Source organism: Clostridium sp. UBA1652, assembly GCF_002320975.1.
Classification (GTDB): Bacteria; Bacillota; Clostridia; order Clostridiales; family Clostridiaceae; genus Clostridium_T; species Clostridium_T intestinale.
Genome location: NZ_DCLI01000044.1, coordinates 1 through 41,469, shown reverse-complemented (window position 1 = coordinate 41,469; position 41,469 = coordinate 1). Strand labels below are relative to the sequence as shown.

Sequence of the window (41,469 nt, the reverse complement as noted above, 5' to 3'; positions counted from 1 at the left end):
GCCGGAGGTTTTCTAGACAATGAGAATAGACAAGTCTCATTTGACTTGCCTATATTACTTAAATCCATTTATTAAACTTTTTGATATACATCTTTTTGGCCATCTGAACAACAACACAATACATCAATAATATAAATGTTATCCAAAAGAAGTAATTCATAGGTAATGCCTCTAAACCTATGGCTTCTCCAAAACCTATAAATGGTACACTTATTCCTAATATCACGATAACTAAACTTAAAACTACAACTGGCATAGATGCTCTGCTCTCTATAAAAGGAACTTTCTTGGTTCTTATAATATGAACAATCAATATCTGAGATATCAATCCAACAATAAACCATCCAGATTGGAATAAACCTTGTGTAGCATCACTATTAGCTTTAAACACATACCACATCAATAAAAATGTTATTATATCAAATATTGAACTTATAGGTCCTATATAAACCATGAATTTACCTATATCATCTGCATTCCACTTCTTAGGTTTCATTAAATATTCTTTGTCCATATTGTCCCATGGAATGAATATCTGTGAAACATCATAAAGTAAGTTTTGAATTAAAAGTTGTATTGGAAGCATAGGAAGGAAAGGTAAAAATATACTTGCAGCAAGTACACTAAATACATTTCCAAAATTAGAACTTGCAGTAATCTTTATATATTTCATTATATTGCCAAAAACTTTTCTTCCTTCAATTACTCCTTCTTCTAGTACCATCAAACTTTTTTCAAGTAAGATAATATCAGCTGATTCTTTAGCTATATCTACTGCTGTATCAACAGATATACCAACATCTGATTGACGAAGAGCTGGAGAATCATTTATACCATCACCCATAAATCCAACAACATGACCCTTTTCTTGAAGCAATCTTATTATTCTTGATTTTTGTATAGGAGATAACTTCGCTAAAACATTTGTAGTTTCTATAGCTTTTGTTAGTTCATCATCCTCCATATCATCTATTTCATTTCCAAGAAGAACATTACTAACATCAATACCAACTTCTTTACATACTTTCACTGTAACTGCATCATTATCACCAGTTAACACTTTTACCTCTACTCCATTTTCATGAAGGGCTTTTATTGCATCTTTTGCAGATTCCTTAGGAGGATCTAAAAATGCTATATATCCCATTAAAACCATGTTAGATTCATCTTTTACACTAAAGTTGTTTTCATCAGGTATATTGTTTTTTTGAGCAACCCCAATTACTCTCATACCTTCTTTGTTTAGATTTTCTACTGTTTTTAATATCTTTTTCTTAATCTCATCAGTAAGATTTACAACCTCACCCTTATACTCTGCAAAGCTACAGATTGAAAGCATTTCCTCCACAGCACCTTTTGTTATAAGCTGTCTTTTTTCATCTTTATCTTTTAAAACTACTGACATTCTCCTTCTTACAAAATCAAATGGAATTTCATCTACTCTCTCATAATTTTCTTTAAAAGCTATTAACCCATTTTCTTCTCCATGTTCAAGTATTGCAATGTCCATCAAGTTTCTTAATCCTGTTTGATAGAAACTATTTAAATATGCATGTTTTAAAACTCTTATATCTTCTTCTCCATGAATATTTAAATGTTTTTCAACAATTATTTTATCAAGTGTTAATGTACCTGTCTTATCTGTACAAAGAATATCCATTGCCCCAAAGTTTTGAATTGCATCAAGTTTTTTAACAACAGTTTTTCTTTTTGCCATAACTACAGCACCTTTTGCAAGATTTGTAGTTACTATCATTGGAAGCATTTCAGGAGTTAAACCAACAGCAATTGATATTGCAAAAAGAAGGGCCTCAAGCCAATCTCCTTTTGTTACACCATTAACAACAAATACTATAGGAACCATAACAAACATAAACTTTATAAGAAGAGAACTTACGCTTTTTACACCTTTTTCAAAGCTTGTTGTCTTTTTATCCTCTGTAAAAGATGATGCCATAGATCCAAAATAAGTTTCATCCCCAGTAGCAATTACTACAGCTACCGCACTTCCACTAATTATATTAGTTCCAAGCAAACAAATATTATCTAAATCAAATATATTAACATCTCTTATATCTTTCTTTAATTCTTGAAATTTTTCTATAGGTTCAGATTCACCTGTAAGTGAAGATTGACTTATAAATAAGTCTTTACAACTTATTATCCTTAAATCCGCAGGTATCATATCTCCGGCAGCTAGATGAACTATATCACCTGGAACAAGGTCTATTATATTTAATTCATTTACTCCCTTTTCCGTTCTCTTTACAGCAGTTGTGGTTGTAACTAAACCTTTTAGTTTTTCTACATCATTTGAGGATTTAAGTTCTTGAAAAAACTGCAAAAGTACACTGATAGTTATCATAGTTGTAATTATTACTATTGTTATATAGCTTTTTTCTTCCTTTGGTGCCATTACTATATCAGTTATAAATGATACTACAGCTAAAGAAATAAGAACCAAAATAAATGGATTTATAATCGCCTCAAATAAATGTTTATACCAAGCTTTAGGTTTATCTTTGGAAATTTTATTAAGACCGTACTCTTCTCTTCTATTTAATACTTCCTGCTCTTCTAATCCAGAAATATTTATTTGTAGTTTATCATATAGTTCTTTTATGCTTATAGCACTATTTTCATAAACTCTATTTTTTATTTCTTTTTCATTTTTATTTATATCAAAATTCTTTCTTTTTAGCATAATTCACTCCTCCTACTTAAAAATGACAGCACTTAATACAGGTTAAAACAATATTATTTTTAACCTAACTGTCTATATTTATTTAGTATTACGATTTTTGAAATTTATATTAGCCTGAGAAGCAGCGATTAGCTTTATAGAAATGTTTTATATAGAAATCCTTAGGATATTTTCACAATCTTTTTTAAATCGAAGTTAAGAAACGAATAATTTAAATTTAATTCTGAAGTTGTCCGTTTTTTTCTATAATGAGCACCCCCGCCATCACTGTCACTACTACTATAAATATCCATTCTTCTTCACCTCCGAAAATTTAATTTAGTAAAAATAAAAAAACCTCGCCAAACTTAAACGTGACGAAGCTACCATAATAACTTTCTCGTTCAAGTTTTGGCTCTGCAAGGCAATGAAATTGCGTTAGATTAAACCTTCTTTGTTCGGTAAAACCTGCTAACCAGTTCAGAATGTTTCCATCCTTTTACGGCAGCAATCCGTATCCTTGTAGTAACCTCACCTACCGAGGCTTATTTAATTTCCACTTTCATAATATGTTTTATTCCTTAGTTTGTCAACCTTAAATAAAAAAATACTGGTTTTTATATAGAATTTGGTAAGTCAAAAATAGCATCAATACATATATTGGTAGTAATACTAATACATTAATTAGGTGATTGTTATTAAAATTTATTCTGGATTAAACATAAATGAACTTATTTTTTTAGGCGAAGGCACTCAAGGTAAGGTATATAGAATAGATTCTAAAAAATGTATAAAGATCTTTAAAAGCAAGAAAATCTGCACTGCTGAACTATATACTTTAGTAATGGGACAAAAGGATGAACATTTTCCAATACTTTATGAGTACGGCAATAGATATATAATAAGAGAATATATAGATGGCATAGAACTCGATAAATATCTAAGTTCTAACCCCCTTACTCCTGACATTTCAAATAAACTTATTGAATTATATGAGGCCATGGAAAAAGTTGGCTACTCACGCTTAGACTCTGCATTATTTCATATTTTTCTAACTCCTTCTGAAGATATTCGGCTTATTGATACTGCTAGGGCTATGGTTAAAGAAAGTACCTATCCTAAATTGATTCTAAGTGGTTTAAATGATTTGGGCTACAGAGATGAATTCTTAAATCATGTTAAAGTTTTTAATCCTAAACTCTATAATGATTGGATTAACCATCATAAGTAATTAAGTAAAAGAGGAGAAAATATGAGATTCATAGTTTTTGGAGATTCTAAAGGTAAAGAAAATGGTATAAACAAAAAAGTTCTACATTCACTTATGAAAGAAAGTTCTAAATTGTATCCCTCTCCTGAGTTTATACTAGTATGTGGAGATAGTGTGGCTGGAGGTAGTAAAGAGGAAACACTAGCCATTCAACTTATGGATTTTAGAGATATAATATCAAAATATCATCCAAACAAATCTTTATTCCCCGTTATAGGTAATCATGAAGTTAATATTGAACCAGAGGATGATAGATTTGAACAAGTTCTCGATCAATTTTATAGAAATTTGACTCCAACTTATGCTTTAAATGGATACAACAATACTGTTTATTGTGTCGATTTTGATGATACACGATTAATAATTCTAAATTCCTTCCACCCCTCTGCTCTTCATAAAATAGATAAGGTACAACTTAATTGGTTTAAATCCATGGCCTCTGTACCAAGTAAAAACAAACTTGTTTTTATTCATTCCCCAGCCTTTCCTACTGGGGCCCATCTAGGTCACTCACTTGATTTATATCCTGAAGATAGAAATGAGTTTTGGGATATAGTTGATAAATGTAATATAGACATAGTATTTTCAGGTCATGAGCATAACTATTCTAGAAGAGTCATAGACAGCTCTTTTAGTGAAGGTGGTTTTACTTATCAAAATAAAGTACCACAGATAATCTCAGGTGGTGGTGGTGAGAAGTTACGTAATAAATATAAAAGTAAAAAAGGAATAGTTGTAGCTCCTGTAGCAGTATATCATTTTTTAGTTGTTGATATTGATGAATACTCTATCAAAGTTTCTGCAATAACATCAAAAGGCAAACAAATAGATGAATTTGAAATAAAGAAATAATTTCTAACTAAAAACAAATGGACTTAAAACTAGCTATTAATCTAGTTTTAAGTCCATTTTTATAGATAGTTTTAAATAAAATCTTCTAAATCTAAAGTTTTTAAATATCTTTCTCTAAATTCATTTTCAAGAAAACTCATTGTGATCATATCATAATATTTATGATTATAATAAGCCCCATCTCTTCTTAAACCTTCTCTTTTAAATCCTATCTTTTCATAAACATGAATAGCTCTATTATTAAAAGGATAAGCTTCAAGTTCAATTCTATGAAGATTAAACATTCCAAATCCATAGTTTAAAGCTAAAATCATAGCTTCTGTACCATAACCTTTACTAAAATCTTCTTTCCTATTTATAAGAACTCTTATATTCCCACATCTATTATTTCTATCAACTTCATTAATTACTACTTCCCCTACTATCTTATTATCTTGTTTTGAAAATATCAAAAAATCTACTCTATCACTATCAGCTGCTACTCTATCAATGTAATTCTCTATTTCTGTTTTATTAAAAGCTTGAGCACTTCCAGTAAAAATCATTGTTTCAATACTAGTATTTTTAAAATTGTCCCAATATTCTTCTGTATATTCTTTATCTAATTTTTTTAGATAAACTATATTTCCATTTAACTCTAAAAAATTTCTCATATTTAACATCTTTTTTCTCCTTAAATCTATTTACTTAAATTATAAATATTTTAAGTGAGTTTAATCAACATCATTAATGATTCAGAATAGTTTTTGCTCAATTTTCCTCCTCATTTGTCCCAACTTCTTTTTCTGATATTTCATCTGAAAACTCAGTTGATAGATTAGTTTTATAATTGTTTTTTATAAGTTTATGAACACTTCCCCTTTCTCTGCTATATCTTAATACCATATAGGCAACTGAGTATACTCCTACCATAAAAAGTCCTGCTATAAGACCCGATCCTTGCCCTGATATAAATGGCATACTTAGGATAATTATAATCATGCTTATAAGTCCTATCCATGATGTATATGGATATCCAGGCATCTGACATTTCCCTTCTGGTGGACATCCATTTTTCTTACGAAATCTTATATGAGTAGCCATTATTACAGCATAAGTAAATAGAAGTGCAAATCCTCCAGCGCTTATTAGAAATAAATAAACTCTAGGAAGTAACATACCTAAACCTAGTCCTATCAACATCCCAAGGCCTGAAAACAGAATTCCTCTATGAGGCACATCCTTATTATCCTTTAGCCATTTAGGTGCATGACCCTCATCTGCTAAATATCTTATCATTCTTCCAAGTCCAAACATAGCTGCAAGCATAGTTGATAATATAGCTGTAATTAAAACCAAGTTAAGAACAGTTCCAGCCCAGCTTATTCCCCATCTATTTAGTGCTACAACCATAGGACTTATACTTTCACTTAACTCCGCCGTTGGAACTAATGGAAGAAGAACTCCTATTGAAATTACATAAAATCCTACAAGGCATAAAACTGTATAGGTTATTGCTCTAGGTATTGTTTTCCTTGGATCTCTGGCTTCTGATGCAGCTAATCCTATTATTTCAAAACCTGCATAAGAAAACATAACTATAAGCATACTTCCTGCAAGACCTTTTATTCCTCCCGGCATAAATTCCTCTCTACTTAATTCGCCAACTCCAACCGCTCCACCTCCTGATATTATTCCTACTATTAATAAAAAAGCTACAAATATAAAAGAAATTATAGCTAATACTTTTATAGCTGCTAATCCACTTTCTAGCTTACTTAGTTTATCTGCACCTAATAAATTAAGTAATGTAACTCCAACTATTATGATTCCTCCAAGCAAAGAAATAGAAACATTAGGAAACCATTCCCTAACCAAAATAGATACTGCTGTTGCCTCACTGGATATAGCTAAAACCATTCCTGTCCAATATACCCATCCTACAACAAACCCCACACCTTCTCCAAAAATATTAGCTGCAAAAGTTCTAAATGAGCCTGAATCTGGATTTGCTACAGTCATTTCTGACATTGCAAACAATATAAAATAAACTAATATTCCTCCTAATATATACGCTATTAATATAGATGGCCCAGCTGCATGAATAGCTACAGAAGACCCAAGAAAAAAAGATCCTCCTATTACTGTTCCTAATGCCATCATAGTTAACTGCCAAGCAGACAATCCTTTATGTTTACTCTCCATATTTTGCCCTCCATTTAAGTTTGTTTATATCTTAGTATTCCTAAAAATCTTTAATATAAACGAAAAAATAAGGCATAGACGTATCTATACCTTATAAAAAACTATATTGCAAGGCTGTTTATCTTAACAGGCTCTTTCCTATCAATCTCTGTCATTGAAACTGGATCTAATATTTCATTTAATTCTCTTATACTTAAAATACCTTCTCTTAATATAATTTCTTTTACAGATATTCCTGTTTTTAAAGCTTCTTTAGCTATATCTGCTGATTTTTTATAACCTATATAAGGACAAAGTACAGTGACTATTCCTACACTATCATTTACAAGTTGTGCACATCTTTCTTTATTAGCTGTAATTCCTAGGATACAATTATCAACAAAAGTTTTTGTTGCATTTCTCAAAGTTTCTATTGATTCGAATAAATTATAAAATAATACTGGTTCAAAAGCATTTAGTTCTAATTGTCCTGCTTCTGCTGCCATGGTTATAGTAAAATCATTTCCCATAATATTAAAGGCTACTTGAGAAACTACCTCTGGAATAACTGGATTTATCTTTCCTGGCATTATAGATGAGCCATTTTGCATTGATGGAAGATTAATTTCTCCTAGTCCTGTTTTAGGGCCACTTGATAAAAGTCTTAAATCATTTGCCATTTTAGATAAATTAACTGCACAGGTTTTTAATACTCCAGATACACTTACAAAACCATCAAGATTTTGAGTTCCATCTATCAAGTCCTCTGCTTGTGTTAGATTTAAACCTGTAACCTTTTTAAGATTTAAAGTGATATTTTTTAAATAATCTAAACTTACATTAATTGAAGTTCCTATAGCTGTTGCACCCATATTTACAGTTAACATCTCTTCTTGAACTCTACTTAATCTGTTTATATCTCTTTTAATAACAGATGCAAAAGCATGAAAAGATTGCCCAAGTCTTATAGGAACTGCATCTTGAAGTTGAGTACGTCCCATTTTAATAACATCATTAAATTCTATAGCTTTTCCTTCTAAAACTTCATATAAACGTTCAAGTTCATAAACTGCATTAACTAACATTTTTATAATTACTAGTTTACCTGCTGTTGGAAACACGTCGTTAGTTGATTGAGCCATATTTACATGGTCATTTGGATGAACTAAACTATAGTCTCCTTTTTTTCCTCCTAGTATTTCAATAGCTCTATTAGCTATAACTTCATTTGCATTCATATTTGTAGAGGTTCCTGCTCCCCCTTGTATTGGATCTACTATAAACTCATCATGAAGTCTTCCTGAAATAATTTCATTGCAAGCTTGTATAATAGCTGCTCCAACTTTTCTATTTAATTTATTTATATCTATATTTGTAATAGCCGCCGCCTTTTTTATTTCAGCTAGGCTTATTATAAGCTCTGGATGGATTGTTCTATTTGTAATATGAAAATTGTTTTTTGCTCTTAAAGTTTGTACACCATAATAAGCTTCTATCGGTACATGCATATCTCCTATTGAATCAAATTCTATTCTAGTCTCCATATAAATACCCTCGCTTTTATTTTATTTATTAATACAATAGCGAGATTATCATTATTTTCTACTCATGTAAATCTTTAAAAAGCATTTACTTAAAAAAGGTGAAAAAATGCATAGCTAACTTAATTAAAAATATTTTTTATCATACTTTAATTAATTTTATTAAGGGGATTTTTTTAAGATTAGCTCTTAAACTTAATATTTTTAACCTAAAATATTCAAAAAGCTTGTATCATTACACCTAAAACTTTATTATATTAACTATAGAGGAATTTTTTAAATAAATCTAAAAAGAGGTGCCTATTATTATGGATGAAATAGATTTAAAACTTATTAAACTTCTTCAAGAAAATGCTCGATATTCCCTTAAATATTTGGCTAAAGAAGTGTTCTTATCAACGCCCGCAGTCTCTTCTCGTATACTAAAACTTGAGGAAGCTGGAATAATTAAGGGCTATTCAGCTCAAGTTAATCTACCTAAACTCGGCTACAATATTAAAGCTTTTATAAATCTTGAAGTTAGCCCAAAGCAAAAACCTGAGTTTTATCCTTTTATAGCCGCCTGTCCTAATGTTCTTGAATGTAATTGTGTTACAGGAAAGTTCTCTATGCTTATAAAGGTTTCCTTTCATACTACTGAAGAACTTGACGGTTTTATTAATGAAATACAGAGATTTGGAAATACTGAAACTCAAATAGTATTCTCTACCCCAGTTGATCATAGAGGAATTCAAATAGAAATGAATTAAACTCACAAAAAGCCTCGCAAATTACTGCGAGGCTTTATTTTAAGAAAAATATATATTAAGTTTTCCATCATCATATCTAGCTGAACTGATTTCTTTAGATTGAAGTTTAGTTGGAAGTACAAAACCTCTTCTTTCATTTTTTATAGATATTATGATTTCATCCTCATTTTGAGATAGTTTAATTTCATTTTTATCTATAAAAGGCATTTTTATTTCAAGAATATAGTTTCCGTCTTCACTTTTTACATCAAATATCTTTTCTTTAAATAAAACATTGCTTGGATCAAAATCTCCATAAAGTTTATCTCCAGCTTCTTTTAAATGTGTATATTTTCTCAGCTCATGATTCATAAGTTCAAGCTTAAATATTGGTATTCCTTTAAAACTCTCTTCGATATCTTTAATGGTATTTTTTTGTATATTAGCCCATTTCTCAAAATAACCTTCAAGAGATTCCTTTGAAAAAATCCTGTTTATAAATATTCCATCTACGTTGTAATCAAACAAATGAAGATATGAAAAACTCCTTTTTGCTTCTTTAACCACTATCTTTTCTGGAGTTGTAACTATTCTAATACTTACTACATCTTTGTTAAGCATAAGTTTATGAAGTTCATCAATCTTCTGATAAAGTTTATCTATATCGTCAAACACCTTATCATCTGGCAAAGGAATTTTAACTGTAGCCTCAACTACAGGCTTAACAAACTTAGCTGCTTTTCTTTTTATAGGGAAAAACTTTTCCATCCACCATTTAAATAAGTCTGGAAACTTTAATAAGGACATGGTTTCCCCTGTTGGTGCACAGTCAACAATTAAAACATCATATACTCCTTCATCGTATACTTCCTTAATTTTTATTAAAGATAAAAGTTCCTCAAAACCTGGAAATACTAGTAATTCCTCTGTTTCTATAGTCTTATCTGACTTTAACATCATTAATTTTTCAATATAACCTTTTATATTTCCCCAAACTCTTTCATTTTCTATAATTGAGTCAATTTCCATAGCATAAAGATTTTCACTTACCTTTATAGGCTCATTAGAAAGCTTAACATCAAAAGAATCACCTAAACTATGAGCTTGGTCTGTACTCATGATAAGTACCTTCTTCCCTTCCTCTGCTATTTTGCAAGCAGTAGCTGATGCTATACTTGTTTTTCCTACTCCACCTTTACCAGTATATAATATTACTCTCATAACGTTCCCTCCACCTTTATGAAAAATCAATCTCTACTTTTTTTGTTGTTCTTTTCTCTTCTTTCTCATCTTTTTCTTCTTGTATCATATATATTGCTATATCTTTTATTAAACTAAATGCTTCTTTTTCAATATCATCCACTCTTTTTCTTACCTTATCTGGAAGTATCTCCTTTATGGCTTCATATTTTAAAGTTTCTGCTTTTATCATTTTTTTAATAAATTCCTTATTCATAAAATCACCTCTATTCAAAATAAATGCTTAATTTTTCAGAATTAAGTTTTGCTGATGCAATAGAATATTTCCTTATGGAATTAGGTATAGGAATATTCCTCTTAAAATTGCCTATTTTTATTATTACATCACTTCCTGATTCAAATAAATCAAAATCCTTTTTATCGGTAAAAGGAACATAAACCTCAAGTTTATATCCATTTTCAGTTTTTTCAAAAACTTCATTTAGTGTAGTTTCAAGAATATCAAATATATTTTCTTCTTTTAATGAATCACTAACTATTCTATCTAGTGCCTCCACCCCATTTATATCTTCTTCATACCATTTGACTTTATATATAGGTATATTAGAAAAGGAGGAATTAAGCTCTTCTAGATATTTACTTTGAATCTCTTTCCATTCATTAAAGAAATTATTTTCTATCTCCTCCGGTATAAGTCTGTTTATATATATTCCATCTACATTAAAATTGTATAAATTTAAATACATATAACTTCTTTTACTTTCTTCTACAACCATTTTTTCTGGTATAGTAACTAATCTTATACTGCATATTTCTCTATCTTTTAAAAGCTTTTGTAATTCGAAAAGTTTATAATATAATTTTTCAACATCACTCATAGCTTCTTTATTTGGCATCTCTATTTTAAATGCAACCTTTGATATTGGTCTTAAAACTTTAAGTGCTATTTTTTCTATAGGAAAAAGTTTTTCCATGTACCATGAAAATAGTTCTGGAAACTTAAGAAGAGAAAGTGTTTCACCAGTAGGTGCACAGTCTACTATAATCAAGTCATAGATATTTTTATCATATAGTTCTTTTATTTTAAGAAGAGAAAACAACTCCTCTATACCTGGAAAAACCACTATATCTTCATATATTTCTGCGTCTTCTTTACCTTTAAAAGAAATCATGTTTTTAAATGCATCTGATATATTCCCATAATACTTTTCCATTTCATGATTTGAATCTATCTCTAGTCCATCAAGATTATCTATAACCTCTTCTGGTTCAAAGTTTACCTTTTTCATAAATAAATCACTTAGGTTATGAGCCATATCAGTGCTTACTATTAAAGTCTTTTTACCTTCTTTAGCTGCTTTTACTGCATGAGCTGCTGCTATGCTTGTTTTTCCCACTCCACCTTTTCCTGTAAAAATTAATATTCTTCCCATAATATCCTCCTATAATTCTTATTTAGAATAGTTCTCTTCTCGAAGTATTTCTTTTAAAAATAACTTAGTTTCCTAAGCTATTCTATTTCTATTCTTCTAATTTTTTTAGACTTTTTATCTGGATTATTTGCTTTATCTTTTTCAGTTTTAAATACAACCATAACTTTATTTATTATACTTATAAAACTCTCTTTCTCTTCTTGAGTTAAAGAGCTATGTATCTCTTTAAAATAATGCTCTATAAGTTTTTTTTCTTCTTTTATGAAATCCTCTGCCTTTTTAGTTAGAACTATATTTACAACTCTTCTATCTTTTTCATCCCTTATTCTTGCTGCCATTTCTTTTTTTTCTAATCTACTGATTACGCCTGTAGCTGTATTTAAAGGAGCATTTATATACTCTGCAATTTCTGTCATATTAGCTTTTTTATATCTATAAAGAAACAAAAGAGATAATATTTCATTTTTTGAGTAATCTAAAAATACATTGCTCCACTGATCCGGAAAAAACAAAAACTTAAATTCATCTATATAATTAAAAATTATTGACTCTAAATTAAAGAGTTCATTATTGTGCATACACTTTTCTCCTAAAATTAATTCTATCCTCGAAGTATATTTTAATTCTACTCTAGAAGTATTTTGTTGTCAAGTGTTAAATCCTACGACTTCAATACCAGCTATACTTCCTTTCCCTTCATAGGTTTGCTTACTTCTTTTGTTCAAAAAATAAAGTTTCACTTCTCCAGATAATTCTTCTTTTACTGGTATGTTCATTTCTCCTTTTTTAGGGGCTACTAGTCCACCTGGTTGAGTTAATCTACCTTCTATTTTTAAAATACCATCTTTATTTTCTAAAGATATTTTTATTTTTTTATCGTTTATTTCTTCTATTTCTAGCTTGCTATTATTATAAGTTGCAAATCTATATTGATTACCCTGAACTAACAAATTCACTATATAACCTCTAAAAGATTTTTTCCCAAAAGGTATATCTGCAACAGATAAAAAAATACTAGTTCCTTTATCCTCAAAATTATTGCATTGAATCCATAGATACTCCTTAGGGAATGATGTTCCCCAGTCTTTTTCTATATATCCTTTCCCCTTATTAAAATCTATTTCTTCATTATTTATTTTGATTTTTCCAGAAACCTCATGGTTCATGCTGATGACCCCATGATAACATTCCATATTAGGGATGTATGCAAAAAAGCCCATTATGTTAGGACATATTATAGACTTTTTTAGAGGAGTTAATGTCCCTAGATTTATATTAGCTTTTATATCACAATCTTTATCTTTTATATTAATAAAAACTCTTGATTCAGAAAATGTATTTTCTCCTATACTTATCCTAAAGGGATTTTGATGAAACTTAAAATCTTCTAATTTAAATCGTACATACCCTGTCTTGGTTGTCCTTTTATCATTATTATCTACACTTACAAATATATATTGAATAAAACTATGATAATCACCATGAAATAAGCTTATCCCAGGTATAAAACTTATGACATTTTTTTGATTTTCTGATACCTGTTTATAATACCAGCCTTCAAAATAGTTTTTCTTTTTTAAATCCCCTTGAAAAAGTATGGGATTTATCATCTTCTTAAACACTTTAGACATCATCCTCACTATATACTATATTTACTAGTATATCCATGTACAAAAAAAGAAACCTCACTAGGTTTCTTTTTCATTAAGATTTATTTGTTTTTTATATTATCAATTATTCTAGTAATTATATCTATCCTCTTAAATGGGGTTATTAAGTAATACCCATCTACATATTCAGAAATCTCTTTTGCAATTTGGGTGGATAACTTCACTGCAAGCTCTGTACCCTCTTCCTTTGAAACATCTTTATACATCTCAATTATTTCTTCTGAAACGTTGATTCCTGATATTTCATTGTTCATAAAGCAGGCATTTCTATAACTAACAACTGGAATGATTCCACCTAAGATTTTTACATCTAGTTCTTTTCTTGCAAGTTTTAGATTTTCTAGGGCCTCTTTAGTTAAAACAGGTTGGGTTAAAAACATGGTTATTCCATTTTCTATCTTTTTCTTTGCTTGTACCATCTGAGCATTAAAGTTTCTTGCATTGATATTTAAGGCCCCACAAACATTAAATGGACTTTTAAAGGTTGTTTCATTTAAGTTTGTTATATAGTTTGCAAGTATTGATGAATTAAAACTAAATACTCCCTTAACTTCATCTCTTTCAGCAGAAGGTATAGGATCACCAGTTACAACTAAAACATTATTCACCCCTTCTATATTAAGACCCAAAAGAAGAGCTTTTGTAGCATTTATATTTCTGTCTCTACAGGTCATATGAGGAATTGGTGTTATATCTAATTCTCTCTTAAGTTTACAAGCAAGTATACTGCTATCAACTCTAGCTCTTGCAATAGGACAATCAGCTATAGTTATAGCGTCTACTCCCTGATCTTTCAGTTTCTTTGCACTACTCATAAAAAAGTCTATTTCTGTATCTATAGGAGGATCTAATTCAACTGCAATTATCTTCTCTCCCTTATCTAACTTTTCGATAAGTTTATTTTTCACCTCTGATTTTTTGATTTCTGATGGTTTTGATATCTTGTCATAAACAATATCATCTAAACTAAGTTCTTTTAGTTTTAAAACCATTGCTTTTATATACTCTGGAGTTGTCCCACAACACCCACCTAAAATGCTGACTCCTAATTTCGCTATTTCAAACATCTGACTTGCAAAATACTCTTTGCTGTTATCAAAAAAAGTACGGTTATTTATTATAGTTGGATAACCTGAGTTTGGCATTATGGACATGGTTTTATCTTCAATATTAAACTCTTTTATATACTGAAGAAGATGGTATGGACCTGAAAAACAGTTAAAACCTAAAGCATCAATTTCAGTAATCTTTGAAAGTTTATCTATAAGCTTCTTTCCTGAATTTCCAAGCCTTGTGTACCCTTCTGGAGAAACAGCAAACTCCACAAGAATAAAAGCTTTAGGATTTTTACTTTTTATATATTTGCAGATATCAACTAAACATTCCTCTTGGCTAAAGGTTTCAAATATGAAGTTATCTGCACCTAAATCAAGAAATACATCTACTATTTCTTGGTACTCTTTAAATAATTCATGTCCTTCTAGTTCTTTGATGGGCCCAATATCAGCAAAAACTGAAACTGATGTACCCTTAGTTGCCTCTTTTGCAATTTCATAGCCCTCTTTGATGACCCTCTTAACTACATCAAAATCACTTTCTAATGCCTCTTTATTGGCACCAAAGGTATTAGTTCTTATAGCCCCACAACCTGCATCTATATATTCCTTGTGTATATCTAAAACAGTTTGCCTATCATAAAGATTTCCAAGTTCACACTTAGTTGATGGATTTTTACTTAGTACACTGTAATAAGTACCCATTGCTCCATCAAAAATCAGCGGTTTCTTTTTTGTTTTCATTTGTATCCCCCTAAACAAATTTATCTCTTACCTCAAAGGAAATTATATATCATTAATATCCTTTCCTGCATTACTAAATTTACTATAACACATATGGGTAAGAATTTGTGTTATTTCTTTAATGGTACTATGAACAAGTCTAAAAGTAGAAATAGACCATTTCAAATAATAACTCACTCAACTTTTCTAGGGGAAACTTATACATTAAAATTTCATTATATCTATTAGATGCTTTCTATTAGAAGTTGTAACTAGGGCTACACTCCCTCCAAATTGTTCAGTGATATATTTTATTACCCATGAGTTAGGATCTGATTCTTTATCTAATAAGTTTTGTAGCTTCCTTTGATTATACAATGTATTATATTCATCTTTTTCTATCTCTCTTTTATTATATTGACCTTTAAGTAATGGAGAGAAAGCAACTAAAGTTAAATCATTATGATATTTTAAGTAATCACTAAGATCTCCATCAACTGCAACTTGTGGATAAAAATCAGCATCAATAGTTGGGGTTAAATAACTATATCTCTGTTGAATTGCAGAAAAGAATTTATAACCATTTTTAATACAAATATTCCTTGCTCGTTCAATGCGCCAAGTTCTAAAATTGCTACATCCAATCTCTTTAATCAAGCCCTTTTCTACAAGTTCGTTTAGTGTTTCTAAAGTTTCTTCCTGTGGAGTGTTATAATCATCTACATGTAAATATAATAAATCAATATAATCTGTATTTAAATTTTCTAAAGACTTTTGTACAGATTCTAAGATAACTTTTCGTCCCAATCCTTGCATATTAGAAAAATCTCTATTTTCAATGTTTTTAGGTAGTGCACCAAGCTTTGTTGCTATTATAGTTTCTTTTCTGTTATTATTTTTATTTAACCACTTTCCTATAACTCTCTCGCTCTCACCACCATTTCCACCATTCCAAACCGCATAGTTGTTTGCTGTATCAATAAAGTTGCCACCTTCATTAATATAATCATCCATCAACTTAAAAGAGTCCTCTTCACTTGTCTTTGTTCCAAAATTTATTGCTCCAAGTCCAATATTAGATACTCTTAATGATGAACTTCCTAATAATATTTTTTCCATCTAAAAACACCTCCTAAAAATATTATATTTTAGGTTCTAAAATATTGAAATTAGGTACTTTATTGTGCTATAGTTACAAAAAAGTACCTAAGGAGATAATTATGATAGTAAATGAATGGGAAGAAGGATGTCCTTTATTGTTAACCCAGAGAATAATTTTGGGTAAATGGAAGTTATCTATAATATGGTTTTTAGCCAGAAATGAAGTCATGAGGCACTCAGAATTAAAAAGGGCCTTTGATGATTCCTCCCTTACTCAAAAGATGCTCACTCAGCATTTAAGGGAACTTGAAGATGATAATATTGTTGAAAGAAAAATCTACAATGAAGTTCCTCCTAAAGTTGAATACAGTCTAACAAAGGTAGGCAAGAGTTTTATTCCAGTACTTGATCTTATGGAAAAATGGGGAGAGTCTTATATAAAAATTGGTGCAGAAGATAATTAAAGCTTGATGTTCATATAAAATAATACATCCTACAATAGTTATACCTAAAATGTCGGATTCTCTATTTTTGCTTCTGTTATCCTGTATATGAAAGGAAGGGATTTTAATGGATTCACTTAAAAATATGAATGATGCTCTAAAGTATATTGAAAAAAATCTTGAATATGAAATAGATTATAAGGAGATAGCTAGACTAGCTTTATGTTCTGAATATCATTTCAAAAGAATGTTTTCTTTTTTAGCTGGAATTCCACTATCAGAATATATCAGAAGGAGAAGGCTCACAGTTGCTGCTTTTGAACTTACGAACAGTGATATAAAAGTGATAGACCTTGCTGTTAAGTATGGATATAATTCTCCTGATGCTTTTTCAAGGGCCTTTCAAAGTTTACATGGAGTTACTCCATCAGAAGCTAGAGATAATAGTCATTCATTAAAAGCTTATCCACCTATGACCTTCCAATTATCTATTAAGGGAGGAAACGAAATGAATTATCGTATTGTAGAAAAAGAAAAATTTAATATTATTGGATTAAAAAAGAGGGTTCCTATAGTTTTTGAAGGGGTTAATCCTGAGATTTCTAAGATGTGGCAAAGTCTAAACATGCAAATCATAACTGAACTTAAGGCACTTTCAAACATTGAGCCATCAGGACTTATAAGCGCTTCTGTAAACTTCTCTGAAGGAAGAATGGAGGAAAAAGGTGAACTTGATCACTATATAGGAGTTGCTTCAACTAAAGAATGTCCAGATAATTTTGAAAAACTTGAAGTTAAAACATCAACTTGGGCCGTATTTGAAGCTGTTGGGTCTTTTCCAGAAACTCTTCAAAATATATGGGGACGTATTTACTCTGAGTGGTTCCCATCATCTAACTATGAAGTAGCTGAAGGGCCTGAAATTCTATGGAATGAAAGTAAAGATACCTCATCTCCAACCTACAAAAGTGAGATATGGGTACCCGTAGTAAAAAAACAATAAGATCTTAAAGGGAACTTGTCTTAAGTTCTCTTTATTCTTTTATTGCTAACTTGGAGACATGCTTTTCGCCATGACTATCAAAATACTTATAAAACTTCATGCCTATCTTCTCAGCAACCCTTTGTGAAGGAATATTTCTTTCACTTGTAATTGAAAAAACTCTAGAATAATTTAATATTTCAAAGGCATATTTCTTGCATGCCAAAGCAGCCTCCGTTGCATAACCTTTATTGCAATAATCCTTAATAATATGGAACCCAATCTCCGGCACAACTTCATCTTCAATTCTCTGCATTGTTATTCCACAATCCCCAAGAAAAACTTCTCCTTCTTTTAATATAACTGCCCATAAACCATGATTATACTTACTATAGTTTTCGATATTCCATTGAATCCACTTCTCTACTTTCTCTTCATCAAATACCTTAGGATAATATTTCATAGACTCAAAATCAGATAGAACCTTTGATAGCTCATTCTTATCTTCTGGTACAAGTTCTCTTAGATATAATCGTTTTGTTTCTATTACTTTTATGATTAATCACCTCAACTTATTTCATATTACTTAAATATGATGAACCTCTCGTTTATCATATTTTATCATGGGCCTCTTATATTTCTTCATATACCTTTTCTTGAACTTAATAGTCTGATGTACCTTTTGATGGTCCTAATTAGATAAACTTCATTTTAGTAATCAAGATGATGATTTACTTTTTAAGTATCCTCTTTAAATAAGCTATATCTAACAAATTCACAGTTTCAAAATTTCCTTTATAAAAAACTGCCCAGTTATTGAAAACACAAGGCAATTCCTTTGCCTTTTGTAGAGTATCCACTTGAATTAAAGATACAGGAACTTCATTTACTTCACGGTACTCTTTTATCATCTCAATACTTTGATAAACATATGGACATTGCATATCATAATAAATTGTTAATTCTTCGCTTTCAATTTTATGATTTTTAACACTGGGTGAAAATTTTGGCATTGTACCATCAAAAGAAAGCGCAAGTAATTCATAATCGTCATCTGTATTATCAACAACCTCAAAGCCGAACTTCTTAACAAATGATTGGTCTGAAAGCCAAGCCTTCTGCTTTTTTGCTCCAAGCATGCAAATTCCTGATTTCCCCTTTGCTTTAGCATCAGCTAAACAATACTCCATCAACAAATTTCCATAACCTTTTCCCTTGTAATTGCCTGAAACCCATAAACAATACACATAATAATAGTTGTCTCCGATTATTGGAACCCAAGCTGTTTCAAGAGGAGCATACTCAATAAAAACAGTAGCTTTTTCATTTAATTTTCTAAAGACATGACCTTCATTTAACCGTTCTGACAGCCATTCTTTTTTTGCATCAATACCTTTATGTGGCTTTTTACTACGTATAATGCAGCATACATGCTCATTGGCAAGGTTTTCTTTTGTTAGATTTATAAACTCAGCACCCATATTTTATTCTCCTCCTTTACAAAGCCTAATTCTTAAATTGCTTCCAATCTATGATTTATTTCATATAATTTCTTATTGTGTCTACAGTTGCTAATATATCATTGATGTTTTCTTTAGTTTTGTTGTTCTCTTTGGCATAAATAAACATATCACGAACTTCAGATAAAGAATTTGCAAACTTCTCATCCATCCACTCATATCTTGGCAACAGCCATAAATGAAAATGCCTTGACCTTTCTTCTTGAATAATTGTTACTTCTTTAATATCCTTTATGATTTTTAATGCTTCTCTCGCCTTATAAGCTAACTCAAATAGTTCTTGTGATTCCTCATAAGTTAATTCTGAAATTGACTTAATATGTTTTTTTGAATCAATTATTAAGAATGCCTTAATTGGAACTTCTGGGTCTTGATGAAGAACGAAATTTTTAGTGCTTTTTATTATATCACCAGGCGGAGTAAACTCACCATTTCCTATGGAGCAGCCTAAACATTCACAACTCCATCCCTTATCTAAAATATCTCTTATTATCATAAAATCCTCTCCTCTAAAACTCAATATTTCTCACTTTTACATATATAGATAAATTATATCATATTTGCAGTATTAGGTTTTAAATAACAAAAGATCATTTAGTAATAGCATAACTAAATGATTTTTTGCATTAAGTACTATATATAGGAAAAGTTAAATTAAAAATATTTACAGCAAACTTAGTTTGGGAACCTGAATGAAACTAAGGTATATTAATGATGTTATTATTACTATGTTTATAGAATAACTTAACATTAAAAATTTTATTTCTTTAAAGTCATTTCTTTTTTCTCTATAATTTCGTGCTGATACAACTATGCTAATCAATAGGATTATAAGTTGTACTATAATAAACAAGTAGTTCCAGAATAAGGTTTCAGAATTTAATGTTATTCCTTTTGAAATCCTTGATATCTCATTATTTATAAAAATAGAAATTACTTGAACCCAAGGTAACATTATTATTAATGCCAATGAATATCTTTTTATATATTTTACCTTTAAAAAATACAGTATTAATATATTTAAGATGATTATTAACATACTGATTATAAAGTTATCCATAATTGTCCATAGACCTAGTAAATAAAAAAGCCATTGTACACCAAAAAACATAAATATCTGATTCATATCTTTCCCCTTTGAAGTTAATTTGCATAGTTCATATCTCTTATTCAAATTATTAATTAAAATACAGTACCTTACACTTTATTTCAAATTTTCAATATTCTAAATCTATTTTCCTAAAACAATAAGATTTCCTAAAGGACGAAATCCGTTTTTCTCATAAAACTTACAAGATGGATAGTCTTTTTCTGTATTAAGTATCATTCCTTGAACATTTTCATCCAATAATAATTTTTCTATATGATTTAGGAATAAACTTCCGATACCTTCCCCTTGATAATCATAACTTATACAAAACTCATCTATATAATATTCCATGCCACATATCCAAGGCTTTTTCATACCTATACTTAATGCTACAATTTTATTATTTACTAAACCTATATAACCTAAAAAATAATTGTTTTTCATATGATTTATGAAAAACTCCTTTACCTGCTCTCTTGAATCATATTCGTCATTCCAAGGTTCTTTCGAAAATGTATCTATAAATAAATCAACACACTCTTCTAAATATTTCTCTTCAAATTTATTTACTTTAAGCTCCATTTTATACTCCATATTTCTTTTAATTTACTATTTCTCTATCTCTTACCATAACTATGATTAAATTATACCACGTTTTGTAAATATTTTCTTCATGTACCTTTTCTTATACCTAATTTTTATCTACTTAGATCTGATGCACCTCTTGATGGGCCTAGTTAAAATATCTTAACATTAGGATTTCTATATCTTTTTCTTTTTATGGTTTTCTTGTCCCATTGAATAGCTTCTTTAGGACAATATTGAATACAAGCTGTACATTGTTCACACTTGTGTTTCCATGATGGTTTTTCTCCATTAAATTCTATATTTTCTACTGGACAAACTTTTTCACAAAGCTTGCAACCATTACATTCATCAGTTACCCAAAAGTTTCTATCACTTTCATGAAAGCCTTCAACTATTTTATTAGTTTGTTTAATAAAGATCTTATCAACTACTCTATCAAGAACTAAACTTGTCACCTCACATGGGTGATTCTTTCTTTTCTTAATTATTTTTGATATCATTTCTATCTTTTTCTTTTCTTGCTTAAAAACATCATTATAATAGTGAATGTCTTTAGTATCATATTTTAAGATATTATTTGCAGGCATTTTAACTAAAAACCCTGAATTTAGATGTTCATGATTTTTTTCTAATAAATCTTTGAGTTTAAATAACACCTTAGCAGGTGCACCTCCATGAGTTACTATACTAAAAACATAGGTATCCTCACTTAAGTTTAAGCTTTTTATTACCTTATCAACAATTAAAGGCAAACGTGCATAATAAACAGGAAATATTATTCCAAGAATTTTTGATTTAACCTCTATCTTTTCCTCATTTCTCATAGAAGCTATCTTACATAAATTAAGAGTAGATAATCTATTTTGTATATCTTTTGCTACTTGATAACTGTTTCCTGTACCTGAAAAGTAAAGTATGGTATCTTCATTAATAATCATTATAAATGCCCCCTTCTTCTTTTACAGAAAGTATACACCTTGTACCATACTACAGAGTCAAGAGCAAAATAAAAGCTTTCTTGAAATACCTCAAGAAAGCTTTTGATATACTATTTATTCTCTTCTGCTACCTAAAAACTTATCATACAAAAATACAATAGCCGCAACTACCAATAATATATGTATAAGCCCTCCTCCTATTCTAAATAGAAGACCTAATAACCAAAAGAAAACTACAATTCCACCTAACCATCTTAAAAATTTCATTATAATCTCTCCTTTCTGCCTAGCTTCTAAATAGTTTGTATTGTCTATTTTTGTTTTATTATACCATAATATACGTTATTAAACAATAATTATTATCATTTATTTTCTTTTCTATAACATTCTCTGTTCTCTGATAGTACATTATCATTAACTTTTTCTAAAAGCTTTTTTGTTTCACTTAAAGCATCTATTTTAACCTGTAATTCCTTGATTTTTTCTTCAACTATTATCTTTATACCTTCAACATGTCCACCTAATATATCTTCATATACCTCATCGAAAATCACTTTTATTTCTTTTAAAGAAAAACCATAACTTTTAACCATTAGAATAAATTCAACTTTCTCAGCCTCATCTTCTGAATAAAGTCTATAGCCATTTTTATCCCTTTTGTTTTCCGTTAATAATCCTACATTCTCATAATATCTTATAGTTTCCCTATTTATATTTAACTTTTTTACTACCTCTCCAATTTTATAATAATTTTTCATAAAAATAATTTACCTCTTTACCTTTTTGTAAAGCATATTGAATTTCTTTTTTGGTACTTTCTCCAATATACCCATTTGCATTTACAACATATATTCCATCTGACATATCTATCTTATGATAATGAAGTTTTTCAAATAGTTTAATCTGCTCTTCAGTTATTTCTATATTATCACTTTGTTCAAAAAAACCTACTGTTAAAACTATACATCCATCTAATGTCAGTTTTGCCATTACTTCTTCAAATTGTTTCTTAAATTTTGTAGATCCACAAAGTGTAATTATTTTAGGTCTCAAATCTGTAGTATTTTCCATCATATTAACCTCTTTTCCTAGATATTATTAGTTAAGTCACCTAAAAATTTATTTATAGCAACTAATTCTTCTGAGTTATATTTTGAAATCATATCTTCAAATTTTTCATTCTGAGCCTTATGAATTTTTTCATGTATAAAAAATATTTCTCTACCTAACTTTGTTAGTATGTAATAAACTTCCTTTCTATTGCTTTCAAGTTTATCTGATTTTATTAAATCTTTATCAAGAAGTTTAGTTGTTATTTTAGATATAGCTCCCTTCGTCATATTCAATTCTTTTGATATAAATGTTGTATTAGAAAATTTATTTTTTCCTATACAATCAATAACATGAACTTCTGACAAAGTTAAATTTTTATTTAATAGTTCTGCTATTTCATATTTATCTAACATCTCTTCTAAAGCTTTTTCATGTTCATCATCAAAGCTACTTAATCTATTTATCAACATACTCATCTTTTTTGTTATATCTTGAACCTTATTATTATCCATAATTCTTCTCCTAAATATATACTTTCCTAAGAAACAATATAATTATATCATTTTAATATTTTTATATCAACAAGTCGAAACTTATTGTTTACAAGGAAACCATGTTGTGTTAATATTATTTTAGTTTCTCAGGAAACCATGTTGATGCCAAAATATTTTCTTAACTTGAAGGGAGAAATACATTGTGTTTAAGTTCATGCATTCTATTTTAAAATCAAAAGGAAATATAAAAAATGATACAAGCTCCTGCGTATATTGTGGAAAATGCGAAAAAATTTGCCCAGCTAATGCTATAAAAGTAACTCCAAATGAAGGTACATGGGTAATTGACAATGAGGTTTGCGTTAGATGCAAAAGATGTGTAAGAACTTGCCCAAAACAGTCTTTATCACTTGTGAAGAATTAGGTTTAATCTATAATAATAAAGCTGGAGTTATAGCTTATCCATAACTCCAGCTTCTATAGTATTTTTAAAGGTCAGCTGGGAACTTAATATCTAATTGACTTCTAACCTCGTCCATTACTTTTACTTCCATAACTGAATACTTATTATGTTTATGTGCATTTTCCTTTGAATTTATTAATCTTACTATTTCTTCAACTTCATAATACATGTTGTTAGGATGTTTACTTATTTCAACCTCTTCTGTTTCTCCGTTATTATAGATGATTGAAAGTTCTCTTGTATCTGGTATTTCTTTTATTATCATACAGCCTTTTTCCCCTTGAATTTGGCTAGGTAGCTTTGAATTAGTTATTTTTGAATATAATAACTCACCTTGCATACCATCATATTCAACTAAAATAGTTCCTGCTCCATCAATTCCATTTTCTAATTTTACAGCACTTGCTACTATCTTTTTAGGCATTCCAAAAAGTTTTACCATTGGGTGGATACAGTAAACACCTATATCCATAAGTGCTCCGTTTGAAAATTTAGGATTAAAAGCATTTTCTATAACACCATTTTTAAAATTATCATATCTTGAAGAGTATTGGCAGTACTGGAATGTAAGTCTTCTTACTTTTCCTATCTTATGAAGATTATCTTGTATTGCCTTAAATCCAGGATCAAAAACTGGACGCATTGCTTCTAATAAAATAACTCCATTATCATCTGCAGCTTTTAACATAGCTTCTAACTCCTTAATATTAGATGCTATGGTTTTTTCACATAAAACATGTTTTTTACCATTTAACATTTTTATTGATTGACTAGCATGTAGACTATTAGGACTAGCTACATACACTGCATCTATTTCATTGCTTGCTGCAAGTTCATCTAAATCATCATAAACTAAGGTAACTCCATATTTACTTCCAAACTCTAACGCTTTCTCTTTACTTCTTGAATAAACAGCTGCTAACTTAAAATCTTCACATAACATAGCTGCATTCAAAAATCCATCTGTTATCTTATTAGTACCTATTACCGCAAATCTTACCATTTTGCTACCTCCTTTTTCCTATATAAATAGTTTACATTACATACGGTATCAATTCAATAATCCTTTACTTATTATTAAACTTTAGAGTAGGTTTTGTTATATATGCTCTTCTACAAAATATTTCATGCTACTTTTTTTAAGTTCTTCAGTGCTATATAATATGCTGTAAGTTTTAATCCCAGATGCTTCTGAAATTCTTTCAACTATTTTCTCGCAAGTTTTTTTATCTTCTCCATGAATCATAGTAAATACATTATAAGGCCAATTAGGATAGGTTGGTCTTTCATAACAGTGGGTAACTTCTGAAAAAGAAACCATAATCCTACTCACTCTCTTAAGCTCTTTTTCTGGAACAATCCATACTACCATTCCATTACCTTTGATTCCAACATTTCTGTGGTTTAAAGAAGCACCAAATCTTCTTATAACTCCTTTATCCTTAAGTTCTTTTATCTTATCTAAGAGTTCTTCTTCTGTGATTCCAAGTTCACAGGCAATCTCTTCATATGGCTTAGGAACTAGTGGTAAATCTTCTTGAAGTTTTCTAATTATAGCTTTATCCAAATAACTAAACATAGCTTTTCTCCTTAAGATTAAAACTCACATTTATCTTAAATAAATTTATAGAAGGTAACTCCATTATCTCTTCTATTCCTGTATTACTTTTAATTTCCTCAAGTATTCTTTTAACACTTTCTCTAGATGATGCTGTTAAAGTAAACCACATGTTAAAGCTATGCTCTCTAATATAATTGTGGGTGACTCCCTCATAGCTATTTATGATTTTTGAAACTTCTTTAATTTTTTCCTTTGGAACTTTAACTGCACATAAAGTGCTATAATAACCTACCTTTTTAGAATTAACTATTCCTCCTAACCGCCTTATATAACCATCTTTTTTAAGATCTTTTAGAAGTTCTATAACCTGATTTTCACTTACTCCTAGTTTCTCTGATATCTTTAAATAAGGTCTTGATTCTAATGGAAATTCATTTTGAATTAAATTAAGTAAATCAACACATATCTTATCCATTAATAACCTCAACTTCTTCATTAGCTGAGTATAGACAGACCTCATCTGATGACATATAATCTCCATCATTATAAAAGGCTGCACGAGCACGACACCCTCCACAGCTCTTTTTATATTCACATTCTCCACATTTTCCTTCATATTCTAAAGTCCTAAGTTCCTTAAATACAGGACTATCTCTCCATAATTCACTGAAAGGAACCTCTCTCACATTTCCTATAGGTTTATCCAGATATGCACAAGGCTGCACATCACCAACTGGACTTATAATGCAATAACTAACCCCTGCTAAACATCCTCTTCTAAACCTTGGTCTCATATTAAGTTCATTTGCAATCCTCATGAATTGTGGTGCACAGGTTGGTTTTAATTCTATGTCTACTTGTTTTTGCTTTATCATAATATCTTTAAGAAGTTTTTCATATTGAAATGGGGTTAAAGATTGATCTTCTATATTTTCTCCTCTTCCTGTAGGAACTAAGAAGAAGATATGATGAGCAACCGCCCCAAGTCCCATACCAAAATTAGTTATATTAAGTATCTCATCCTTATTCCACTTCATCACAGTTGAATGTATTTGAAAAGGTAATCCTACGGCTTTGCAGTTTTTCATACCTTTAACAGCTTCCACCCAGGCACTTTTAAATCCTCTAAACTCATCATGTTTTTTGGAATTAAGACTGTCTAAACTTATTCCTATTCCCATGGCACCTGAATCTTTTAATTTTTTTGCGATTTCTTCAGTTATAAGTGTTCCATTACTTCCAATAACAGGCCTAAGTCCACTATTTGAAGCATACTCAATAAGCTCATAAATATCTTCACGTATTAAAGGTTCCCCACCTGAAAAAATCATTATTTTAAAGCCAGCTTCTTTAACTTCATCTATAAGTTTTTTTCCTTCTAAGGTGTTTAATTCTCTCTCAGCTTTAATTCCAGAGTTTCTGTAGCAATGTTTGCAATGCATATTACACTTATTAGTTGTGTTCCATGATATAATCATTGATATCCTCCTAAACTAATCCAAGTTTCTCCCCTACCCCTATTTCTTCATCAGTCAAATAACACGCAGGATCAGATGCCCAAAAATCTCCTGTCACAGCCTCTGCTCTAGATCTAAAATTGCCATTACACACATTAAGCCAGTTACATTTACTGCACCTTCCCTTAAGAAGCCTCTTTCTATCTTTTAATCCTGCTAAAATTGGATTTGATATATCTGTCCATATATCCTTAAAATTTCTTTCTTTAACATTTCCAAATGTATACTGCGTAGTGAATTGATCACTATGTACACCTCCTTTATAATCTATATTAGCTATCGCTATCCCTGAGCGATTTCCCCCATTCATTTTCATTAAGTTTAATATATTTTGAGATAGATGAGGGTATTTTTTCTCTGCCTCTAGATATAGATATACGGTATCAGCATGATTATCTACCGTCAAAATCTCAACTTCACTTCCTAGTTTAATTGCATTATTAATTATTATACTCATAGCTCTTCTTGTTTCTTCATGAGATATATCTTCCTTCATCATTTCACTACCTCTGCCTGAATACACCAAATGATAAAAACACACTCTTTTAATTTTCTCTTCTTTAACTAGGTAAAATATTTCCTCAAGTTCATCATAGTTATTACTGTTAATAGTAAATCTTAATCCAACTTTTTGATGGGCCTCCTGACAGTTTCTTATACCTTGAAGAGCACTATCAAAGGCCCCTCTGCTTCCTCTAAAATCATCATGTCTTTTTCCTATTCCATCTAAGCTAATTCCAACATACCCAACTTTTCTTTCTTTAAGTTTTCTTGCCATTTCCTTATCAATAAGTGTTCCATTAGTTGATATGGTACTTCTTATATTGTACCTTCTAGCATAATCAACTAAGTCCAAAATATCTTCTCTAATAAGAGGTTCCCCTCCTGAAAACAGTATTACAGGTACATTAAAATGGTGTAAATCCTCTATTAGTTTTTTCCCTTCATAAGTAGTAAGTTCCCCTTCATATTTCTTGTTATCTGAGTCTGCATAACAGTGCTTACACTTTAAATTACAGGTTCTAGTACAGTTCCAAACAACTACTGGCCCTCTATCTAAATTGACTCCATCTTTAGCTTCATTTGCACCATGAGTATATCTAAGTTTATCTCCAAAACTTTCTGTCCCACATAGCAGTTTAGATACACCTATCATAATGCACCTCCTATCCATAATTAACGCGACTTTGGTATTTTTCCCAATTATTCATATTTTATTAGAGTTTTTTGATTATTTTTGTATATTTTTTGTTAACAGATTTTGATGGGCCTACTTATAAATCATGAAAAAGAACATGAAAAAAAATCAGTACCAACTCTTATGGTTGATACTGATTTTTTAGTTATTTAAGCTTTATTTCAGATGGATATTCCCATCTCTCAAGTTCCTCAGGAGCAAAAGCTCTAGGTTCTTTTCCTCCACCTATAACCAAAGCTCTATAATACACCTCAGCTAACTCCTCTATATAATGAGCTTTTAATAATGCATTTTTAGGTACACTATCTACAGCTACTGTACCATGGGCCTCTAAAAGAATACAATCAGATCTTTTTATAGGTTCTATAACACTGTTTGATAGTTCTCTTGTACCTGGTCTTCCATAAGGTGCAACAGGAATCATGGCATCTTTAAGTCCTAAAGTTGCACATTCATATATTATTGCAGGTATTGGTTTATTTACTACAGCAAATGAGGTTGCAATACGTGAGTGTGTATGTACAACAGCCTCTACATCTTCTCTTGTTTTATAAATTTCTAAATGCATTAAAAGTTCACTTGTAGGCTTCAAATCAGTTACTGCTTCTATAACGTTTGCATCTAAATCTACTACACAAATATCATGATAAGTTAATTCTGCTCTATCTACAGCAGCTGGTGTAACTACAACATATCCTGTTTCTTTATCCCTTATACTAAAATTTCCTGACTTATGCTTACATAACCCTGATTGATCTGCTTCCTTAGCTATTTTTACAACTTCTTTCTTTAATTCTTCTAACATACTAATTCTCCCCCTATATTTTAATAATTTATGTCAACAATTTAAGACCAGTATACTTTAATATGGTGCAGAAATTGTTTACAAACTAATAAAAAGCCACTTATTTAATTAATGGCATAAAAATATCATCCACAATTTCATTAAGTACATTATCTGTTATTGGTTTATGAGTAGTAAGAATTTCATATCTTACTAAATCTAAAGGCAAGGAAATAATCCTCGAAGTTATTTTTTCTAAGTCAACCTCTCCTCTTAATTCAGCATTTTTTAAAATATCTCTCATATAATTCTCAAATCTACCTTCAATTCCGCTCATAATCTGAGGAAATGAATTCATTATATGTTTACTGAAATATTCCACCATAAGTCCATGAATAGTTTCTCCCCCTATCATCTGTAGCGGCACTGCAATTCTTTTTAATAGTTGAAATACATCATCTCTTAGATTTCCTGTATTAGGAGTTACTTTTTCAGATCTAGGGATATATTTTTTTAATGTTTCAATGACAAGCCTACTTTTATTTTCCCATCGTCTATATATTACGGCCTTATTAGTTTTTGCTCTTGCTGCAACTCCTTCTATGGTTAAGCTGGTATATCCCATCTCTGAAAGTTCATCCCAAGCAGCCTTAAGTATTGCATCAACAAGTTCATCTCCACGACGCCTTGTTAGTATTTTTTTATCTATATCATTTTTATCCATTCCTAAATTACCTCAAAAACTTTTTTATATTGCATTACTTATAAATTTATTATAACATAAAATAAGAAACTAATCGTATCTTATTTTATGAAAGGAAGTTTAATCATGGAAAATAATGCAGAAAAAATTTCATCTCTGGAAAAAGAAAAACTTGATCCTTTATTAGTTAAAATCTCACTAATAATGATATTTGGCTCTTTAGCTCCACTACTTGACTCCACCATGGTAAATATAGCAATTAAAACAATTGCTGTTGATTTAAACAGTACTGTATCAGTTATTCAGTGGGTAACAACTGGATATGTACTTGCTATGGCAGTTGTTGTTCCTATATCAGGATGGGCTATACAAAGATTTAGCGGAAAGTATGTTTATATGTTTTCACTTTTCTTATTTCTAGTTGGTTCAGTTTTATCAGCTGTTTCTTGGAACATAGAAAGCCTTATAGCTTTTAGAATCATTCAAGGAGCTGGAGCTGGTCTATTAATACCAACTCTTCAAACACTTCTTGTACAAGCTTCTGGTGGAAAAAGCCTTGGAAGTTTAATGTCTCTAGTTGGTATTCCAGCAGTTCTTGGACCTATACTTGGTCCTATGCTTGGAGGAATAATTGTAGATAGTTTAAACTGGAGATGGATTTTCTATGTTAATATCCCTATAACCGTTATCTCACTTTTTCTATCATGGTTTGGATTACCTAAAGATAAAAGCAAAGAATTAAAACAAAAGCTAGATGTTATAGGTATCTCTCTATTATCTTCTGGCTTTGCTGTACTTATTTACGGAATATCAAAGGTAAGTTCTAATGGAGGCTTTAATAATAAAGAAGTTATCTTCCCCTCTATAATTGGCTTAATTCTCCTTATTATATTTACAGTGTATTCACTAAATAAAGAAAAAGCTTTAATAGATATTCGTCTATTTAAGATAGTTAACTTTTCTGCATCATCCTTTTTGTTATTTTTATCAGGAATAGCTGTAAATGGAGCAATGCTGCTTTTACCTTTATATTATCAGCAAGTTCGAGGTCAAAGTGTTTTTTTAACTGGAGTAGCTCTCATCCCTCAAGGGGTAGGTATGCTATTAACCCGAAGTCAAGTTGGTAAATTAACTGATAAAATAGGCTCTAGGGTAATAGTACTTGTTAGCTTAGTTGTAACTATATTAGGGACTGTGCCTTTTGCTTTTGCTAATCAAGATACAAAAAGTTTTACTTTATTCATTGCCTTACTTATACGCGGTGCTGGTTTAGGAGGAGTAACAATACCTATATTAGCTTCAGCTTATGAAGGGCTAGATAGAAGCAAAATATCTGATGCTAGTATTGCTACAAGAATACTTCAAACCATAGGTGGAGCCTTTGGTTCAGCTGTTCTTGCAACAATTGTTCAACATCAAATTTTAGTGAATAATGCAACAAGTATTCAAGGTTTATTAGATGCCTATCACGTAGCATTTTTATGGTCTGTAGGTTTCGCAATTATTGCATTATTCCCAGCACTTTTATTACCTGTTCATAAAACTGAGTAACAAAAAAAGATTAGGCCCATCATTATTATGTGACCTAATCTTTTTCATTTGATGTACCATCAATTATCATCTTTAAAATCATCAAATTGTATTGAATAAATATCTGAAAACTCAATTTCTATCTTATGAATTGTATTGCTTTCACTATTTAAAACCTCTTGTTTATTTTTGGTATAATCTTTTGGAGCATTAACTATTGGTAATTCTATTATAAATTCTGTACCAACATCTAACTGACTTTTTACATTTATATTTCCGCCATGGGCTTCAACTAATGATTTTACTATTGATAATCCTAATCCGCTACCCTCATGATTTCTATTTAAAGATGTATCTACTTGTCTAAATCTATCAAATATCACTTCAAGTTTATCTTTTGGTATACCTATACCTGTATCTCTTATTGATACTATTATCTTATTTTCATGGTCCTCAACATTTATATATATGTACCCACCTTCATCAGTAAACTTAAGAGCATTAGATATGATATTTAATATTATTCTCTCTATCATATATGGGTCACAGAAAGTTTCTTTTTCCTCTATATCAGTATCAAAAATAATCTTTATTCCTTTTTGTTCTGCATATCTAACAACAGACAAGCTTATATCTTCTATTACGCCTATTATATTTGTACTCCTACAAGACATTTTTATATATCCATTTTCAAATCTTGTTGCATCAATCATATTATCTACTAGCTTCATAAGCCTAAAACTATTTTGCTTTATCCCTATCATATATTTTATAGTTTTTTCTTTAAACTTATTTAAATCCTTTGAGTTCTTGATACTATCTATTAGTTGAGTACTTGAATATATAACATTTATAGGTGTTTTAAGTTCATGGGACAGATTAGCAAAAAACTGCCCTTTCATATTGTCATACTCTTGTATGCTTTGTGCCATGTGATCAAAAGCTTCAGCCATAGATGAAATCTCATCTTCACCCTTAATATTAGTTCTAACACTGTAATCACCATTTTTTAATTCATCTGTTTTTCTCTTTAACAACATTAAAGGATCAACAATTTTTTTGCTAAATATATAGGAAGCTATTAAAGCTGTTATTACTATAATTATAAGAGTAATTATAGATTCTATAACCTGAATATAAGCATCTTTCAAAACCACTCTACGTTTTGAATTTATCATAATATCCCACCCAAATTCTTTGATAGGATAATCTATCCCCATCCTATAATCACCATCAAAAGAAGATTTCCGCTTATAAGTTCTTACTTCGTCTCCCTTTAGTGCCTCCCAAGAAGGAGCATCCTTTGGACTTAATCTTTCCTCAAAGGACATATTTAAATTTGCACTATAATACACTCTATAGCCATTTCCATCAATTAATGAAAAAATATCACCCTCATTTTTCTCAAAATCGGGCATTTTTGATACAAATTTATTAACATCTATAACACCTGCTATTACCCCCATAAGTTGTCCATCCTTTTTAACTGCTCTAGATACAGGAAATACAACTGATCCACCATTATATTCTTTAACAAGATTAGTTAAAACTTTATCTTCTCCAGCTTTTATTCTTTCATAGTGATCTTGATTAACTACTGATTTTCCGACAAGCTCTTTAGTAGTACTAGCAACTATAACCCCATTAGTATTTATAAAAGATAATCTTTCCATAGTAGTTTCATCAGTATCTAATACTTTATCTAAATATGCTTGAATATCATCTATTTTATCTTCATATTCAACTATATGCTTACCTATAATCAATTCTTGAAACCATAATTCTTCTATATAATTAATAAATGATTTAGATATAGATCTGCCTAACTCTTCACTTTCCTCGAATTTCTGCTCTATGCTTCTATTGAAGTTATTTTTTATCCCTATTGTTTGAAGAATGGTGAAGGGTATTAATGGTATTAATGTTAATATCATAAGCTTAAATCTTATAGACATTTTCTTCATACTGCTTTTCCTACCTCTCTCACGAAATAGAATTATTACTATAAATCTACTTATAATCCTTTTAATTATAACATCTTTAATACCCTTTTAATACCTTACCTCATATTATTAATTTTCATAAAAAACACCTCTCATGTATACTGTGTATTATTAAATACATCTATACAGGGGAGGTGTTTAATATCTAAAATAATGTATAACACTATACTTTCTTAAAATCCAATCTAATGAAACTTTTATTATTGGGAAGATTGTAGTTTTTAGTTTTAATGCAATTAAAATCTATCTTAGTAAACAAATTTTTAAGTTTATTATCATTTATGTCATGATTTATTGATGTTATAGGTGTAAAATGTGAAGAATATTCTGAGTCGCTTACAAAAGAATTTTTCTCATTTTCTTGAATGACACAAGATATCAATTTTATATTTTCTTTATTTCTGTAAACTGTAGCTACAAACTGTTCTTCCCCAATATATTCAATAATAAGATTACACACAAGCAAATCTGTTTTTGGAAAACAAAATTCTTTATCATTTATATCTCTACAAATAGTTACCAGTATCTCTCCCATATAATCATATCTTTCTCTACAAACATTAAGATATTCTTTATTAACATCTATGGCAAAAACTTTTTTAACTTTAGAAATATCTATATTATTAAGTCCATTTCCCCCAGCTACTCCAAGAACTCCAATATATTCATGCTTATTATCTTGAAACTGCTCTTTCATAATCTTATTTAATTTTTGCAGTTGATACACATTGTCATGAGACATATGCTTTTCATAAACTTCTAAATCTATTTTTTCCCAAGGATTTTTCAACTATCTTTCTCCTTAATCTAAATATCTATGATTACTTTATCTCTCTTTATTATCTCTCTCTTGTCTTCACCTGATAGTACCATTCTAAATACAGTAAACTCAGCCCATTCATCAGTATGATTTTCAATAGTATGAATAGATTTTTTTACCCTTACTATATTATCTTTAAATACAGTTGTCGTCTCTATTGACTCATTTTCTTTCCATCTAACTATAAGTTCACCCTTAGTTACAACTAATACTTCCTCTATGGTCTTATGTTTATGCCATTCTTGTTTTGTATTTGGAGGAATTTTATTCAAGTGAACCTCAAATTCATCAAAAATAAAATAGTCTACATTAGTTTTATTTTCTTTAGTTACTGAAATCCCATCTAACTTTGTAAAAATATCTAACTCCATAGTTAACTCCTTTTCTTCCTCAAAGGTTATTCAAAATCCAGTTTTAAATTATATTCTCGTTAATTTTATTGTAGGGATAATTAATAATACAAGTAGCTATTATAGACAATATTAATGTAGGTAATATATTAAAAGAAGCAGTTCTCACATAATATTCTTTAAGCTTCCCCCAAATAGTGATATTTTCTACCCACTTTATACCTACAAACATACTATTTGCAGCATATCCTACTATCAAATAAGAAACTATAAATGAAATAATAAAAGTGATAATAACTTTTTTTGCTTTAATCATAATTAACCTCCTAATTGTTTTGATAGGTAGTTACATCTCCCAGTAATATAAGCTTGTCATCATCTAAAATAATTCCACCTTGTTCTTTAATAGCATAAACTGTGTCAGTCTTTTCTTTTAAAACCTTCTTGATGCAACTATATTGAACTTCTGTATCTTCATAATGCACCTCAATATAAAAATTCCTCTTTATTAAACCTAATCCAGATTGATAACTAAATTCTGAATAATCTTCATCAGGTGATATATGATAATCCTTTAGCTGCATTAAAGCGCCTGCACTTGCACCCATTACTATTTTAGCTTTAGAAATATAATTAAGTAGTCCCTTATCTAATACACGCTCAACAGCTCTATCAGGCAGTCCTCCTGTAAAAAATACAACATCACTCTCCTCTATAGCTTTTTTCATATCCTCGTTTTTATCTTTAAAAAAATTAATCCATGTAATATTATCTTCACTTACTCCAAGCTCTCCAAATGGTTTAATTAGTTCTCTATAATACTTACCATACTCTCTACTATAAGCATCGTCCCATTCATTAGAATTATTTATCCACGCTTCACTAAATGCAAAAGGAATAACTACAATTTTATCTTCTGAGCCTATGTACTTTTTGATCGAGTCTTTTGCCCATTCTTCCCCAAAATTATAGCCACTTAATAATATATTTATCACTATATATCATCTCCTTATTTTTGCATATTTTTTTATCCTATAAACATTATACACAATTTACCTGTTAATTTTAAGCAATAAAACAGTAATTATCCATAAAACTTCCCTTTAAATTATTTAATGCTTTAAAAGGTATATTTAACTATTCATTTAATCACACTAAGCTTGAAAGGAGTGCACTCATATGAAAAAATTTATCTATTCATTTTTAATAACTTTATTTATATTTATGAATTTAAACTTTATTATATCTAACGCCTCTCCTAATACATTTAAGGAAGGGGTTTATAAATTATCTGACTTTAATCCAGCTCCTGAGAATAAGTATTTTATCCAAAATATATCAAATGAAAATATCTACGTTATAGTTTTTAATGAAAATCAAGTTGGAATTCAGGCTTTTCAGCTACCTCCAAGATCAGATAAATATAATTTAGCTCCTTTAACCCCTGAATATAGGCTTGTAATCGTTGGTAATGGTGAAGTATATCTATCTTAAAAGGCACCTAGATTGTGTGTCTTTTAAGATAGCTGAAATAAAAAACACCATTACTTAAGTAATAGTGTTTAAATTAATAATTATTTAATAATGCTTGAAGCTTACTAATAGATTCTTTGTCTTCAAAGTCATCTGATATTTTAAACATCAATCTAGATGCCTCTGTTTCTTTAAATGCTTCTTTAAACTTATCTTTATCATTAATCATAGTTCTTTTTATATTAATAAATAAATACGGAAGGCTATTATCCCATTCTTCTGAAGGAATTCCCTTATTATTTAAAGCAATATAAGCTTCCTGTGCTGTAACTATACTTGCATATTTTTCTGCATAAATGTCCTCATCACTTATATTGTTTGAAATACCAGCAAACTGGTGTATATTTTTACTTACTATATTCTTAAGGATTCTTTTATTATTTTCTATTTTTTTATATTGATAGAAGTTATAAATACATGAAATTGAGATAATTATAATTACCAAAATATACGTTGGTTTATATCTATTCTTCACTTTATCTCTCCTTTATATAACTTACATTTATTCTTCACTTATCTTTTTCTGTAACTTAGGAACTAGTATATTGTCAACTAATAGAACTACGCCTATTACTAACACACCCACTTGAAAATCTATATGTTTTATAAGTGATATTAATCCTAATATTATGAGAACTACTCCTTCTGCTAAAGATAGCAACAATTTATACTTCCCAATCTTCCCCAAGCCAAAACTACCATGCTTATATATTTTACCTCTCTTATCTTTTTTGTATGTGATTAAACTACCAAATACAAAAAACATTCCAACAAATAAATATACTAAACTCCATGTTATTCTCATTAAAATATCCTCCTAAAAACTTAATTAAGTTACGCTAATATTATACAGTATTTTCCATTATAGAATGTTATATATTTCTTATTTTTATTTCAGCAACTACTCTATAAGACAACCCTGTCATTCTTACAAAATTAATAGGATAAGTGCTTCTCTAAAAAATTAAAACTTATACTTTGGTTCCCTTTTTATTGAGCATAAAATCTATGATCCTATCAAATAACAATATAACACATCCTAAAATCCCCATTAGTTCAATATTTATATTATCTGCTAATGAAACTAATCCAAGTATAGTAAATATTATGCCTTCTGATAAATTTAACAATAATCGAAACTTATTCGTCTTTTCATTTTTGTAGGTCTTTAAACTTATAATTATGAGAAATATGCCTCCACATATAAAAATTATAGTACCAAGTAATCTCATTAAAATCGCCTCCTGAAACTTAACCATTTTATATAATTATACAGTGTTTTCCATGATTTTGCAGTATTATTAACTTTTTTTCAATTTAGGCAAGATTGGAACAAAAATTTCCAAATAAAGAATATATAGTATAATTATCACATGAAATTGAGGGGGTGCTTATATGAAACCTAGCAATCATATAGTTAATAGCCTAAAATACATTGAAGAAAATCTAACTGAATCCCTATCTTCTGAGAATATAGCAAAAAATGCTGGATATTCTTTGTATTACTTCTCAAGACTTTTTAAAGCCCATGTTGGTCTATCAGTCATGGAATATGTAACTGAACGTAGACTTATCAAAGCCTCAGAAGAAATAATAAATGGCCACAAAATACTTCAAGTTTCATTAGACTATGGATACAATTCTCATAATGGATTCGCTAAAGCATTCAAAAAAAGATTTGGTTTCTCACCTTCTCTTTTAAGAGCATTTAGTTTTCAAATAAATTATTCAAAAGGAGGCAATTATTGTATGAATCAATTATTTATGCAGACTACAGTTCTTCATTCTACTAAGGAAGAACTCTATGATTTATTAATAAAGAGTTTGAATAACAATAAGGTAAAATATGATTTAAAACGCTTAAAGAAAGCCTATGATTTTGCTTGTATTGCTCATAAAGATGAAAAAAGATATTCTGGTGATGATTATGTTACTCACCCTTTAAATGTTGCGATTTTATTATCAGAAATGAATGGAAGTGAGGATGCAATTATTTCTGGGCTACTCCATGATATTAAGTTCTTTACTTTTGAAGAAATAAAACTAGAGTTTTCTGAAAGGATTGCCGATATTTCTCAGAAGATTGCAAACTTTAACAATAGTATTGAAGATGAAGATGCGGTAATGGTCAAACTTGCAGATAGGCTTCATAATATGAGAACTATCGAATTTATTGATAAACCCCGCTGGCTAGAAAAAGCAAAGGAAACTTTGGATACCTTTTTACCAATAGCCTCAAAGTTAAAAAATGAAAAACTAATCTCAGAATTAAATAATCTATCATTAAAATATCTTTAATTTAATAAAGGACGGTAGTAGCTTCCAACAAAGCTAACTACTGCCCCTTTTTTTTAATAAAAGTTATAGTTAAAAATATCATATTAGAATAGCCAATACAGTTTATCTTCTGATAAAGTAAATCCAAGCTTCTTTTGTAGTGCTATGGATTTATCATTCTCTATCTCTATATGTCCAAAAGGTACCCTACCTTGTTCAAGCATATGATTTACCATAAAGCATTCAAGCGTTTCCCCATAGCCAAGCCTTCTATAAGGTGGAAAAATCTCTAAAAGTCCTATACTTCCTTCTAGATGATTACCTATAAATCCTACAAGATTTTCTTCTTTGTAACCTCCAAATAAACTTTCAGTATTTAATAAAATATCTATTTCTTCTTCAGACAGTTTATTATAATTCTCTAAAATAACTTCTTTTTGATTTATATTAAGAGGTCTTATTTCAAGTTCAGATTTCACTTTAAGTTTATTTTTACTCATGTAGGAAGCTTGAAAACATTCAAGTTTATGAGCTAAGTTAAACTTTTTAATAATATAATCTCTCATAAACTCTTGATGAACTAAAAATAGATTACCTTCATTTAACTCATCAATTAAACTTTTTCCTTTTTCGAAACTCTCAACTGAAAGCATATATGCTCCGCTTATCTTTTCTTTTAATAACACTCCATCATCTTCAGAATATAATATTTCTGCTGAATTTCTATTAATTACTTCAATCACTCCTATATGTAATAGTTGATTTTTCATTAAGTATTTAATCATAATTCCTCCTATAATCTATAACTCCTTACCCATCATAACCATACTATTATAGGACTTCAATCCTCTTTTACTATAAAATCCTTCTGTACCATCTTCTCTCGAAGTAAAAAGAACAATCTCCTTAACTCCTTTTATTTTTAATAATTTTTCAAACTCTTTTAATATTAAGGTTCCAATTCCATTATTACGTATATCATTTTTAACACAAAACTCTTTAATATTAAACATTATACCATCATAAAATTGCTCCTGACTTCCTAATATCATTCCACATAGTTTATCTTCTTGATATGCTGTAATTCCATAAGAATCTTCACAATTAATAAACTGTTTAAGTCTTTTAGCGGAGGTTTCTAATGTCCAATTATCATTCCAAGGAGGTGAATTAAATGTTTCTACATACATTTTAGCTAAATCATCAATATCATCTAAAATTATTTCCTTAAATTCAAGTTTAAATTCCATCATATTATTTAAATCCCTTTAACTCTAATTTCAGATTATCAAAATAAGCTTCCATAATTTTAATTCTTTCTTTTCCTATTTCTATAGCTTTATCTGTATATAGTTTGTTTGGAATCTTTTTAAGTTTCACTTCATACTCAATTAATGGAGAATGTTTAGACATGTCCTTTACTCTTCCATTTTCAGCTGTATTTTCTTTTAAATAATCATCAAGTGAACTATCAAATGCTAATCTTTGTCCAAATTGTCCTGATAACATAAAGCTTCTAGCTATTCCAGTTGCTCCTATTGCATCTAATTTATCTGAATCAAATAATATCTTTGCCTCTATAGTTTCAGGTACATTACCTGTTCTAAATCTATGAGTCTTAATACAATGTTTTATTTTTTGAATCTTTTCTTCATCATAACTTAATTGCTTTAATATTTCCTCTGCTTGTTCACTACCTAAAACTGCATGATCTACTGTTCCTGTTTTATCATTACTTTCCTCAACTCTAGCAATATCATGTAACAAAGCAGCTGGAATCAAGACTTCTAAGTCAACGTCTTCCTCATGTTTAGCTATAAGTAAACAAAGGTTATACACTCTAAATACGTGATCTAAGTTGTGTGCTGAACAGGTTAATTTATCTTTAACTATTTCTATAATCTTTTTATGTCTTTGTTCTGTATTCATATTTATTCTCCTAATTCATTTTCTTATATAATTATACCTAAAAATAACATCAATTCCAAATATATAAAACAAATAGTTCACTAAAAGTATGTATTGCACTAATGCCTAAATAGCCATATGTTGTTTATCTTTAACAATGATAAAAATAAAATCATTAGAACAGTTCCTATTGATGCAATTATATTTATAACTTTTTCAACCTTAACACCATTTTTTAATAGTTTTTCAATGATTTTATATATGATTAATCCAATTATTCCACCTAAAGTATTATTAATTATATCAGTAATGTCAGAAGCTCCTATATTCAAAATATATTGAGATACTTCACATACTAAGCTAATTAAGAAAAACAAGATAATTCTTCTCCAAATACTCCATCTTTTAAATAGGATTCCTGCATATACGCCAAGTGGTATAAAAATTACTACATTCATAATCATTTCACCAAAGGCAAGTCTACCATTTAAGATTAAAGGTTCACTGAAAGGAATTAAATTTATACTTCTCATATTTCTCAAAGAAGGTAAGTGTATATTAAATTTAAATACTATAATCCAAAATAACGCAATCATATAAATTATAAACAATATCTTGGTTAACTTTATACCAGCTTTTCTATTACTAATTTCCATTATTTTTCCTCCTAAATATTTAACTGTCTGTAGATAATTTTATCAGCAAATTCTTAAGAGGCTTCTAAATAAATCTTAAAAAACATAAAGAAATTATTAATAAAAGATGATGACTAATAAAGTTTAACTCTCCACACTTAAACTTTATAAAAGTTAAAACGTGCTATCATTTGACAGCACGTTTTTATAAATATATCACTCTTAATACAGGACTCTAACTCAGTAATCTTAATCCTAAGATAATATTTTTTTTATTTCTTCTATTGAAAGTCCTACTCCCTTAGCAACCGTTTCAACATCAACGCCTAATAAAATTAAATTTTTTGCATTATTTAATTTTTCTTCAACTCTACCTTCTTCCCTACCTTCTTCTCTAGCTGACTTTAATCGTGTCATTTGATCATGAAGTTCCGCTTCTCTAGCTTCATAAGCAGCTCTCTTTATATCATCTTTACTTATTACTTCAAGTATACTATAGGCTTTCTTTATTTTATCATTTTTCTTTGCTAACATCTCAAATCCCTCCTTATTCTTGGCTTCTAAAAACATCATCCATTGGATTATATCTTCATTCTCGTCTTTCTTAATGTTAGATTCAAATAGTTTGGGTAACTCCAAATAGTGAATCTCTAAAATATC

The 41,469-nt window shown here is 29.5% G+C and carries 51 protein-coding genes and 1 riboswitch; of the genes, 9 read left to right on the top strand and 42 right to left on the bottom strand.

Annotation, left to right across the window (positions count from 1 at the left end):
* Positions 1-58: 58 nt before the first annotated feature.
* Positions 59-2,704, bottom strand: a complete 2,646-nt coding sequence (gene mgtA, locus B3N22_RS07740) for a magnesium-translocating P-type ATPase (protein ID WP_286906046.1) — start codon at positions 2,702-2,704, stop codon at positions 59-61.
* Between the two features lie 368 nt (positions 2,705-3,072).
* A riboswitch (M-box (ykoK) riboswitch) is annotated at positions 3,073-3,233 on the bottom strand.
* A gap of 138 nt (positions 3,234-3,371) precedes the next feature.
* On the opposite strand from mgtA, the gene B3N22_RS07735 reads away from it, so the two are divergent.
* Together B3N22_RS07735 and B3N22_RS07730 are read left to right on the top strand one after the other, a co-directional pair.
* Positions 3,372-3,914, top strand: a complete 543-nt coding sequence (locus tag B3N22_RS07735; RefSeq protein WP_286906044.1) for a hypothetical protein — start codon at positions 3,372-3,374, stop codon at positions 3,912-3,914.
* Between the two features lie 21 nt (positions 3,915-3,935).
* Positions 3,936-4,805: a metallophosphoesterase family protein gene (locus B3N22_RS07730; protein WP_238906676.1), complete on the top strand. Its 870-nt coding sequence runs from the start codon at positions 3,936-3,938 to the stop codon at positions 4,803-4,805.
* Positions 4,806-4,876: 71 nt separating this feature from the next.
* Here the strand turns inward: B3N22_RS07730 and B3N22_RS07725 are convergent, their stop codons facing one another.
* From B3N22_RS07725 to B3N22_RS07715, 3 genes are all read right to left on the bottom strand, one after another.
* Positions 4,877-5,467 (bottom strand): GNAT family N-acetyltransferase, encoded by a 591-nt coding sequence (locus tag B3N22_RS07725; RefSeq protein WP_286906041.1) that lies wholly within the window; start codon positions 5,465-5,467, stop codon positions 4,877-4,879.
* A gap of 88 nt (positions 5,468-5,555) precedes the next feature.
* Positions 5,556-6,989 (bottom strand): amino acid permease, encoded by a 1,434-nt coding sequence (locus tag B3N22_RS07720; RefSeq protein ID WP_286906036.1) that lies wholly within the window; start codon positions 6,987-6,989, stop codon positions 5,556-5,558.
* Positions 6,990-7,090: 101 nt separating this feature from the next.
* Entirely contained in the window at positions 7,091-8,512 is a 1,422-nt protein-coding gene (locus tag B3N22_RS07715) for an aspartate ammonia-lyase (protein ID WP_286906034.1), read from the bottom strand.
* Between the two features lie 305 nt (positions 8,513-8,817).
* On the opposite strand from B3N22_RS07715, the gene B3N22_RS07710 reads away from it, so the two are divergent.
* Entirely contained in the window at positions 8,818-9,258 is a 441-nt protein-coding gene (locus B3N22_RS07710; RefSeq protein WP_073017019.1) for an Lrp/AsnC family transcriptional regulator, read from the top strand.
* A 39-nt stretch (positions 9,259-9,297) separates the two neighbouring features.
* On the opposite strand, the gene B3N22_RS07705 is transcribed toward B3N22_RS07710, so the two are convergent.
* From B3N22_RS07705 to B3N22_RS07670, 8 genes are all read right to left on the bottom strand, one after another.
* Complete coding sequence (locus tag B3N22_RS07705) at positions 9,298-10,458, bottom strand: ArsA family ATPase (RefSeq protein ID WP_286906032.1); 1,161 nt, start codon at positions 10,456-10,458, stop codon at positions 9,298-9,300.
* Positions 10,459-10,474: 16 nt separating this feature from the next.
* Positions 10,475-10,693 (bottom strand): hypothetical protein, encoded by a 219-nt coding sequence (locus tag B3N22_RS07700; RefSeq protein WP_286906030.1) that lies wholly within the window; start codon positions 10,691-10,693, stop codon positions 10,475-10,477.
* Positions 10,694-10,703: 10 nt separating this feature from the next.
* The gene (locus tag B3N22_RS07695; protein ID WP_286906028.1) at positions 10,704-11,870 is read right to left on the bottom strand and encodes an ArsA family ATPase; all 1,167 of its coding nucleotides are present in this window, start codon (positions 11,868-11,870) and stop codon (positions 10,704-10,706) included.
* A gap of 77 nt (positions 11,871-11,947) precedes the next feature.
* The gene (locus tag B3N22_RS07690; protein WP_286906026.1) at positions 11,948-12,448 is read right to left on the bottom strand and encodes a MarR family winged helix-turn-helix transcriptional regulator; all 501 of its coding nucleotides are present in this window, start codon (positions 12,446-12,448) and stop codon (positions 11,948-11,950) included.
* 69 nt (positions 12,449-12,517) lie between these two features.
* Entirely contained in the window at positions 12,518-13,492 is a 975-nt protein-coding gene (locus B3N22_RS07685) for a tocopherol cyclase family protein (RefSeq protein ID WP_286906023.1), read from the bottom strand.
* Between the two features lie 89 nt (positions 13,493-13,581).
* Positions 13,582-15,339, bottom strand: a complete 1,758-nt coding sequence (locus B3N22_RS07680) for a bifunctional homocysteine S-methyltransferase/methylenetetrahydrofolate reductase (RefSeq protein ID WP_286906021.1) — start codon at positions 15,337-15,339, stop codon at positions 13,582-13,584.
* Between the two features lie 42 nt (positions 15,340-15,381).
* A complete protein-coding gene (locus tag B3N22_RS07675) occupies positions 15,382-15,516 on the bottom strand; it encodes a hypothetical protein (RefSeq protein ID WP_286906019.1) in 135 nt (44 codons plus the stop codon).
* Positions 15,517-15,543: 27 nt separating this feature from the next.
* The gene (locus tag B3N22_RS07670) at positions 15,544-16,437 is read right to left on the bottom strand and encodes an aldo/keto reductase (RefSeq protein WP_286906017.1); all 894 of its coding nucleotides are present in this window, start codon (positions 16,435-16,437) and stop codon (positions 15,544-15,546) included.
* A 101-nt stretch (positions 16,438-16,538) separates the two neighbouring features.
* Between B3N22_RS07670 and B3N22_RS07665 the strand changes: the two genes are divergently transcribed.
* Both B3N22_RS07665 and B3N22_RS07660 read left to right on the top strand, forming a co-directional pair.
* On the top strand, positions 16,539-16,883 hold the full coding sequence (locus tag B3N22_RS07665) for a winged helix-turn-helix transcriptional regulator (RefSeq protein WP_238906687.1): 345 nt from the start codon (positions 16,539-16,541) through the stop codon (positions 16,881-16,883).
* Positions 16,884-16,989: 106 nt separating this feature from the next.
* Positions 16,990-17,865, top strand: coding sequence for an AraC family transcriptional regulator (locus tag B3N22_RS07660; protein WP_238906688.1), 876 nt, complete (start codon positions 16,990-16,992; stop codon positions 17,863-17,865).
* Between the two features lie 31 nt (positions 17,866-17,896).
* On the opposite strand, the gene B3N22_RS07655 is transcribed toward B3N22_RS07660, so the two are convergent.
* From B3N22_RS07655 to B3N22_RS07610, 10 genes are all read right to left on the bottom strand, one after another.
* On the bottom strand, positions 17,897-18,391 hold the full coding sequence (locus tag B3N22_RS07655; RefSeq protein ID WP_238906736.1) for a GNAT family N-acetyltransferase: 495 nt from the start codon (positions 18,389-18,391) through the stop codon (positions 17,897-17,899).
* 184 nt (positions 18,392-18,575) lie between these two features.
* A complete protein-coding gene (locus tag B3N22_RS07650; protein ID WP_286906015.1) occupies positions 18,576-19,325 on the bottom strand; it encodes a GNAT family N-acetyltransferase in 750 nt (249 codons plus the stop codon).
* Between the two features lie 55 nt (positions 19,326-19,380).
* Positions 19,381-19,860 carry an HIT family protein gene (locus B3N22_RS07645; protein WP_286906013.1) on the bottom strand — a complete coding sequence of 160 codons (480 nt, stop codon included), beginning with the start codon at positions 19,858-19,860 and terminating at the stop codon, positions 19,381-19,383.
* Positions 19,861-20,028: 168 nt separating this feature from the next.
* Complete coding sequence (locus B3N22_RS07640) at positions 20,029-20,490, bottom strand: hypothetical protein (RefSeq protein ID WP_286906011.1); 462 nt, start codon at positions 20,488-20,490, stop codon at positions 20,029-20,031.
* A 105-nt stretch (positions 20,491-20,595) separates the two neighbouring features.
* Positions 20,596-21,036 carry a GNAT family N-acetyltransferase gene (locus B3N22_RS07635; RefSeq protein ID WP_238906693.1) on the bottom strand — a complete coding sequence of 147 codons (441 nt, stop codon included), beginning with the start codon at positions 21,034-21,036 and terminating at the stop codon, positions 20,596-20,598.
* A 155-nt stretch (positions 21,037-21,191) separates the two neighbouring features.
* Positions 21,192-21,980: an EFR1 family ferrodoxin gene (locus B3N22_RS07630; protein WP_286906008.1), complete on the bottom strand. Its 789-nt coding sequence runs from the start codon at positions 21,978-21,980 to the stop codon at positions 21,192-21,194.
* A 114-nt stretch (positions 21,981-22,094) separates the two neighbouring features.
* The gene (locus B3N22_RS07625) at positions 22,095-22,247 is read right to left on the bottom strand and encodes a lmo0937 family membrane protein (protein ID WP_139259296.1); all 153 of its coding nucleotides are present in this window, start codon (positions 22,245-22,247) and stop codon (positions 22,095-22,097) included.
* A gap of 95 nt (positions 22,248-22,342) precedes the next feature.
* Complete coding sequence (locus B3N22_RS07620; protein WP_286906004.1) at positions 22,343-22,738, bottom strand: MerR family transcriptional regulator; 396 nt, start codon at positions 22,736-22,738, stop codon at positions 22,343-22,345.
* A complete protein-coding gene (locus B3N22_RS07615) occupies positions 22,722-23,054 on the bottom strand; it encodes a hypothetical protein (protein ID WP_286906002.1) in 333 nt (110 codons plus the stop codon). The genes B3N22_RS07620 and B3N22_RS07615 overlap by 17 nt, the downstream gene beginning before the upstream one ends.
* A gap of 14 nt (positions 23,055-23,068) precedes the next feature.
* Entirely contained in the window at positions 23,069-23,545 is a 477-nt protein-coding gene (locus tag B3N22_RS07610; RefSeq protein ID WP_286906000.1) for a MarR family transcriptional regulator, read from the bottom strand.
* Positions 23,546-23,729: 184 nt separating this feature from the next.
* Here B3N22_RS07610 and B3N22_RS07605 point away from each other — a divergent pair, with 184 nt between their 5' ends.
* The gene (locus B3N22_RS07605; RefSeq protein ID WP_286905998.1) at positions 23,730-23,951 is read left to right on the top strand and encodes a DUF362 domain-containing protein; all 222 of its coding nucleotides are present in this window, start codon (positions 23,730-23,732) and stop codon (positions 23,949-23,951) included.
* 64 nt (positions 23,952-24,015) lie between these two features.
* On the opposite strand, the gene B3N22_RS07600 is transcribed toward B3N22_RS07605, so the two are convergent.
* The 7 genes from B3N22_RS07600 to B3N22_RS07570 form a co-directional block, all read right to left on the bottom strand.
* Positions 24,016-24,993, bottom strand: a complete 978-nt coding sequence (locus B3N22_RS07600; protein WP_286905996.1) for a Gfo/Idh/MocA family protein — start codon at positions 24,991-24,993, stop codon at positions 24,016-24,018.
* Positions 24,994-25,089: 96 nt separating this feature from the next.
* A complete protein-coding gene (gene ahbB / locus B3N22_RS07595; protein ID WP_286905994.1) occupies positions 25,090-25,569 on the bottom strand; it encodes a siroheme decarboxylase subunit beta in 480 nt (159 codons plus the stop codon).
* Entirely contained in the window at positions 25,562-26,026 is a 465-nt protein-coding gene (gene ahbA / locus B3N22_RS07590) for a siroheme decarboxylase subunit alpha (protein WP_286905992.1), read from the bottom strand. Before ahbA ends, ahbB begins: the two co-directional genes overlap by 8 nt.
* Positions 26,019-27,029, bottom strand: a complete 1,011-nt coding sequence (nirJ2, locus tag B3N22_RS07585; protein WP_286905990.1) for a putative heme d1 biosynthesis radical SAM protein NirJ2 — start codon at positions 27,027-27,029, stop codon at positions 26,019-26,021. Before nirJ2 ends, ahbA begins: the two co-directional genes overlap by 8 nt.
* A 10-nt stretch (positions 27,030-27,039) precedes the next feature.
* Positions 27,040-28,224, bottom strand: coding sequence for a putative heme d1 biosynthesis radical SAM protein NirJ1 (gene nirJ1, locus B3N22_RS07580; protein WP_286905987.1), 1,185 nt, complete (start codon positions 28,222-28,224; stop codon positions 27,040-27,042).
* 187 nt (positions 28,225-28,411) lie between these two features.
* Positions 28,412-29,071 carry a class II aldolase/adducin family protein gene (locus B3N22_RS07575; protein WP_286905985.1) on the bottom strand — a complete coding sequence of 220 codons (660 nt, stop codon included), beginning with the start codon at positions 29,069-29,071 and terminating at the stop codon, positions 28,412-28,414.
* 100 nt (positions 29,072-29,171) lie between these two features.
* A complete protein-coding gene (locus B3N22_RS07570) occupies positions 29,172-29,774 on the bottom strand; it encodes a TetR/AcrR family transcriptional regulator (RefSeq protein WP_238906705.1) in 603 nt (200 codons plus the stop codon).
* 105 nt (positions 29,775-29,879) lie between these two features.
* Between B3N22_RS07570 and B3N22_RS07565 the strand changes: the two genes are divergently transcribed.
* Complete coding sequence (locus B3N22_RS07565) at positions 29,880-31,304, top strand: MDR family MFS transporter (protein ID WP_286905983.1); 1,425 nt, start codon at positions 29,880-29,882, stop codon at positions 31,302-31,304.
* Between the two features lie 59 nt (positions 31,305-31,363).
* Here B3N22_RS07565 and B3N22_RS07560 read toward each other — a convergent pair whose 3' ends face one another.
* The 5 genes from B3N22_RS07560 to B3N22_RS07540 form a co-directional block, all read right to left on the bottom strand.
* Complete coding sequence (locus B3N22_RS07560; protein WP_286905982.1) at positions 31,364-33,247, bottom strand: sensor histidine kinase; 1,884 nt, start codon at positions 33,245-33,247, stop codon at positions 31,364-31,366.
* Between the two features lie 202 nt (positions 33,248-33,449).
* On the bottom strand, positions 33,450-34,076 hold the full coding sequence (locus B3N22_RS07555; protein ID WP_286905980.1) for a class I SAM-dependent methyltransferase: 627 nt from the start codon (positions 34,074-34,076) through the stop codon (positions 33,450-33,452).
* A gap of 17 nt (positions 34,077-34,093) precedes the next feature.
* Positions 34,094-34,477, bottom strand: a complete 384-nt coding sequence (locus tag B3N22_RS07550; protein WP_238906710.1) for a cupin domain-containing protein — start codon at positions 34,475-34,477, stop codon at positions 34,094-34,096.
* Between the two features lie 43 nt (positions 34,478-34,520).
* Positions 34,521-34,772, bottom strand: a complete 252-nt coding sequence (locus tag B3N22_RS07545) for a hypothetical protein (RefSeq protein WP_238906711.1) — start codon at positions 34,770-34,772, stop codon at positions 34,521-34,523.
* A 10-nt stretch (positions 34,773-34,782) separates the two neighbouring features.
* Positions 34,783-35,451 carry a Type 1 glutamine amidotransferase-like domain-containing protein gene (locus B3N22_RS07540; protein WP_286905977.1) on the bottom strand — a complete coding sequence of 223 codons (669 nt, stop codon included), beginning with the start codon at positions 35,449-35,451 and terminating at the stop codon, positions 34,783-34,785.
* A 184-nt stretch (positions 35,452-35,635) separates the two neighbouring features.
* Here B3N22_RS07540 and B3N22_RS07535 point away from each other — a divergent pair, with 184 nt between their 5' ends.
* Positions 35,636-35,950 (top strand): hypothetical protein, encoded by a 315-nt coding sequence (locus tag B3N22_RS07535; protein WP_238906713.1) that lies wholly within the window; start codon positions 35,636-35,638, stop codon positions 35,948-35,950.
* Positions 35,951-36,023: 73 nt separating this feature from the next.
* On the opposite strand, the gene B3N22_RS07530 is transcribed toward B3N22_RS07535, so the two are convergent.
* The 3 genes from B3N22_RS07530 to B3N22_RS07520 all read right to left on the bottom strand — a co-directional run bounded on the left by B3N22_RS07530 (position 36,024) and on the right by B3N22_RS07520 (position 37,221).
* A complete protein-coding gene (locus tag B3N22_RS07530) occupies positions 36,024-36,464 on the bottom strand; it encodes a hypothetical protein (protein WP_286905976.1) in 441 nt (146 codons plus the stop codon).
* Between the two features lie 27 nt (positions 36,465-36,491).
* Positions 36,492-36,794: a hypothetical protein gene (locus B3N22_RS07525; RefSeq protein ID WP_286905974.1), complete on the bottom strand. Its 303-nt coding sequence runs from the start codon at positions 36,792-36,794 to the stop codon at positions 36,492-36,494.
* A 166-nt stretch (positions 36,795-36,960) separates the two neighbouring features.
* Positions 36,961-37,221, bottom strand: coding sequence for a hypothetical protein (locus B3N22_RS07520; protein ID WP_286905972.1), 261 nt, complete (start codon positions 37,219-37,221; stop codon positions 36,961-36,963).
* Positions 37,222-37,384: 163 nt separating this feature from the next.
* Between B3N22_RS07520 and B3N22_RS07515 the strand changes: the two genes are divergently transcribed.
* Entirely contained in the window at positions 37,385-38,287 is a 903-nt protein-coding gene (locus tag B3N22_RS07515) for a helix-turn-helix domain-containing protein (protein ID WP_286905970.1), read from the top strand.
* Positions 38,288-38,370: 83 nt separating this feature from the next.
* On the opposite strand, the gene B3N22_RS07510 is transcribed toward B3N22_RS07515, so the two are convergent.
* The 5 genes from B3N22_RS07510 to B3N22_RS07490 all read right to left on the bottom strand — a co-directional run.
* Positions 38,371-39,051 (bottom strand): GNAT family N-acetyltransferase, encoded by a 681-nt coding sequence (locus tag B3N22_RS07510; protein ID WP_286905968.1) that lies wholly within the window; start codon positions 39,049-39,051, stop codon positions 38,371-38,373.
* A gap of 15 nt (positions 39,052-39,066) precedes the next feature.
* Positions 39,067-39,519 (bottom strand): GNAT family N-acetyltransferase, encoded by a 453-nt coding sequence (locus B3N22_RS07505; RefSeq protein ID WP_286905966.1) that lies wholly within the window; start codon positions 39,517-39,519, stop codon positions 39,067-39,069.
* A gap of 1 nt (position 39,520) precedes the next feature.
* A complete protein-coding gene (locus tag B3N22_RS07500) occupies positions 39,521-40,195 on the bottom strand; it encodes an HD domain-containing protein (protein ID WP_286905964.1) in 675 nt (224 codons plus the stop codon).
* A 98-nt stretch (positions 40,196-40,293) separates the two neighbouring features.
* Complete coding sequence (locus tag B3N22_RS07495; RefSeq protein WP_286905962.1) at positions 40,294-40,830, bottom strand: VanZ family protein; 537 nt, start codon at positions 40,828-40,830, stop codon at positions 40,294-40,296.
* Positions 40,831-41,064: 234 nt separating this feature from the next.
* The coding region (locus B3N22_RS07490; RefSeq protein WP_286905960.1) for an Rpn family recombination-promoting nuclease/putative transposase at positions 41,065-41,469 on the bottom strand (405 nt) is incomplete at its 5' end.

Coding starts and splice junctions, on each gene's coding strand:
- mgtA (WP_286906046.1), bottom strand. CDS start 2,704: ATGCTAAAAAGAAAGAATTTTGATATAAATAAAAATGAAAAAGAAATA.
- B3N22_RS07730 (WP_238906676.1), top strand. CDS start 3,936: ATGAGATTCATAGTTTTTGGAGATTCTAAAGGTAAAGAAAATGGTATA.
- B3N22_RS07725 (WP_286906041.1), bottom strand. CDS start 5,467: ATGTTAAATATGAGAAATTTTTTAGAGTTAAATGGAAATATAGTTTAT.
- B3N22_RS07720 (WP_286906036.1), bottom strand. CDS start 6,989: ATGGAGAGTAAACATAAAGGATTGTCTGCTTGGCAGTTAACTATGATG.
- B3N22_RS07715 (WP_286906034.1), bottom strand. CDS start 8,512: ATGGAGACTAGAATAGAATTTGATTCAATAGGAGATATGCATGTACCG.
- B3N22_RS07710 (WP_073017019.1), top strand. CDS start 8,818: ATGGATGAAATAGATTTAAAACTTATTAAACTTCTTCAAGAAAATGCT.
- B3N22_RS07705 (WP_286906032.1), bottom strand. CDS start 10,458: ATGAGAGTAATATTATATACTGGTAAAGGTGGAGTAGGAAAAACAAGT.
- B3N22_RS07700 (WP_286906030.1), bottom strand. CDS start 10,693: ATGAATAAGGAATTTATTAAAAAAATGATAAAAGCAGAAACTTTAAAA.
- B3N22_RS07695 (WP_286906028.1), bottom strand. CDS start 11,870: ATGGGAAGAATATTAATTTTTACAGGAAAAGGTGGAGTGGGAAAAACA.
- B3N22_RS07690 (WP_286906026.1), bottom strand. CDS start 12,448: ATGCACAATAATGAACTCTTTAATTTAGAGTCAATAATTTTTAATTAT.
- B3N22_RS07680 (WP_286906021.1), bottom strand. CDS start 15,339: ATGAAAACAAAAAAGAAACCGCTGATTTTTGATGGAGCAATGGGTACT.
- B3N22_RS07670 (WP_286906017.1), bottom strand. CDS start 16,437: ATGGAAAAAATATTATTAGGAAGTTCATCATTAAGAGTATCTAATATT.
- B3N22_RS07665 (WP_238906687.1), top strand. CDS start 16,539: ATGATAGTAAATGAATGGGAAGAAGGATGTCCTTTATTGTTAACCCAG.
- B3N22_RS07660 (WP_238906688.1), top strand. CDS start 16,990: ATGGATTCACTTAAAAATATGAATGATGCTCTAAAGTATATTGAAAAA.
- B3N22_RS07650 (WP_286906015.1), bottom strand. CDS start 19,325: ATGGGTGCTGAGTTTATAAATCTAACAAAAGAAAACCTTGCCAATGAG.
- B3N22_RS07645 (WP_286906013.1), bottom strand. CDS start 19,860: ATGATAATAAGAGATATTTTAGATAAGGGATGGAGTTGTGAATGTTTA.
- B3N22_RS07640 (WP_286906011.1), bottom strand. CDS start 20,490: ATGAATCAGATATTTATGTTTTTTGGTGTACAATGGCTTTTTTATTTA.
- B3N22_RS07635 (WP_238906693.1), bottom strand. CDS start 21,036: ATGGAGCTTAAAGTAAATAAATTTGAAGAGAAATATTTAGAAGAGTGT.
- B3N22_RS07630 (WP_286906008.1), bottom strand. CDS start 21,980: ATGATTATTAATGAAGATACCATACTTTACTTTTCAGGTACAGGAAAC.
- B3N22_RS07625 (WP_139259296.1), bottom strand. CDS start 22,247: ATGAAATTTTTAAGATGGTTAGGTGGAATTGTAGTTTTCTTTTGGTTA.
- B3N22_RS07620 (WP_286906004.1), bottom strand. CDS start 22,738: ATGAAAAATTATTATAAAATTGGAGAGGTAGTAAAAAAGTTAAATATA.
- B3N22_RS07615 (WP_286906002.1), bottom strand. CDS start 23,054: ATGATGGAAAATACTACAGATTTGAGACCTAAAATAATTACACTTTGT.
- B3N22_RS07610 (WP_286906000.1), bottom strand. CDS start 23,545: ATGGATAATAATAAGGTTCAAGATATAACAAAAAAGATGAGTATGTTG.
- B3N22_RS07600 (WP_286905996.1), bottom strand. CDS start 24,993: ATGGTAAGATTTGCGGTAATAGGTACTAATAAGATAACAGATGGATTT.
- ahbB (WP_286905994.1), bottom strand. CDS start 25,569: ATGTTTAGTTATTTGGATAAAGCTATAATTAGAAAACTTCAAGAAGAT.
- ahbA (WP_286905992.1), bottom strand. CDS start 26,026: ATGGATAAGATATGTGTTGATTTACTTAATTTAATTCAAAATGAATTT.
- nirJ2 (WP_286905990.1), bottom strand. CDS start 27,029: ATGATTATATCATGGAACACAACTAATAAGTGTAATATGCATTGCAAA.
- nirJ1 (WP_286905987.1), bottom strand. CDS start 28,224: ATGATAGGTGTATCTAAACTGCTATGTGGGACAGAAAGTTTTGGAGAT.
- B3N22_RS07575 (WP_286905985.1), bottom strand. CDS start 29,071: ATGTTAGAAGAATTAAAGAAAGAAGTTGTAAAAATAGCTAAGGAAGCA.
- B3N22_RS07570 (WP_238906705.1), bottom strand. CDS start 29,774: ATGGATAAAAATGATATAGATAAAAAAATACTAACAAGGCGTCGTGGA.
- B3N22_RS07565 (WP_286905983.1), top strand. CDS start 29,880: ATGGAAAATAATGCAGAAAAAATTTCATCTCTGGAAAAAGAAAAACTT.
- B3N22_RS07560 (WP_286905982.1), bottom strand. CDS start 33,247: ATGAAGAAAATGTCTATAAGATTTAAGCTTATGATATTAACATTAATA.
- B3N22_RS07550 (WP_238906710.1), bottom strand. CDS start 34,477: ATGGAGTTAGATATTTTTACAAAGTTAGATGGGATTTCAGTAACTAAA.
- B3N22_RS07545 (WP_238906711.1), bottom strand. CDS start 34,772: ATGATTAAAGCAAAAAAAGTTATTATCACTTTTATTATTTCATTTATA.
- B3N22_RS07535 (WP_238906713.1), top strand. CDS start 35,636: ATGAAAAAATTTATCTATTCATTTTTAATAACTTTATTTATATTTATG.
- B3N22_RS07525 (WP_286905974.1), bottom strand. CDS start 36,794: ATGAGAATAACATGGAGTTTAGTATATTTATTTGTTGGAATGTTTTTT.
- B3N22_RS07520 (WP_286905972.1), bottom strand. CDS start 37,221: ATGAGATTACTTGGTACTATAATTTTTATATGTGGAGGCATATTTCTC.
- B3N22_RS07515 (WP_286905970.1), top strand. CDS start 37,385: ATGAAACCTAGCAATCATATAGTTAATAGCCTAAAATACATTGAAGAA.
- B3N22_RS07510 (WP_286905968.1), bottom strand. CDS start 39,051: ATGATTAAATACTTAATGAAAAATCAACTATTACATATAGGAGTGATT.
- B3N22_RS07505 (WP_286905966.1), bottom strand. CDS start 39,519: ATGATGGAATTTAAACTTGAATTTAAGGAAATAATTTTAGATGATATT.
- B3N22_RS07500 (WP_286905964.1), bottom strand. CDS start 40,195: ATGAATACAGAACAAAGACATAAAAAGATTATAGAAATAGTTAAAGAT.
- B3N22_RS07495 (WP_286905962.1), bottom strand. CDS start 40,830: ATGGAAATTAGTAATAGAAAAGCTGGTATAAAGTTAACCAAGATATTG.